A 47861-nucleotide genomic window follows, 5' to 3' on the forward strand; every position below is an offset into this window, starting at 1 on the left:
AGAAGGGGGAGGGAGGGTGCGGTCGAGCCGGGGGTCAGGGCTTGGTGCCGCCGACGACCGTCGCCTGTACGGGCAGGTCGGGGAGGTCGTCCGGAGAGACGTGCAGCGGGTTCTCCGCCCACACGGCGTAGTCGGCCCGGAACCCGGGGGCGATGCGACCGAGGTCGGCATCGCCCTGGGCCAGGGCGGCGCCCACGGTGTATCCGTGCAGCGCCTGGTACGGGGTGAGCACCTGCGCGGGCTCGAAGACCGGAGCATCGGGGTCGCCCGGCCGACGGCGCAGCATCGACCAGGCGAGGCCGATGCGCGCGTCGTTCTGCGCGATGGGCCAGTCCGACCCGAGGGCGAGGGGCGCTCCGGCATCCCGATAGTCACGCGCACGCCAGGCACGGGCGGCGCGCTCGGGCCCGAGCTTGCGCGACCAGTCGTCCGAGCCGTCGGCCTTGCGCCATTGCATGTGGAGGGGCTGCATCGACGCGGTGATGCCCGCGGCGGCGATGCGGGCGACGTCGCGGTCGGTCGTGGTCTCGAGGTGCTCGATGCGGTGGGGCGCCCCGCCGGCACTGCGCACGCCGGCGGCCAGGTAGGCGTCGACGACCTCTCCGACGGCACGGTCGCCGATCGCGTGCGTCGCCACCTGGAACCCGGCGTCGGCATACCGTCGCACGGTGCGGGCGTAGGCGGCGGCATCCTTCCAGAACGGCTCCAGCCCCGTGCCGGCGGTGTCCGGCTCATACAGCCAGGCGGTGCCGGTCTCGACCACGCCGTCGGCGTAGAGCTTGACCACGCCGCCCCGCCAGCGGTCGCCGCGACGATCGCGCATCCCGAGGTTCAGGGCCGTGCGCTCCTCGTCGAATCCGGGCTCGTGGTCGATCGCCGAGACGATGCGGATCGGCAGCCCGGGGCCCTGCTCCAGAGCGTCCAGCAGCTCGAGGGTGGCGAAGCCGCCGTCCATGATCGTGCCGCCCGTGAGCCCGGAGTCGCGCAGGCCGCGCAGCAGCTCGTGCCCGACGGCCAGGGTCTCGTCGCGGGTCAGCGCCGGTGCGCTCAACCGCACCGGCTCATAGGCCCCGAGTTCGCGCAGCTCGCCGGTCGGGCGCCCGTCGGCATCGACCACGATGCACGACGAGTCGTCGCTCTCGCGTGCTCCGGTGATGCCCGCGCGCGCAAGGCCGGCCCGGCTCGCGAGCGCGGTGTGGCCGTCGAACAGGATCAGCAGCGCAGGCAGCCCGCGCACCGCATCCTCGATCGCCGCCGCCGTCATCGGCAGGTCGTGGAACACGTCGTAGTCGACGTTCCAGCCCCGCACCCAGGGATCGGCGTCCTCGGCGAGCGCACGGTCGGCCTCCGAGCGGAGCGCAGCGAGAAGGGTCGCAGCCGTGGTCAGACCGCCCAGGTCGATCCCGGCCGTCAACTCGATCCCCTGGATCGGATGCAGGTGGGCGTCGATGAGTCCCGGGGTCACGGCGGCTCCGCCGAGGTCGTGCACGACGGTACGCGGGCCGCGCAGTTCCCGGATGAGGGCGTCGTCGCCGACGGCGAGGAAGCGGCCGTCCCGCACCGCGAAGGCCGAGGCGTGCGGGCGGCGCGGGTCCATCGTCACCACGTGCGCGCCGGTGACAATGGTGTCGGCGTCGAAACCGGTCATGGCTGTACCTTCGTCGGTATTGAATCGTTCGGTATTGAAAGAGTTTCAATAAAATACCAGACACCCGAGCAGAATCGAGCACGATGACGAAATCTCCGCGCAGCGTCGGCCGGCCGTCGACGCAGGTGCTCACCGAGGAGCGCATCCTGAAGGCCGCTTTCCGGCTCAGCGCGCAGCGCACGCCGCGCCAGTTCACGATGACAGCTCTCGCGGAATCCCTCGGCGTGCGGACCTCCGCGCTCTACCACCACTTCGCGAACCGCGACGCCGTGATCCGCGCCATGCGCGGTCAGGTCAGCCGCGCGCTCGTCTCCCCCGTGCTGCACGAGATGCCTGTCGAGGACGCGCTCCTCACCTGGGCGCACAGCTACCGCGACGCGGCCATCGCCGCCCCCGAGGCCATGGTGATGCTGGCGACGTCGCCGATCGATGCCGACGAGGGCTCGTTCGCCGACTACGAGCAGATCGCGCGCCTGCTCTCCGCCGACGGCTGGCCCACCGACACGATCGTGGATGCGATCGTCGCCCTGGAGTCCTTCATCATCGGCTCGGCGCTGGATGCCCTCGCGCCTGCCGACAACATGGCACCGGGCGAGCTCGCCCCGACGTACCCGACCTTCGCGGAAGCCGAGACCGCCCGCGCGCGGCTCAGCGCCGACCCCGCCCGCCGCACGTTCGAGATCGGCGTGCGCGCGCTGATCCACGGGCTCGCCGCATGGGCGCACCAGCGCACCACGTAGGCTGGACCGGTGGCATCCCCCGCAGCTGACGACTACCTGAAGACCGTCTACGCGCACACCGAATGGCAGGACGCGCCGATCACCCCCTCGGTGCTCGCCGCCAAGCTCGGCATCGCCCCGTCGTCGGTCACCGAGATGGTGAAGAAGCTCGCCGCCGCCGGCCTCGTCTCGCACGTGCCCTACGGCGCGGTGCGGCTGACGGATGCCGGAACGCTCCGTGCGCTCGCGATGGTGCGCCGGCACCGCCTGATCGAGACCTGGCTGGTGCAGGAGTTCGACTACGGCTGGGACGAGGTGCACGACGAGGCCGAGGTCCTCGAGCACACCATCAGCGACCGACTGCTCGAGGGCATCGACGCCCGCCTCGGACGCCCCCGGTTCGACCCGCACGGCGATGCGATCCCGGACGCCGACGGGCACATCGAGCGCGAGCCGTTCGTGCTGCTCGCCGACGCACCGGCCGGGCACACCGGCCGCGTGCTCCGCGTGGACGACCGCGACCCCGAGCTCCTTCGGGCCCTCGAGGCGCTGGGCCTGGCGGTCGCATCGACCGTGCAGGTCACGGCATCCGGGGTCGAGATCGACGGCGTCCAGACGGCGCTGCCCGAGGGGGCGGCGCAGGTGGTCTGGCTCAGCGCCTGACCGCTCCGCAACACGGTCAGGTGCACATCGCCCGCGGCCTCTAGGCTGAGCACATGGCACAACGAGACGACATCGAATGCTGGCTCACCGACATGGACGGCGTGCTCGTCCATGAGAACGACGCCATCCCCGGAGCCTCCGAGCTGCTCGCCGGATGGGAGAGCGCGGGCATCCCGTACCTGGTGCTCACCAACAACTCGATCTTCACCGCGCGCGACCTGTCGGCACGCCTGCGCATCAGCGGACTGCACGTGCCGGAGGAGCGCATCTGGACCTCGGCTCTCGCGACCGCCGACTTCCTGAAGCAGCAGCTCCCCGGCGGCTCTGCCTTCGTGATCGGCGAGGCCGGCATCCTCACCGCCCTGCACGACGCGGGCTTCATCATGACCGAGACGAACCCCGACTTCGTGGTCGTGGGCGAGACGCGCAACTACTCGTTCGAGGCGATCACGAAGGCGATCCGCCTCATCATCGGCGGCGCGCGCTTCATCGTCACGAACCCGGATGCCACGGGGCCGAGCACCGACGGACCGCTGCCGGCGACCGGCGCCATCGCCGCGCTCATCACCAAGGCCACCGGCAAGGAGCCCTACGTCGTCGGCAAGCCGAACCCGATGATGTTCCGCTCGGCGCTGAACAAGATCGGCGCGCACTCGAAGCGCACCGGCATGATCGGCGACCGCATGGACACCGATGTCGTCGCCGGCATCGAGGCGGGACTGCACACCGTGCTGGTGCTCACCGGCATCAGCGACCAGGCCGAAATCGAGAAGTACCCGTTCCGCCCGGACGAGATCGTGCAGTCGGTGGCCGACCTGCTGCCGCGGATCACCGAGACGATCACGACGGTGAAGACGAAGAAGTAGGCGATGGGCGCACTCGACGAGGGCGAACGGCTCAGGGCGGCGGATGCCGCGGCCTGGCGCGCCTGGCTCGAGGAGAACCATGAGCGGGCGGCGGGCGTCTGGCTGCTCAGTGTGCGCGGATCGTCGGACGGCGTCGGGTACGAGGATGCCGTGCGGCAAGCGCTCTGCTTCGGGTGGATCGACGGCCCGGTGCGCGTCTTCGACGAGGGGACCGACGACCGCGCCACCGGGCAGTGGTTCTCCCCTCGGCGCCCCGGCAGCGGGTGGGCCGCGACGAACAAGGCGCGCATCGCACTGCTCGAAGCCGAAGGGCTGCTCGCCCCCGCCGGCATCCGCGTGCTCGAGGTCGCGAAGACGAACGGGTCCTGGACCGTGCTCGACGGCCCGGAGGCCGGACTAGAGCCGGACGAGCTGACCGCCGCGCTCGACGCGGTGCCCGCCGCGCGCGAGAACTGGGACGCGTTCCCGAAGTCGGTCAAGAAATTCGGGCTCACGCACATCGCGATGGCCAAGCGTCCGGAGACCCGGTCGGCCCGCATCGCGAAGATCGTGGCGGATGCCGCGGAGGGGAAGCGTCCATGAACCAGAGCGACGTGCTGTTCCTGGTGGTCTTCCTGATCCTGCTCAGCTCGCTGACCGTCTTCATCGTGCAGTTCGTGCGCTCCCGCCGCGGACGCGGTGGCTCGGACGACGGCCGCGCGGGCTGGTGGGAAGGCCCGTGGGACGACGACGACCGCAAGCGCTGATCCCGCGGCCGTCTGCTCCCACCGCCGGGCCGCATCCGATCAGGATGCCAGCGAGGCCCCCGGGATCGCGGCGAGCAGTTCGCGCGTGTACGGATGCTGCGGGGCGTCGAAGATGCGCTCGGGCGTGCCGCTCTCGACCACGACACCGCGCTGCATGACGTGCACCTCGTCGGAGATCATCCGCACCACGGCGAGGTCGTGGCTGATGAACAGGTAGCTCAGGCCCAGGCGCTTCTGCAGGTCGGCGAGCAGGTCGAGGATCTGCGCCTGCACCAGCACGTCGAGCGCTGAGACCGCCTCGTCGAGCACCACGAGTTCGGGCTCGAGTGCGAGCGCACGGGCGATCGCCACGCGCTGACGCTGCCCGCCGGACAGCTCGTGCGGCAGACGTTCGGCCATGGCGGCGGGCAGGGCGACCTGCTCGAGCAGCTCGAGCACGCGCGCGTGCCGGGTGGCCGCGGTGCCGATGCGGTGCACGCGCAGCGGCTCGGCGATCGACTGCTCGACCGTGTAGCGAGGGTCGAGCGAGGCGTACGGGTTCTGGAACACCGGCTGCACGCGGCGACGCAGGGCGAACAGCTCCTTGCGGCGGAGCGTGGTCAGGTCGAGCCCGTCGAACAGGATCGACCCCGAGGTGGCGTCCTCGAGTCCGAGCACCATGTTCGCCGTCGTGGACTTGCCCGATCCGGACTCGCCCACGATCGACACGGTCGTACCGCGGCGGATCTCGAAGCTGACACCGTCGACGGCCGTGAACGTCTGCGGCTCCCCGGCCTTGGGGGATCGCAGCGCGAACTCCTTGCGCAGGTTCCGGATCTCGACGAACGGCGTGCCGGTGGCGGCCTCGCGCTGCGGGAGGGCATCGCGGCGTGAGGCGAGACTCGGGGCCGCGGCGAGCAGCTGCTTCGTGTACTCGTGCTGCGGGGCGCCGAGCACCTGCTCCGACGTCCCCTCCTCGACCACCCGGCCACGGAACATCACGACGATGCGGTCGGCGCGCTCCGCTGCGAGCGCCAGGTCGTGCGTGATCAGGAAGACCGCGGTGCCGAGCTCGTCGGTCAGCGCGTCGAGCTGGTCGAGGATGCGTCGCTGCACGGTCACGTCGAGCGCCGAGGTGGGCTCGTCGGCGATCAGCAGGCGCGGCTTGCAGGCCAGCCCCATGGCGATGAGCACACGCTGGCGCATACCGCCGGAGAACTCGTGCGGGTACTGGTGGGCGCGCTGCGCGGCATCCGCGATCCCCACCATCTCCAGCAGTTCCACGACACGCGCCTTCGTGGCGTCGCCGTGCGTGTGGCCGTGCACCTCGAGCGCCTCGCCGATCTGCTCGCCCACGCGCATCAGCGGGTTGAGGTTCGACATCGGGTCCTGCGGCACGAGTCCGATCCCGGCGCCTCGCAGCGAGATCATCGCGTTCTCCGGCAGCTCGGTCAGCTCGCGCCCGTCGAAGCGGATGCTGCCGGCGGTGATCACGCCGTTCTCCGGCAGCAGACGGTTGACGGCGGCGGCCGTGGTCGACTTGCCCGACCCCGACTCCCCCACGATCGCCACGGTCTCCCCGGCGGCGATGTCGATGTTGACGTCGCTGACGGCGGTGACCAGCTCGGAGCCGGTCCGGAAGGCGACGGCGAGGCCGCTGATGCTCAGCACGGGCTCGGTGGTGCTCATGATGTTCTCGTTCCTTCGTTGTCACGGGATATCTGGCCGATGTCGTCCAGGAGTGCGGGGAGCGCCGTGCGCCACAGCGCCTCGGTCGGTGCGGGCGCGGGGGCGAAGAGACGGGTGGAGAGCAGCACCGCGGCGGTGCCGGCGCCCGGCACGATCCCGAGCGCGCAGCCCGTGTAGCCGGGGTGCCAGAGCATCCGGGTCGGTCCACCGCCGACCGCGACCGTGTCGCTGCGCCAGCCCAGCGCCTGCCCGGCGTCCGGCCCGTCGCGGAGCAGTTCGGCCACGGCATCCGGATGCCACAGCTCGGGATGCCGTTCGGGAGCGGCGAGCGCGGCACCCAGGGTGAGCAGGTCGTCGGCGGTGCTGAAGAGTCCGGCGTGACCCGAGATGCCGCCCAAGGCGTGGAAGCTGTTGCCGTCGTTGACGCTGCCCGTGATCTCGTCCTCGCGCCAGGCGAAGTCCCGAGCGGTGGTGAGGATCGGATAGGGCTCGCCGGTGGCGACCATGCGGCGTTCGGCCGCGTCGCCGACCGAGGAGGACGCGACGGGCGGAGCCGCCGGACCGTATCCGGTGCGGGCGAGGCCGAGGGGTGCGGTCACGAGCTCACGGACGGCGGCATCCAGGGGCAGACCGGTGACGGCGGCGATGATGCGGCCGAGGAGCATGAACCCCAGGTCGGAGTAGTGGCGACCCTCATCGAGTCCGTAGCGCAGCGGGAGCGCGTCGGCGGCGGCCGCGGCATCGGAATGCACACGATCCAGGTAGAGCGGCTGCCACTCCCAGAGGCCGGCGCGGTGCTGCAGCAGGTGGCGGACGGTCGTCCCGGGCGCACACGCGGTGCCGGGGACGAAGCGGGTGACCGGATCGTCGAAACCGAGATCGCCCCGACTGACCAGCCGCAGGATCGCGGTCGTGGTCGCGGCGACCTTCGACACCGAGGCGACGTCGAACGCGGTCTCGATCGTCATCGAGGTTCCGGCGAGGTCGGCCAGGCCGCCGGCGGCGATGTCGCGTCCGGTGCCGGAGACGACTCCGGCGACGACTCCCCGAGGAGCGGAATCCGTGGCCAGGACAGCGGCGACGGCCGCGGCGGCGGTCATGCGCGCACCTCCGAGCGGGCGGAGAGGTCGACGAGGATCTCGGGCCGCGCGTCGGGCGCGAGGGCGGTGATGCCCAGCCCCGTGCACGACCCGAGATCGAGCTCATCGCCGGACAGCGCGACGCCACCGGCCACCGGCGAGCTCCGGAGCCAGAAGCCGGCGTCCAGGTCGTGCACGACGCCGGGCGCCACCGCAGCGGCCAGGTGCGCGGCGGCACTCACTCCGACGTGCGACTCCATCATGCAGCCGATCACGATGCCCAGCCCGGCCGCCTGTGCGGCCTCTGCCGCGGCGAGGGCTTCGGCGAGGCCACCCGTCTTGGCGAGCTTGAGGTTCACGAGGTCGGCCGCGCCGCGATCGGCGATCATCCGGACGTCGTGGGCCGTCCGCACCGATTCGTCGGCCATGATCGGGGTGTCGACGGCGGACGTGACCGCGGCGAGTGCGGCGAGGGCGTGCGCGGCGACCGGCTGCTCGACGAGTTCGAGACCGAGTCCCGCGTCTTCGGCGGCGCGGATCACGCGGATCGCGGTCTCGGCATCCCAGGCCTGGTTCGCGTCGACGCGCAGCGTGATGTCGGACCCGACCGTCGACCGCACGGCCCGGAGTCCGGCGATCGTGTCGTGCGCGGCGGAGGCCTTGATCTTGAGGCATCCGAAGCCCGCAGCGACGTGCTCCTCGGACAGCGCCGCCATCTCGGACGGCTCCCCCGCCGACAGGGTCATGTCGGTGCGGATGCGCGAGGTTCTCGAGGAGTTGTTCACCGCGGACTCCGGCGAGAGGTCGGCGACGAGCGGGAGGCCGCGCTGCTGAGCGGCGAGGTCGGCGAGGGCGCACTCGACCGCGCTGCGGGCGGCGGCATTGCCCCACACCGCGCGGGTGAGGAGAGACGCGAGATCGGGATCGGCGGCGTCGCGTCCGAGCACGACCTCGGCGAGCGGCCCCGCAACCGCGGCGGCCACACTCTGCGGACTCTCCCCGGTGACGCGCCAGCTCGTGGCCGCCTCGCCCCAGCCGCTGCGGCCCTCGGCGTCGATGAGCTCGACGAGGACGACCTCGAGGTGGTCTGTCCGCCGCACGGCCGTGACGAACGGGCGCACCAGGGGCGACGGCACCCGGAGCACGCGGATGCACTCCACCACGCTCATGTCCACTCCTTGCGCATGCGCTGCTCGGGCTGACCGAACTCGGGCTGCGTACGGGTCGCGCCGTCCGCGCGCCAACCCTTGGCCTCGTAGAAGCCGATCGAGGGAAGGTTCGCCGCGAACACCCAGAGCGTCGCGGCCTCGGCCCCGGCCTCCTGCAGCTCCGTGGTCGCCCGCCCCAACAGCGCACCGCCGATCCCGCCGCCGTGGGCACGGGGCGACACGTACAGCGAGTGCACGGCCCCGTCGATCCGACCGCCCTCGATCCGACCGCCCTCGATCCGACCGTCCTCGATCCTGCTGTCGTTCCCGGGCGTCGCGGCGTACCGCGTGATCCCGACGATCACTCCGTCCCGCTCTGCCACGAGCACGACCCCCACCGGATCAGCGAGCACCCGGCGCCACAGCGCTTCGGCCCGCTCATCCGTCATCGCGTCGATCGCCGCATCGGGCAGCACGCCCCGGTAGCTCTCCCGCCAGCACGCGAGGAACACCTCGAGCACCCCGGACAGGTCGTCCGGGGTGGCGGGGCGCACCTGGAGGCTCACGATGCCGCGGCCTCCGCGAGGGAGAGGGAGTCGATGGATGCGACGGGCTCCGGCATCTGCAGCGGGCCGACCCCGGGCGTGATGGTGCCGAGGATCCGGGGCTCGCGCGCACCCGTGCCGCCGGGAACGATCGCGGGAACGCCGTGCAGCGTCGACCAGCCGATGAGTGCGAGGAGGATCGCCTCCTTGCTGTCGGCCGCGGCGCCCAGCTCGTCGGCGAGCACGACCTCGGTCCCGGGCAGTGCGGCGCGCAGTCCGTCGAGGATCAGCGGGTTGCGGCATCCTCCTCCCGACACGGCGAGGAAGCCGATGCCTGCCGCCTCCACGTCGCGCGCGACCGTGCGGACCGTGAGCTCGGTCAGGGTGCGCACGACATCGGCGACCGCGATCTCACGGTGCTGCGCGGCGAGGTGCTCGTGCACGTAGCCGAGGTGGAAGTGCTCCTTGCCGGTGCTCTTGGGCGGCGTGAGGGCGTAGTACGGGTCTTCGAGCAGGGCGGTCAGCAGCGCGTCGTCGACCTGTCCGGTGCGGGCGATCGCGGCATCGTCGTCGTATCCGAGCGGGTTGAGGCCGTGCTCGACGATGACCGCGTCGACCAGCGCGTTCGCGGGGCCGATGTCGTAGGCGACGAGGCCGTCCTGACGCACCACGGTCATGTTCGAGATGCCGCCCAGGTTCAGGGCCGCCGACACCCCCGCGCGCGAGCGCAGCAGCAGCTCGTCGAGGAACGACACCAGCGGGGCGCCGTGTCCGCCGACCGTGATGTCGCGGATGCGGATGTCGGAGACCACCGGGGCGCCGACCTTCTCGGCGATCCAGGCGGGCTGCCCGATCTGCAGGGTGCCCAGCGCGTGCGCGCCGTCGACCCAGTGGTACACCGTCTGCCCGTGCGAGCAGACCGCGTCGATGCCGCCGACCTCCGCCGCGATGTCGGCCGCGACCTCGGCGAACGCCTGACCGATGAGGGTGTCGAGCTCCGCCACCTCGGCGAGCGTCGTCTGCGCCGGCGGAAGCGCCGCGATCAGTCGGGCCCGCAGCTCCGGAGCGTAGGGCACGCTCGTCGCCGCGAGGACCGTGCCGTGCAGATCCACACCGTGCGCGGTGAAGCCGCCGCTGGTGGTGAAGTCGACGACGGCGGCGTCGATCCCATCGTGCGAGGTGCCGGAGATCAGTCCGAGGACGCGCATCAGTTCTCCTCCAGTGCGGTGCGCAGCCGACCGTCGGCCGCGCGCAGTCGTGCGGTGGCCGCGGCGAGGTCCTCGCCGCGGCGGATCATGATCGACGCGAGCTTGACGTCGTAGGAAGCCGTCTCCAGAGCAGCCACCGCCGCGTCGCGGTCGGCATCCGCGATGGTCTGCACCATCCGGATCGCCCGCTCGCGCAGCTTGTGGTTCGTCGCCTTCACATCGACCATCAGGTTGCCGTAGGCCTTGCCGTTGCGCACCATCGAGATGGTCGAGAACATGTTCAGCACGAGCTTCTGGGCGGTGCCCGACTTGAGCCGCGTGGATCCGGAGAGCACCTCGGGGCCGACCTCGACCTCGATGCCGTGCTCGGCTGCGTCGCTGAGGACGGTCCCGGTGTTGCAGGACAGCCCGACCGAGAGCGCACCGAGTTCGCCTGCGCGGCGGACCGCGGCGACGACATAGGGCGTCCGCCCGCTCGAGGCGATGCCGATCACGGTGTCGAGCGGGCCGATACCGGCGGCGTCGATGGCCGCAGCCCCCGCCTCCGCGTCGTCCTCTGCGCCCTCGACGGGGTTCACGATGGCACCGGGGCCACCGGCCATGATCGCGAACACCAGCTCCGGCGGCGTGCTGAAGGTGGGCGGGCACTCCGAGGCGTCGAGCACGCCGATGCGACCGGGCGTACCTGCGCCGACGTAGACCAGGCGCCCGCCCTGCGCCATGCGCGCGGCCGTGGCCTCGATGGCCGGGACGATCTGTCCGAGCGCGCGCTGCACGGCGGCTGGCACGGTGGCATCCGCCTCGTTCATCGTCTGCGCGAGTTCGGCCACGCTCATCAGGTCGAGCTCCGCATAGCGGGGGTCGCTCGCCTCCGTGGCGAGTCCGCCGAGGTCCTCCATGGTCATCGCTTTCCTCTGTTCCGGGGGTCGAGACTGTCGCGGAGGCCGTCGCCGAGCAGGTTCAGACCCACGACGAGCAGCACGACGATCACGCCGGGCGCGATCATGGTCCACGGAGCGATCGTGACGAGCGTGCGCGCCTCGAAGATCATCGAGCCGAGCGAGGGAGCCGGCGGCGGGGTGCCGAGACCGAGGAAGCTCAGGGAGGCCTCCGTGAGCACGGCCCAGGACAGCGAGAGCGTGACCTGCACGATGATGATCGACGTGATGTTCGGCAGCACGTGGCGGAACATGGTCGCCATGCGGCTCTGCCCGGTGCTCTTGGCGGCCTTGACGTACTCGACCTCGCGCAGCGACAGCACGGGCCCTCGCGTCACGCGGATGAAGATCGGCACGTAGACGATCGCGATGGCCACGGCGATCGTGAACCAGTTGCGCTCGAACACCGACGCCAGCGACAGGGCGAGCAGCAGCGGCGGGAATGCGAACAGCACGTTGGTGACGGCCGTGATCGCCCCGTCGGAGAAGCCGCGGTAGAAGCCGGCGATGAGTCCGCACACGGTGCCGACGACGGTGGCGAAGGCGACCGCGACGAGCGAGATCAGCGCCGAGTTCGCGACGCCGGCGGCGACGCGCGAGAACACGTCGCGGCCGAACTGGTCGGTACCGAACCAGTGCACGCCCGACGGCGGCTGCAGGCGGGACGGCGGATCCTGCGCGAGCGGGTCGAACGGCAGCAGCCCGAATGCCGACACGAGGCTGAGCACCCCGAGCAGGATGACGATGATGAGGCCGGTGAGCCCGCTGCGGCTGCGCAGCAGGAGGCGCACGCGCTCCATGGTGCGCCCGCCGCCGGGGGCGAGGGCCGAGGTCTGAGAGATGTCGGTCATGCGGCACGCACCCGAGGATCGATGACCCGGTACAGCAGGTCGGTGAGCAGGTTGACGATGACGAAGGCGAGCGCGATCACGAGGACGGTGCTCTGCACGAGCGCGTACTCCTTCTGCTGGATGCCGAGCAGCACCTGTCGTCCGATGCCCGGGAGCGAGAAGATCTGCTCCACCACCACGGCACCGCCGAGGAGGTAGCCGAACTGCAGGCCGGTCATCGTGACGATCGGCACGAGCGCGTTGCCGAGCACGTGCCGCACCTGCAGGCGACGCGGCGGCACGCCCTTCGCCTTCGCGGTGCGGATGAAGTCGTTGGAGCGGATCTCGAGCACCGCGGTGCGGGTCGTGCGCATGATGGGCGCGGCGATGCCGAAGCCCAGCACGATCGACGGCAGCAGCATCTGCTGGAGGTTCAGCAGCGGGTCTTCGAAGAGCGTCGCGTAGCCCTGCCCGTTCGGGTTGAACCCGAACGACGAGGCGAGGATCGCCAACAGCGCGGTGCCGAGGAGGAATGCGGGGATCGAGAGACCGGCGAGGCCGACGACCTGGCCGAAGCCGTCGCGGACCGAGTCGGGCTTCGACGCGGAGAGCATTCCGAGCGGGATGCCGATGGCCAGGGCGATCACGATCGAGAAGATCGCGAGCTCGAACGTGACGGGCAGGGCGGCGAGGGTGAGGTCGAGGACGCTCGTCTGCGCCCGCGACGAGAAGCCGAGGTTGCCGGTGAAGATGTTGCCCAGCCACGAGAAGAACTGCACGAAGAGCGGCTGGTCGAGGCCGTAGTAGGCCTCGAGGGCGGCACGCTGCGAAGGAGTGAGGGCGGCCGCCTCCGTGCCGAGGCCGGAGCTGATCTGGTCGCCGGGGATGGCGCGCAGCATCAGGAAGACGAAGATGGCGACGCCGAGGAGCGTGCCGAGGGCTGCGAGGATGCGTCGCAGCACGCTGTTGCGGAGGAGCTGTCTGAACATGCGAGTGTGTGGGTGCCTGTCGTCGGGGAGGGAGGGGGCGCGGGCCGGCCGCGCCCCCTCGATCCGCTACTTGATGGAGGTGGTCCGCAGGTACTGCAGCGAGCCGTTCACCATCGGGACGAAGCCGTCGACGGTGGATGCCGTGGCCGTGTAGGTGTAGCTCGTGAACAGCCAGATCCACGCCGCGTTGTCCTCGAGGTTCTCGGAGACCTGCGCGTAGATGTCCTTGCGCTCATCGGCATCGGCCGTCTGGCGGCCCTCGGCGAACAGCGCGTCGAGCTCGGGCGAGGAGTAGCCGGCGACCTTGTTCAGGTTTCCGGTGCTGGTGAAGTAGCGCCCGTACATGCCGTCGGGGTCGGGACGACCGCCGTTGAGCGCGACAGCGGCGTCGAAGTCGGCCGCGATCCAGCGGTCGACGAAGGCGCCGGACTCGAGGACCTCGAGCTCGAGCGTGATCTTCGCGTCGGCCAGCTGAGCCTTCAGGTTCTGCGCCTCGTTCACCGAGGTGGCGTACTCGCCCTGCGAGACGATCGTCTTGATGGTGACGCCGTCCTCCTTGCCCGCCTTCTTCAGGTAGTCGGCGGCCTTGTCGAGGTCGCGCTCCGGGCACGGACGTGCGTCGGGGTCGGACTTGTACGCGGGAGAGGTGATGGGTCCGGTGACCTCGCCCTCGCCGAGGGCGGCGGTGTCGAGCACCTCCTGACGGTCGATCGCGCACTGGATGGCGAGTCGGACGTTGACGTCGGTGAGGTCGCCGCGCGTGGCGTTCAGCTGCAGCGCGTGGTAGCTCAGCTGCGGCGTGGTCGCGACCTCGACGTTCGCACCCTCGGCGGTCTGCGCGACGAGCGGGTCGTCGAACACGGCCAGCTGCACGTTGCCGGACTGCATCGCCGAGACGATCGAGGACTCGTCCGGGATCACGCGGAACTCGACGGTGTCGAGCAGGGCGGTGTCGCCCCAGTAGTCCTCGTTCTTGGCGAGCGTGATCGACTGGCTCGCCTTGCGGTCGTCGAGGATGAAGGGCCCCGTGCCGTTCGGCGTCGTGTTCAGGCCTTCCTCGGTGTCGTCCGAGGAGAGCATCGCCATGTTGATCACGGCGAGGTTCGCGGGAAGCGCGGCGTCGGGAGCGCTGAGCGTGACGGTGACGGTCGTCTCGTCGGTGGCCTCGACACCGGTGACGGAGGCGAGCGAGCTGCGCGCCACGGCCGCGGTGGCCTCGGCGGCGATCGCGTCGAGCGAGTACTTGACGTCTTCGGAGCCGAACGTGCTGCCGTCGGCGAACGTGACGCCCTCACGCAGGTGGAAGGTCACGGTGAGACCGTCTTCGGAGACGTCCCAGGACTCGGCGAGGCCGGGGACGACGTTGAGCTCCTCGTCGAACTCGGTCAGCGTGCCGTACAGGTTCTGCAGCACGTTGACGGCCTGGAACTGTGTGGCCTTCCACGGGAACAGGGTGTCGGGATCGCTGGTGACGCCGATGACGAGGTCGCCACCGGCAGCGCCCTCCTCGGGCTTCGGGTCGGACGCGGGTGCGGAACAACCGGTGATCACGAGCGCCAATGCGACGCCCGTGGCAGTGAGAGCGCCGAGTGACGCTCGCCGTGCTGTGCTCATTGCAGATTCCTCCTGGCTGGGGACCGCGTCGCCCAGGGGCTGGTCCAGGCGGTGCTGCCTGACGCCCCGCGAACATCGTCGGTCTGGGTAAGTACCAAAAGTACACGAAAGTCGCTTCTGATGTAACAGAAGTTCCCCTAGTGTATGAGACACCGATCGGAGACCCCATGCCCCATGAAGCCGCCCGCGACGAAGCCGGCGGGCACCCCGTGCTCGTGCGCATGCGCGCCATCCGTCCCGAACTGCGTCCGAGCGAGCAGCGCATCGCCGACCTGTTCCTCACGGATCCCGCCGGCACGGCAGGACTCTCGATCGCGGAGCTCGCGCAGCGCTGCGACACCTCGACGACCTCGGTCGTGCGTTTCTGCAAGCGGCTCGGCTACGAGCATGTGCGGGAGCTCCGCAACCACGTGCTGCGCGATGTGGAGCGGGAGACCTTCGACACCGCAGCGCTCCCCGCCGTGTCCGGCGACATCGACCGCAATGACACGCTCGCCGACATCGTCGCCAAGGTCTCCCTCGCCGAGACGCTCTCGCTCGCCGACACCGCGAAGGTGCTCAACACCGAATCGCTGCGCGCCTCGGTCGAAGCCATCACGTCGTCGACCAGGGTCGACATCTTCGGCGTCGGCGCGAGCTCCATCGTCGGGCTCGACCTGCAGCGCAAGCTCACCCGCATCGGCCGCACGGCACTGGACTGGTCCGACCCGCACGCCGCCTGGACCTCGGCGGCCACGCTCGGGCCCGGAAACGTCGCGATCGCGGTCTCGCACAGCGGCGCCACCACCGACACGATCGAGTTCCTGCTGCTCGCGCGTCGGGCGGGTGCCACGACCATCGCCATCACCAACCACGCCGGGGCCCCGCTGGCCGATCAGGCAGACATCGTGCTCACGACAGCCGCTCGCGAAACAGGGTTCCGGTCGGGCGCGCTCGGAAGCCGGATCGCCCAGCTCATGGTGGTCGACTGCATCTTCATCGGCGTCGCCCAATCGAACTACGACCGCTCGATGGAGGCGCTGCGCGACACGTTCGCCGCCGTGCACCGCGTGCGGACGACCGGAGCGTGACGAACGGAGCGGGGCGCGCGCGAGCAGGGCGCGCGCGAGCAGGGCTCTTCGCCGCGTTCGCGGGGCTCGGCGTCACGGCGGCCCTCGTTCCGGCCATCCTCCCCTCCGCAGAGCGGGCGATCGGCGCCGATCTCAGCGCCGCGGTCCCCGCCCTGTTCGCGGGGCTGCTGGCGGGCGTGCTGGTCTCCGGGCCGCTCCTGACGCGTCGGCCGCCGCAGACCGCGCTCCTCCTCGGCAGCGCGCTGCAGGCTGCCGCCGTCATCGCCGTGGCCGTGGCCGGCACCCCGGCGCTGTTCATCGCCGCAGCGACGGTCGCCGGGCTCGGGTTCGGACTGGTGGAGGCCGCAGGCTCCGTGGCGGCGAAGTCCCTGGCGGTCGGCAGCGCGACCGGGCTGCTCAGCGCCCTGCTCGGCACGGTCGCCGTCTCCGCTGCCGTCACACCGCTGCTGGTCGCCCTCGGCTCCGACATGCGCCCCGCCCTCGGCATCCTCGCGGTGGTGCCGCTCGTCACCGTCGTGATGCTCGCCGGCTCGGCTCCCGCCCCGGCCCGCGAAGACGTGCCCGCGCATCGCGACGTGCGTGGACTGCTCGTACTCCTGCCGTTCGCCGTGGCGCTGCCGCTCTACGTGGGCGTCGAGACCGTGCTCTCCGGCTGGTCCGCCGTGATCCCGGAGCGGATCCTCACGATCGATCCCGGCACCGCCGCGCTGGGGACCTCGGCTTTCTGGGGGCTGATGGCTCTCGGCCGCTTCGGCGCCGCGGGACTGCGTCGACTGTCCGTCGCCCCGGTCGCGATCCTCGCCTCCGCCACGAGCACCGCGGCCGTGCTGATGGCGGCGGCGGGCATGCTCGTCGGACCGGCTCCGGCATGGGCTCTTGTCGCGCTCGCCGCAGTGGTGGTGCTCCTCGCCCCCAGCTACGGCCTCATCCTGGGGCTCGCCCTCGACCGGCTCGACCCGGCCCGCAGCGCCGCCGTCACCGGAGCACTCGTCGCCTGCGGCGCGGTGGGCGGTACCTTCGTGCCCACGCTGATCCTGCTGATCGGTCGGGATCCGGCCTCCAGCACGACGTTCCTCGTCTCGGCCGTGCTATGCGCACTCGTTCCGGTGCTGATGCTGGTCGCGTCGCGGACACCGTCGCAGACACCCGCGGCGAGCTGACACTTCCTCCACACCTCGCGACACCACCGACCTCTTCACAGATGCTGGAATACCGGCGCACCCACCGGCGAAGGCGGCGTAACGTCGTCGATACACCCATCCGAGCAAGGAGAGAGAGCAACGTGTCCACGGAAGTTCTCGCGATCATCATCAGCGCGGTCGGTGTCGTGGTGACGCTCGGCACGAGCATGTTCGTCGGCGCCGCGTGGATGGTCCGACGTATCGACGCCGTCGATGAGAAGCTCAGCTCCCGCATCGACGCCGTCGCCGCCGACGTCACCGACCTGAAGATCTCCGTCGCCCGGCTCGAAGGACCACCACGACGTCTGCTCACCGCGGGAAGGAGATGAGACGGTGACCACCGAGATCCTCACGATCGTCATCAGCGCGATCGGCATCGTACTCACCCTCGGCACCAGCCTTTTCGCCGCAGGCGCATGGATGGTGCGCAGAATCGACGATCGCATCGACGCCGTCGAAGAGAAGCTCAGCACCCGCATCGACGCTGTCGACGAGAAGCTCAGTGCTCGCATCGACGCGGTAGCCGCAGACGTCACCGACCTGAAGATATCCGTCGCCCGACTCGAGGGCCCACCGCGTCGCCTGGTCACTGCGAGCCGCTGATAGTCCCTCCGGAGGGAAGCTCTACCGCAGCACGAGGGCGGCGGCGCCGATCAGCGGCCCCTCGTCGCCCAGCCCCGAGCGCACGACACGGGTGCGGCGGGAGTACTCGTGCACGGCACTCGCGGTGAGTGCCTGCTGCACGAGGTCGATGTAGTCCGCAGACACCCGCGAGAAGCCTCCACCGATGGCCACGACATCCAGGTCGACGAGGGTGGCCGCATCCGCCAGTGCCTCCCCCACCTCCCTGGCCGATCGCTCGATCGCCGCGCGTGCGACGGCGACTCCGGCCGCCGCATCCCGCGCGAGGTCTTCACCCGTCGCCCCGGCCCAGCCCTGCTGCTGCGCCCAGGCCGCGCTCGCCGGACCCGACGCGATCTCCTCGAGCGTGAGGCCGCCTTCGCGGCGCACCTGTCCGAGATGTCCGGCGTTGCCGGTCGCACCGGGGATGTAGGCCCCGTTCGCGACGAAGCCGCCGCCGACACCGGTCGAGACGACGATCGACAGCGACGCCCCGGCGCCCTGCGTGGCGCCGAGCCAGGATTCGGCGAGCGCCAGCGCTCCTCCGTCATGGCCGAGGACGGTCGGCACGTCGCGCCCCACGATGGTGGATGCCGCCGCGCGAACAGCCTCCCGGAGGCCGAAGCCGCGGGCGAGGGGCATGTTCACCGGCATGATGGCGCCGACGGTGCGGTCGACGGGGCCGGCGCTGCCGATGCCCGCTCCGACCAGCTCGGCGTCGGCGGGCAGCGCGGCGAGTGCGTGCTCGACGATCGCGACGACGGCGGCGTCCAGCGACTCGAGCGTGGCTTCGCGGCCGGTCGCCTGCCGACTGCGGCTGCCGTCGACGAGCACGCCGTCCTCCGCGACGAGCGCGGCCTCCATCTTCGTGCCGCCGACGTCGACGGCGAGGGCGTAGCGGGTCACTGGGGGTCGAGCCCGAGGTCGTCGAGGTCGAAGGCGGCGCGCCATTCGAGTCCCTCGGCTTCGATCGCGGCCTGCGCTCCGGTCTTGCGGTCGACGATCACGGCGACCGCGACGATCTCGGCGCCTTCCTTGCGCAGGGCTTCGACGGCTTTGAGCGCCGACTGCCCGGTGGTCGAGGTGTCTTCGAGCACGACGACGCGCTTGCCCTTGACGTCGGCGCCCTCGATCTGGCGGCCGCGACCGTGGTCCTTGGGCTCCTTGCGCACGACGAACGCGTCGAGCGGGCGGTCCGCGGCGACCGAGGCGTGCAGCACGGAGTTCGCGATCGGGTCGGCGCCGAGGGTGAGGCCGCCGACGGCCACCACGTCGAGATCGCCGATCAGGTCGAGCATGATGCGGCCGATCGCGGGCGCCGCCCTGTGGTCGAGCGTGAGCTTGCGCATGTCGACGTAGTACGTCGCCTTCTTGCCGCTGGAGAGGGTGAAGTCGCCGTGGAACACCGCCTCGTCCTTGATCAGGTCGAGGAGGGTCCGGCGGTCTGCGTCGAGTGCGGTCACGGCATCCAGTGTAGGAGGTGGGCTCTAGGCTGGACGCATGCGCTTGGCCACCTGGAACGTCAACTCCATCCGCACCCGCGTCACCCGCACCGTCGAGTTCGCCGTCCGTGAAGACATCGACGTGCTGGCGATGCAGGAGATCAAGTGCAAGCCCGAGCAGTTCCCGTACGGTCCGTTCGAAGAGGCCGGGTACCACGTCGAGGTGCATGGGTTGAACCAGTGGAACGGCGTCGCCATCGCGAGCCGCCTGCCGATCACCGACGTGCGCACCGCGTTCGACGGGATGCCGGGCTTCGCGAAAGGGCATGAGGGTCCGGATGCCCCGCTCGAGGCGCGCGCTCTCGGTGCGATGGTCGACGGGGTCCGGGTCTGGAGCCTGTACGTCCCGAACGGCCGTTCGCTCGACGACCCGCACTACCTCTACAAGCTGCACTGGCTCGAGCAGCTGAAGAAGTCGACGGCCGCCGAGCTCTCGGCGAACCCCGACCTGCCGCTCGCCCTGGTCGGCGACTTCAACATCATCCCGTTCGACCACGACAACGGCGATCCCGACATCGTGGTCGGCCGGTCGACCCACGTCTCCCCGCAGGAACGCGACGCATTCTTCGCTTTCGCCGATGCCGGCGTGACCGACGTCGTGCGTCCGCTGCTCCCGGAGGGCTTCACGTACTGGGACTACCAGCGCCTGAAGTTCCCGCGCAACGAGGGCATCCGCATCGACTTCGTCCTGGGATCGCGCGCACTGGCCGAAGCGGTGACCGGCGCCTCGATCCACCGGAACGAGCGCAAGGGCGAGCAGCCCAGCGACCACGTCCCCGTCGTCGTCGACCTCGACGGTCGCCGTCTGGGAACGGACAGCGCCGAAGACGACGACCTCCCGATGATCTTCTCCTGACGGCCGCTCCCGTGAGCATGCGGCTGATCGCCACCGATCTCGACGGCACGCTGCTCGACTCCTCGTCCGCTGTCACGCCGCGCACGCGCGCGGCTCTCGATGCCGCCCGGCACCGGGGTGTGCACGTCGTGCCGGTGACGGCCCGCCAGCCCATCGGACTCCGTGCCATCGCGGCCGACGCGGCTTTCGAGGGTTGGGCGCTGTGCAGCAACGGCGCCTACGCCGTGCACCTCGACGACGGGCGGATGCTGTTCGCCGAAGAGCTCCCTGCCGACACGATCCGCACGCTCGCCGAAGCATTGCGCGCCAGCATCCCGGGCCTGCTGTTCGCGAGCGTGCGTGAAGGCGGGGAGACCTTCGTGGCGCAGCACGGCTACGCCGAGATCGCCGACCTCTCCGATCACAAGCGCGATCCTGCGACGATGGGCGGCGTACCCCTGGATCAGGTGCTCGCGGCTCCGAGTCTGAAGTTCGTGATCCGGCATCCCGAGCTCGCCCCGGCCGCGCTGTTCGACACGCTGCGCTCCCTGGGCCTCACCGGCTTCGAGGCGACGCTGTCGGGTGCGCCGTTCGTCGAGGTCATGGCCGAGGGCGTGACGAAGGCCACCGGTCTCGCTCGGCTGTGCGCGCACCTCGGCATCGATCGCGCCGAGGTCGTGGCCTTCGGCGACGCGCTCAACGACGTCGAGATGCTGCGCTGGGCGGGCCACGGCGTCGCGATGGCCGACGCCGAGCCCGTCGTGCAGGACGCCGCCGACGAGGTCACCGGATCCAACGACGGCGACGGCGTCGCACAGGTGATCGAACGGCTGCTCGGCTGAGTCTGCGGGAGACGGCTCAGTCGAACGTGCCGACCCCCGGCACCCGATCGGTCCGGCCGTAGCGGAGCAGGGTCACGCCGCCGTCGTCGGTGACGGGAGGCTCGAGAAGGCGCAGGACCGACGGCAGCGCGGAGTCGTCGAACACCTTCTTGCCCGCGCCCAGCAGGAGCGGATACACCCAGAGGTTCAGCTCGTCGAAGAGCCCTTCGGCGAGCAGCGTGTGCACGAAGTCGAGGCTGCCGATCACATGCACCTCTCGATGGGCGGCGCGCATCGCGGCCACCTGTGCCGCGAGGTCGTCGCCGACGCGCGTGCTCCCCTCCCAGTCGAGCGCGAGGTCGGCCTGTCGGGTCGCCACATACTTCGGCACCCGGTTGAACAGGGTGCCGATGTCGCCCGACTCCCCCTCGGTGTGATGCGGCCAGTACGCCGCGAAGATGTCGTACGTGCGTCGGCCGAGCAGCAGCGCATCCAGTCCGCGCATGCCCTTCTCGACCTCGGGACCGACGCCGGACGAGGGGTATCCGGCCTGCCAGCCGCTGAAGCGGAACCCACCCGAGGTGTCCTCGTCGGTGCCGCCCGGACCCTGTGCCACCCCGTCGAGCGAGGTGAACAGGTCGATCAGGATGCGGCCTGATGTGTGGTCGTTCATGTCGTACTCCTCGGTGTGCATCAGACGTCGGTTCAGACGTTCAGTTCAGCGTGCATCCGCGCGATGTGGAAGGTCGCGGCGAACGACTCCAGCAGCGACTCGTCGCCGCGGACGACGGCGACGACATCCTGCGCCAGCGCTTCGGCGGGGGTGATCTCGCCGCCGATCAGGCGACGGATGCCGGGACCGGCCACGATCACGGCATCCGGCTCCCCGTCGGGAAGCCGGCCGCCGACGGGCGGGGCCGGCGGCGCGAGCTGCGCGACCCGGAGCTCGCCCTCTCGCACGGATGCCCGCAGCGCGACGTCGCCGACGTGCAGCTCGTACTCGGCGTCCGTCGCGGTCTCCGCCTGGAACGCCGTGCGCAGCGCCATGGTGAGCGAGTCGGGGGTGACGACATCACCCTCCTCCGGATCACCCATGGCCTGGAACCCCCAGCGGCCGAGGGCGAGCATGATCGGCTCGAACGACCGCCCGTACGGGGTGAGCTCGTACACGAGGCCGCAGTTCAGCAGCGGCACCCGGCGGACGACCCCGCCCTCCTGGAGGTCTTTCAGACGCGTGGAGAGGATGTTGGTGGGGATGCGCGGCAGCCCCTGCTTGAGGTCGGTGTAGCGACGGGGTCCGACGAGCAGATCGCGGACGATGAGCAGCGCCCACCGTTCTCCGATCAGCTCGACGGCCGTCGTCACACCGCAGTACTGGCCGTAGCTGCGCGCCGCCATGTCAGGCCGACGCGGCGTGATCCGCCACGTGGTCCGGCCCGTTCTCGACGGCTTCGGGAGTCATGTAGAGGAAGCCGAGCGAGTTGCCGTCCGGGTCGTCGAGGTCGCGCGAGTACATGAAGCCGTAGTCCTGCACGGGCTTCGGCTCGGTCCCGCCGGCGGCCAGGCCCTTGGCGAGGATCGCGTCGACGTCGTCGCGGGAATCCCGGCTGAAGGCGACGGACACCTGGGCGACCTCGTTCGGGTCGGCGATGGGCTTGTCGGTGAACGTGGCGAAGAACTCGCGCTTGAGGACCATGAAGTAGATGTCCTCGCTCCAGACGATGCATGCGGCGTTCTCGTCGGTGAACTGCGGACTGATCTCACAGCCGAGGGCGGTGTAGAACGCCTTGGCCCGTTCGAGATCACGGGTGGGCAGGTTGACGAAGACCTTCGTCATGACGACTCCTCTGTCGATGCCTGGGCTCATCGGTCGGTGGGCCCTCACCCTTAGCTTGCAAAAAACAACTCTGCTTGTCAATAGCAAGTTCGATCCGATCCGCCGCACGGGGGATGCCTTCGCCCCCGCCCCGCCCTACGGTGGAGGGATGCCCGCCGCACCGTTCACCCGCACGCCGACCGAGCGTGAGCGACGAAGCGACATCCTGCTCGCGGTCATCCTGTTCGTCGGGGCCGTGCTGAGCGCAGGCCTGTCCTCGATCGCCGAGATCTACGGCGACGAGCAGGCACCGCTCTGGACCGCCCTCGTGTACGCGGCGGTCGTCACCGCCCCCCTGGCGGTCCGCCGCCGCTGGCCCGGCACGGTCGCCATCATCGTGGTGGCGGCGTACTTCACCGCGGTGACGATCCGCATCCCGGAGATCTACGTCGGCAACATCGCGATGTTCATCGCCATCTACACGGCCGGCGCCTGGATGAACAACCGTCGGCGCGCGGTCATCGTGCGCGTCGGGATCATCGTGAGCATGTTCGTGTGGCTGCTGATCACGATGTACCGCGACGCGATCCGCGAAGCCGACAAGGCGGATGTCATCGCCGGGGCCATGTCCCCCTACGTCGCCTTCATGCTCATCCAGCTGCTGTTGAACGTGCTCTACTTCGGCGGGGCCTACTACTTCGGCGAGCGCTCCTGGGCCGCGGCGGCGCAGCTCTCGGTGCTCGAGCAGCGCACGGCGGAGCTGGAGCGCGAGCGCGAGGTCACCGCCGCCCAGGCCGTCGCTCTCGACCGGGTTCGCATCGCTCGCGAGCTTCATGACGTCGTCGCCCACCATGTGTCGGTCATGGGCGTGCAGGCGGGCGCCGCGCGCCTGGTGCTCGAGCGCGATCCCGCGGAGTCGACGCGCATCCTCACCGGCATCGAGGATTCGGCGCGCGATGCGATCCACGAGCTGCGCCAACTGCTGGAGACCCTGCGCACGCCGGGCGGAGAGACGACAGATGCCGCGTCCACGCTCGAACTCGACGACATCGCCGAACTCGCCGAGGCTTCCACCGAGGCGGGGCTGCCGACCGAGTACGCGGTGATCGGGGAGCCGGTGGCGGTGCCCTCTCTCGTCGCCGTGAACCTCTACCGGATCGCGCAGGAGTCGCTGACCAACGCCCGCCGCCACGCGGGTTCCGGCGCCACCGCCGACGTCCGCGTGCGCTACGACGACGACGGCGTGGAGGTCGAGATCGTGAACACCGGCCGCACGGTCGCCCACCTCCGTCCGGGTCTCGGGCAGCTGGGGATGCGGGAGCGCGCCGCGGCATCCGGCGGCACCCTCGAGGTGACGTCGCGCGCGCTCGGGGGCGTCCGCGTCCGCGCCCGCGTTCCGCTCCCCGCGGCGACCGGATCGAGCGTGCGATGACCGACCCGATCCGCGTCCTGCTCGTCGACGACCATGCGCTGCTGCGCGCCGGGTTCCGCACGATCCTCGACACGCAGCCCGACATCACCGTGGTCGGCGAGGCCTCGTCCGGCGCCGAGGCGGTGGCGCAGGCATCCGCCCTCCACCCCGACGTCATCACGATGGACGTGCAGATGCCCGACATGGACGGCATCGAGGCGACCCGTCGCATCGTCGCCGATCCTGCGGTCGGAGCCGCCATCGCGATCGTCACGACCTTCGATCGCGACGACTACCTGCATCAGGCGCTGGAAGCCGGTGCCAGCGGCTTCCTGCTCAAGAACGCCGGCGCCGAGGACCTGATCGCCGCCGTCCGCGCTCTGGCGGCGGGCGACGGGATGCTCGCCCCCGAGGTGACGCGTCGCGTGCTGGCTCGGTTCGCCGCGACCCCCGCGTCGCCACCGGCGGCAGCGGCAGCCGTGTCGATCGGGAGCGGCACGATCCCGAGGGTCGACCTCGCCGAGCCGCTCACCGAACGCGAGGCCGAGGTGCTCACGCTGCTCGCCGATGCCCGCAGCAACGCCGAGATCGCGCGAGCCCTGTTCATCGGCGAGGCGACGGTCAAGACGCACGTCTCACGCATCCTCCAGAAGCTCGGCGCGCGCGATCGCGTGCAGGCGGTCGTGCTCGCGCACCGCATGGGCCTCGCCTAGAGCGGGCCGGCGTGATCGACTACTGGAATCACAACACGGCCTACCACCCGTGGATCCTCCGCGCCGCCTCCCGCGGTCGCACGGACGATGTCCTCGACGTCGGATGCGGGGACGGCCTGCTGCTGCAGAGGTTCGCACCGTCGTGCCTGACGGTGACGGGAGTCGAGCCCGACGCGGCAACGGCTGAGCGTGCGCGCACACGGCTCCGGAGCACGTCGAACGCCACCGTCATCCCCACCGATTTCGCGGACTTCGACGCCGACGGCCGTCGATTCGACGTCATCACCTTCGTGGCCACGCTCCACCACATGGACGCGCGATCGTCGCTGGCGAAGGCGGCGGCGCTCCTTCGACCAGGGGGATGTCTGCTGGTCGTCGGCCTCGCCGCCAATCGGACGATCGCCGACGGGCTCCTCTCCGCGCTCGCGCTGCCGTGGGTGCGGCTGGGATCGATGCTGCACCGGGAGTCCCGCGACATCGGCGTCCCCACCGCCCCCGCGGAGCTGAGCGTGGCCGACATCCGCGCCCTCGCCGGAGAGCTGCTCCCCGGCGCCCGCCTCAGGCGCGGTCTTTACTATCGCTACCTGCTGTCCTGGACAAAACCGACCACCGAGTCGGAGGGCACCGAGCCGGAGGGCACCGAGCCGGAGGGCACCGAGCCGGAGGGCACGGTCGCCGACGCTCCGCGATAGCCTCGGAGCCATGCCCGAAGCAGCGTCCCTGTCCCGCCCGATCCTGGCGGGGGTCGTGACCGCGCTGGTGGGATTCACGAGCTCGTTCGCGGTCGTGCTGACGGGTCTGGATGCCGTCGGGGCGGATGCGGCGCAGGCGGCGAGCGGGCTCCTCGCCGTCAGCCTGACGATGGGCCTCGCGTGCGTCGTGCTCGCGTGGCGGTACCGGATGCCGATCACCGTCGCCTGGTCCACGCCCGGAGCGGCCCTGCTCGTGGCGACGGGCACCGTGGAGGGCGGCTGGCCCGCGGCGGTCGGGGCGTTCCTCGTGACGGCCGCGCTCATCCTGCTCACGGCCCTGTGGCCGGCATTGGGCGCCCTGATCGCGCGCATCCCGCCGTCGATCGCGCAGGCGATGCTCGCCGGCGTGCTGCTGCCGCTGTGTCTCGCCCCGATCACGGGCATCGTCGCGAATCCCTGGGGCGTGGTACCGGTCGTGCTCACCTGGCTGGTGTTCGCGCGCCTCGCGCCGCGCTGGGCGGTGCCCCTCGCTTTCGTCGCAGCGGCCGTGGTCGTCGCGGTGTCGCTGATCGGTGCAGGCACGCCGTTCGACCCTGCGCTGCTTCTGCCGCGGCTCGAGTTCACGGCGCCGACGTTCACGGTCGGCGCGCTCATCGGGCTCGCGCTGCCGCTGTTCATCGTGACGATGGCCTCCCAGAACGTCCCGGGCATCGCGATCATGCGCAGCTTCGGGTACGAGGTGCCCTGGCGTCCGGCGATGCTCGTCACCGGGCTCGGCACCGCGCTCGGAGCGACCGCGGGCGGCCACGCCATCAACCTCGCCGCGATCAGCGCCGCGCTCGCCGCATCGCCGGATGCCGACCCCGATCCGAAGCGGCGCTGGGTGGCCGGCGTCTCCACCGGAGCGTCGTACCTCGTGCTGGGCGGGTTCTCGGCCGCCTTCGCCGCGCTCGTGCTGCTCGCGCCCGCCGCCGTGATCCCCGCGGTCGCCGGCCTCGCCCTGTTCGCCGCGTTCGGCGCGTCGGTGCAGCAGGCGATCGACGACCCGGGCGAGCGGATCCCCGCTGTCGTGACCTTCCTGGTGGCGGCATCCGGGGTCGCGCTGCTCGGGATCAGCGCGGCGTTCTGGGCGCTCGTCGCCGGGCTCGTGGTGCGCACGGTGCTGCACGCCGGACGCCGCTGAACCCGGCATCCACCCGACGGCTGATCCCGGGGAGTCCGCCGTGCGGGGGATGCCCCCGACACCTGCGCTCCGTAACGTGAGGGGCATGACGACAGGAATGCTCGAACTCTCCGGCATCACCAAGAGCTACGGCTCTCGGCGCGTGCTCGACGACGTGTCCTTCACGGTCGCCCCCGGGCGCCTGACGGGGTTCGTCGGCGGCAACGGCGCCGGCAAGACCACGACCATGCGGATCGTCCTCGGGCTGCTGTCCTCCGACGGCGGCAGCGTCGACCTCGACGGGGCACCGCTCACCGCCGAGGACCGCCGCCGCTTCGGGTACATGCCCGAGGAGCGCGGTCTCTACCCGAAGATGAAGGTGCTCGAGCAGATCGTGTACCTCGCCCGACTGCACGGTTTCGGCAAGCAGGATGCCGCGGAGCGGGCGACCGCGCTGCTCACCGAGCTCGGTCTCGGCGAGCGGCTGAACGACACGATCGAGTCGCTGTCGCTCGGCAACCAGCAGCGGGCGCAGATCGCCGCCTCGCTCGTGCACGACCCCGAGGTGCTCATCCTCGACGAGCCGTTCTCCGGTCTCGACCCGCTCGCGGTCGACGTGGTCGCCGGCGTCCTGCAGTCCAGCGCCGCGAAGGGCGCCTCCATCCTGTTCTCCTCCCATCAGCTCGACGTGGTCGAGCGCCTGTGCGACGACCTCGTCATCCTCGCCGGCGGCACGATCCGTGCTGCCGGCTCCCGGGATGCGCTGCGTGCCGAGCACGCTCGCGACCGCTACGAGCTGGTCTCGGCCGGAGACGCCGGGTGGCTGCGCACCGAGCCCGGTGTGACGGTCGTCGACTTCGAGGGCGGCTACGCGCTGTTCGACGCGGACGGCCCCGAGACGGCGCAGCGCGTGCTGCAGTCCGCGGTCGCACGCGGCGACGTCGCGAGCTTCGCGCCGAAGCATCCGTCCCTCGCCCAGATCTTCAAGGAGGTCATCCAGTGAGCACCCCCGCCCCCGTCCGCAGCACCAACGGCATCTGGCTCGTCGCCGAGCGCGAGATCGGATCGAAGCTGCGCAGCAAGGCCTTCCTGATCTCCACCGGCATCCTGCTGGTGCTCGCGCTCGCCGGCATCATCCTCGGCGGCTTCGCGAGCAAGAACACCGACATGACGCCGATCGCCGTGACGGCGGAGACCTCCGCCGCCGTCTCCGCCATCCCGGGCTTCGAAGTGACCACCGTGGCCGACCAGGCCGCCGCCGAGAAGCTCGTGCGCGACGACGAGGTCGACGCCGCCGTGCTGCCGGGCGACGGGCCGTCGGGCTACACGATCATCGCGCTGCAGGATGCGCCGAGCTCCCTCGTCTCGGCACTGTCCCAGTCGCCGGACGTCGTGATCCTGGAGCCGGTCACGACGAACCCGCTGCTGCGGTACTTCATCGCGATCGCCTTCGGCCTCGTGTTCATGATGGCCGCGGCGACGTTCGGCGGCACCATCGCGCAGAGCATCGTGGAGGAGAAGCAGACCCGCGTGGTCGAGGTGCTGCTGTCGGCGATCCCCGCGCGCACCCTCCTCGCCGGCAAGGTCATCGGCAACACCGTGCTCGCGATGGGGCAGATCCTCGCCCTCGCCGCAGTGGCCACGATCGGGCTGATCGTGACCGGTCAACGCGAGGTGCTGACCACGCTCGGAGCGCCGATCATCTGGTTCGCCGTCTTCTTCCTGTTCGGCTTCATCCTGCTGGCGGCCATGTTCGCGGCCGCCGCCTCGATGGTGTCTCGCCAAGAGGACATCGGCTCGACGACCACACCGATCACGATGCTGATCATGGCGCCGTACATCCTGGTCATCGTCTTCAACGACAACCCGCTGGTGCTGACGATCATGTCGTACGTGCCGTTCTCGGCTCCGGTCGGCATGCCGATGCGCCTGTTCGTCGGCGAGGCGCAGTGGTGGGAGCCGCTGCTGAGCCTGGTGATCCTGCTCGCGAGCTGCGTGGCCGCGATCGCCATCGGCGCGAAGATCTACGAGAACTCGCTGCTGCGGATGGGCTCGCGGGTCAAGCTCAAGGATGCGCTGCGCGGCTGAGACGGCGCAACCGAGAAGCCCCCTGCTCCGCATCGCGCGGGCAGGGGGCTTCTCTGCGAAGACCCCGGGTCAGATCACGCCGTCGGCGAGTGTCGTCGGGTTGCCGAAGCGGTGGTTGGTGATCGACACGGCCTGCTCGTGCAGGAACGGCAGCATCTCGACGCGGCCGGCGCCGGTCACGGCGTGCGACCAGACCGCCACATCCGGGCTCCCGCCGAGCGCCTCGTGCAGCGCCGCGACGTCGCCGCCGACGAGTCGCACGCGCTGCCAGGAGTTCGTGGCCTTGGCGTAGCGCTTGGTCCACGCGGCATCCGTCTCGTGCTTCACGCTCACGCCGTGCGCCCGCAGGGCCTTCTCCACCCGGGAGGGCAGGGCCGGCGCCGACACGGTGAACGGGCTGCCGCTGCGCAGGGCGGCGGCGAGCACGCGGATGCCGTCGACCAGCGGCGTGTTCTCGGAGATGCGCACGTCGACCGCGACCGGGCGGTAGCGGAAGAGGTTGCGCTCGACCCCGAGTCCGGACTTGTCGCTGACCGTGCCGAACTCGTCGACCCAGGCGCGCTCATCGGATGCCGCGGCCCGCTGCAGCCACTCCGCCTCCAGCGCGTCGACCTCTCCGGCTGCGGCATCGAAGAGCGCGTCGACGACGGGCACCACGGCCGCGCCGGGGGCCACGGCCGGGAGCGCTGCGGCCTTCCACTCCCCCAGGCCGAAGAGGTAGTTCGGACCGCCGGCCTTCGCGCCCGCACCGACGGCCGAGCGCTTCCAGCCGCCGAACGGCTGCCGCTGCACGATCGCGCCGGTGATGCCGCGGTTCACGTACAGGTTGCCGGCCTCGACGCGGTCGAGCCAGGTGGCGACCTCGTCGGAGTCGAGCGAGTGCAGCCCCGCGGTGAGCCCGTAGTCGACGGCGTTCTGCAGGCGCAGGGCCTCGTCCAGATCCTTGGCGTGCATGACGCCGAGCACCGGTCCGAAGAACTCGGTCAGGTGGAAGTACGAGCCCTCGCGCACGCCGGTCTTCACGCCCGGCGTCCACTGCTTCCCCTCGTCGTCGAGCTTGCGCGGCTTCACGAGCCAGCGCTCCCCCTTCTCGAGCTTCGTCAGCGCCGTGAGCAGCTTGCCGTTCGCGGGCTCGATGATCGGGCCCATCTGCGTGGCGGGGTCGTCGGGCAGGCCGACGCGCATCGAGGTCACGGCATCCACCAGTTGACGCTCGAACCGCTTCGAATCGGCGACGGATCCGACGAGGATCGCCAGCGACGCGGCGGAGCACTTCTGACCCGCGTGGCCGAAGGCGCTGCGGGCGACGTCGGCGGCGGCCAGGTCGAGGTCGGCCGAGGGAGTCACGATGATCGCGTTCTTGCCGCTGGTCTCGGCGAGGAGCGGGAGGTCGGAGCGGAACGAGCGGAACAGCTGCGCCGTCTCGTACGCGCCTGTGAGGATCACGCGGTCCACCGCGGGGCCGGCGACCAGGCGCGTGCCGAGGTCGCGGGAGGCCAGGTCGACGAGGGCGAGCAGGTCGCGCGGCACGCCCGCCGCCCACAGCGCCTCCACCATCACGGCACCGCAGCGCTGGGTGAGCTTGGCGGGCTTGATGATCACGGCCGAGCCGGAGGCCAGACCCGCCAGCACGCCGCCGGCGGGGATGGCGACCGGGAAGTTCCACGGCGGTGTGACCACCGTGACCTTCGACGGCACGAACTCGGCGCCGGAGACGGTCTCGAGATCCTTGGCGCGCTCGGCGTAATAGTGCGCGAAGTCGATGGCCTCGCTGATCTCGGGGTCGGACTCGGCGATGGTCTTGCCCGCTTCATGGGCCATGATCTCGATGAGCTGTCCGCGACGTGCGGCGAGCTCATCGCCGGCACGGTGCAGGACGGCGGCCCGGTCGGCGGCCGGCAGTGCGGCCCACTTCTCGGCCGCGGCGAGCGCTGCGGAGAAGATGCCGTCGAGCTCGGCATCCGTCTCGACCTTGGCGATCGCGATGGTGTCCAGGCCCAGGGTCGAGCCCACCGACCGGGCGAGGATCTCCCGACCCCAGGTGCGGTTCGCGGCGATGGCCGGATCGGTGTCGGCTTGGTTCTCGAAGCCGGTCGTCGTGCCGGACGGCGTCTCCGCAGTGCGGTCCTGCACACGGTGAGCGGCCGGGACGAACTCCGGCTCGTCGAGCTGGAGGGCGGCGAGCGAGCGCTCGAAACGCTCCCGCTCCCGGGTGAGGAGCGTCGGGTTCGAGGCGAGCTCGAACACCGCCGACATGAAGTTCTCCGGGCTGGCGTTCTCCTCGAGGCGGCGCACCAGGTAGGCGATCGCGACGTCGAACTCGGCCGGGTTCACGACGGGCGTGTAGAGCAGCAGTCGTCCGACGTCCTTGCGGACGGCTTCGGCCTGCCCCGTCGCCATGCCGAGCAGCATCTCGTACTCGACGAGGGGATCGGCACCGGTGGGGTCGCTCACGCCGCGGGCCTGCGCGAGCAGCCAGGTGTACGCGATGTCGAACAGGTTGTGGCCCGCGATGCCGATGCGCACGGCGTCCAGTCGCTCGGGCGTCATCGCCCAGTCCAGCACCCGCTTGTAGTTGGTGTCGGAGTCCTGCTTGGTGTCGTAGGTCGCGAGCGGCCAGCCGTGGATCGCGGCGTCGACCTCTTCCATCGCGAGGTTCGCGCCCTTCACGACGCGCACCTTGATGGGCGCTCCGCCCTTCGCGCGACGGGCGGCTGCCCACTCCTGCAGGTGCTGCATGGCGCCGAGAGCGTCGGGCAGGTACGCCTGCAGCACGATGCCGGCTTCGAGGTTCTCGAGGCCCGGCTGGTCGAGGATGCTCGTGAAGGCCGCGATCGTCAGGTCGAGGTCGCGGTACTCCTCCATGTCGAGGTTGATGAACTTGGCCTTGCCCTGTGCCCCCTTCGCCGCTCTGCTGGAGGCTTCTGCTTTGGCCGCGAGCTCGTAGAGCGGGGTGAGCTTCTCGACGACATCCGCCACGGCCTCGTCGAACGACCACATCGAGAGCTGGCTCACGACGCTGGAGACCTTGATCGACACGTAGTCGACGTCGTCTCGGGCGAGGAAGTCGCGGGTGCCCTGCAGGCGGTGCCCGGCTTCGCGCTCGCCGAGCACGGCCTCGCCGAGGAGGTTGAGGTTCAGGCGGTTGCCGCTCTTGCGCAGCTTCGCGATCGCGGGGCCGAGCTTGGAGGGGGTCGCGTCGAGCACGAGGTGCCCGACCATCGCACGCAGCACGCGGCGCGAGATGGGCACGACGACACCCGGGAGCTTCGGCGCCCAGAAGCCGCCGGTCTTGATCGCGGCGCGCAGGTAGCCGGGCAGCAGGGTCGGCGTGATCTCCGAGATCTCGGCGAGCTTGCGACCGGCCACGCGCAGGTCTTCCGGACGCATGACGCCGTCGACGAAGCCGACCGTGAACGCGAGTCCGTTCGGGTCCTTGAGAACTTCGGACAGGCGCTGGGCCGCCGGCTCGACGGGGTGGGTCTCACTCTCGACGAGCCAGCGCTGCACGAGGGCGGCGACGTCTTCGGTGCGGGGGGTGGTGTCATCGATGACAGTCATGGACGGGAACCTTCCGAAGGAGCGCACACCAGGGTCGAGTGTGCGGCTGGATCATTGTCCTGCGGCTCGGTAGGCTCCGTCTATCAACCGATTTGCGTGGATTCTGTTCACTCACGCTGAACGAATGGACCGGCCGTGCTGGACGTCAACCGATTGCGGATGCTCGTGGAGCTGTCGCGCCGCGGAACCCTCTCCGCGGTTGCCGATGCCCTGTCCTACAGCAAGGCCTCGGTGTCGCAGCAGCTGAGTGCCCTGGAGCGCGACGTGGGCGTGCCGCTGCTGCGCCGGGTGGGCCGCGGCGTGCAGTTCACGCCGCAGGGGAACGTGCTCGTCGCTCAGGCCGTCGGCATCCTCGATCAGCTCGAGCATGCCGAGGTCGCCGTCGCCGAATCGCTCACCGAGGTGACGGGCACGGTGGGGATCGCGGTGTTCCAGTCGACGGCGCACTCCCTGCTCCCCCGCGCGCTCGAGGCCCTCAAGGAGCGGCATCCGGCTCTGCGCGTCGAGGTGACCGAGTGCGATCCGGAGACCGGACTCGTCGGGGTGTCCAGCCGCGACTTCGACCTGATCCTCGCCGAGCAGTACCCCGGACGCACCCGCCCGATCCACGCCGATCTCGACCGGGTGGTGCTCGCCCACGATGCGATCGCACTCGCTCGACACCCCGGCGCCCCTGCGCACGCCGACGCCTTCGCCGCGCTGTGGTCGACGCGCGAGGAGCCCTGGGTGCTCGAGCCCGCCGGCACCGCGTCTCGCGCCTGGGCCGAACAGCTCTGCCGCACCGCGGGGTTCGAACCCGACGTGCGGTTCGAGATCGCCGACCTCACCGCCCACGTGCGGCTGATCCATGCGGGGCTCGCGGTGGGCCTGCTGCCGGAGCTCGTCTGGGCGGGCGACACGCCGACGGTCGATCTGTCGCCGCTCCCCCACGAGCCGCGACGCGAGATCTTCTCGTCCGCACGGCGGGTGTCGGCGGACGCCCCCTCGATCCGCGCCGTCCGCAGCGCGCTGGCCGACGCGGCGACGCACAACCTCCCGGTCTGACCCGTCGCCGGTTCAGGCGCTGCACAGGCCACGCAGAAGCGGCGAGCCTATCGTTGCTCGGGATGCTCCGCTCCCACCCCCGCCTCCCTGCCGCCCGGCATTTCGCCCTCACCTGGGGGATCGCCGACCAGCACGGCGGGATGACCAGCGCGATGCTGCGCCGCTCCCGCGCCTTCCGCCGCCTCGGCGGGGTCGACGTCGACATCCTCACACTCGACGATCGTCCGGACTACCCGGAGTTCGCGCAACGCCTCCACGCCGCCGGCGAGCTCATCGACGGACTGCGAGTCCGCAACCTCTGGGACGAGCTGCGCGGCGAGCTGCCTCCGGCGCGCGGCGAGACGCCGCCCGTTCCTGCGCTGCTGCACCCGGAGGACGGCGACGTCGTGGCCACGCACGAGGGCACGGTGCTGAGCCGGGTGCGCCGCGAGGAAGCCGGACGCCTGGCCGTCGACCGGTTCCGTCGCGATGGGTCGCTCCTCGCCACCGAACGGTCCGGCGAGGAGCGCAAGATCGTGCTCTACGCCGTCGACGGCTCCCCGATCCGGAGCTGGCGGACGAGCGCGGGGCTGCACCGGTGGTGGTTCGATCGACTGACCGGCGGCAAGCCCAGCTTCCTGTTGGTCGACTCGAAGACGGCGGCGCGGTCGGTCGCGGGATACCGGCGGGAGAACGTCACCACGGTGCACATCATCCACGCGTCCCATCGGCTGGGCGGACGACCGGGAACCCTGCGGACGTCCCGCGCGTCGGTGCTGCGGCGCGCCGGCGACTTCGACGAGATCGTCGTGCTCACCCCGCGTCAGCGCACCGACCTCATCGACGATCTCGCCTCCGTCGATGTCGAGGCCCGGATCCGCACGATCCCGAATGCGGTGGAGCTGCCGCCGATCACCGCCGTCGCCCGTGATGCGACGCACGGCGTGGTGGTCGCGTCCCTGAATCGCCGCAAGCGTCTCGAGCATGCGGTGGCGGCCGCCGCGAAGGCGCACTCCGTCGACGCCCGGATCGATGCGGACATCATCGGCGAAGGGCCGCGCGAGGCCGCGTTGCGTCAGCGCATCCGGAGTCTCGAGGCCGAGGAGTTCGTCCGCCTGCGCGGGTACGACCCCGATGCCCGCTCCGCCTTCCGGACCGCCGGCTTCAGCCTGCTCACCTCGACGTCCGAAGGGCTTCCGCTCGTGCTCGTCGAGAGCATGGCCGCCGGATGCATCCCGCTCGCCTACGACATCCGCTACGGACCGGCGGACATGATCAGCGACGGCGTCGACGGCTTCCTCCTCCCGAACGGCGACATCTCGGGCATGGCCAGACGGATCGTCGAGCTGCAGTCGATGCCGGCCGCGGCGGTCGCGGCGATGCGGGGTCGGGCGGTCGCGAAGGCCGCGGAGTTCTCCGACAACGCGATCACCGTGCGCTGGTCGCGCGACCTGCGGGCCGCGTACGACGCGAAGCTGCTCGCCGCCGCGCGGGATCAGCCGCTGACGGTGCGGTTGCGACGACGCGCCGGCGTGGTGCGTCGACGAGTGCGCCACGCGCTCGCGCGCTGAGCATCATCTCGATGCGGACCCGTTGAGACTTCTCGGGAATATGCATGCACATGCATCTGTTTGCCCCCGTGTACCCGGACGAAGGAGTCCGATCCACTCCTTCCGAAAGGCACTTCCGTGAGCACTCCTGTCATCGACCGCACCGCACCGACCGAGCACCCCGTCCTCGACGTGCTCGCCGGACGCTGGAGCCCCCGCGCCTTCGACGCGCAGAACTCGATCGACGAGGCCAAGCTCGCCACCGCCCTCGAAGCTGCGCGGTGGAGCCCCTCCGCCAACAACACGCAGCCCTGGCGCTTCATCGTCGCCCGCCGCGGCACCGCGCTGCACGCGCAGGTCGTCGACTCCCTGATGGGCTTCAACCAGGCCTGGGCGGGCAACGCCGCCGTGCTCGTCGTCGCGATCGCCGAGACGGCCACGGCCGACGGCACGCCGATCACGCACGCGCTCTACGACCTCGGCCAGGCGGTCGCGCACTTCTCGGTCCAGGCCCACCACGACGGCCTCGTCGTGCACCAGATGAGCGGCTTCGACCCGGAGGTCGTGCGCGAGTTCGCCGACCTCGAGTCGCGCTTCGTGCCCTTCACGGTCTTCGCCGTGGGCGAGTTCGGCGACATCGAGACCCTTCCCGAGGTGCTGCAGGAGCGCGAGGTCGCCCCGCGCGTGCGTCGCCCGATCGCCGAGACGGTCGTCCTCAGCGCCTGACGCGAGTTTCTGTCAACGGGGCCTCCGGATGTCCGGGGGCCCCGTTAGCGTGCCGGGATGGACTCCTTCCTCCGCATCACCGGAGCGCGGACGAACAACCTGCGCGACGTCTCCGTCGACGTCCCCAAGAAGCTGCTGACGGTCTTCACCGGCGTCTCCGGATCCGGCAAGTCGTCCCTGGTGCTCGACACGATCGCCGCCGAGGCGCAGCGACTCGTCAACGACTCCTACTCGACCTTCATCCGCGCACGGCTGCCGCAGATGCCCGCGCCCGATGTGCAGGCCATGGACGGTCTGACGTTCACGGTGCTGATCGACCAGCGCCGGTTCACGGGGAACGCGCGTTCGACCGTCGCCACCGCGACCGACCTCGCCTCGCTCGTCCGGCTCGTCTTCTCGCGCGTCGGCGAGCCCTCCGCCGGCTACTCCCCCGCGTACTCGTTCAACGATCCGAGCGGCATGTGCCCGACGTGCGAGGGCCTGGGCACCGTGTACGACATCGACATCGACGCGCTGATCGACCCCGAGAAGAGCATCGACGAAGGACCGGTGCGGTTCAGCCTGTTCCGCCCCGGCGTGTACCGGTGGAAGCGCTTCGCGTACTGCGGTCTGTTCGACCGCGAGAAGCCCCTCAAGGACTACACAGCCGAGGAGATGGACCAGTTCCTCTACGCCGACCGGCTCAAGCTCGACGACCCCGACCCGCGCTTCCCGCAGAGCGCCCGGTTCGACGGCGTGATCACCCGCATGCGCGATGTGTTCCTCAAACAGCGCCCCGTCAAGATGTCGGCGTCGGTGCGCGCCGAGCTCGACCGGCTCGTGACCCACCACACCTGTCCGGACTGCCACGGCGCCCGGGTCAACGAGGCCGCACGAGCGAGCCTGATCGACGGGCGCTCGATCGTGGACTGGATGGCGATGCCGGTGGCCGAGCTGCACGCGCTGCTCGACGACTTCGACGATCCCCGGGTCGCGCCCGCGGTCGACGGCATCCGCCACGTGCTCGATGCCCTCCTGTCGGTGGGTCTCGGCTACCTCACGCTCGACCGCGAGTCGGCGACCCTGTCCGGCGGCGAGGCTCAGCGCGTCAAGATCGTGCGGCACCTCGGCAGCGCCCTGACCGACGTGACCTACGTGTTCGACGAGCCCAGCACCGGGCTGCATCCGGCCGACATCCAGCGGCTCGTGGCGCTGCTGCAGCGCCTGCGCGATGCGGGCAACACGATCCTGGTCGTCGAGCATCATCCCCAGGTGATCGCGGTCGCCGATCACGTCGTCGACCTCGGACCCGGTGCGGGAGCGGGCGGCGGGCTCGTGCAGTTCGATGGCACGCCCGCAGCACTTCGCGGCAGCGACACCCTCACCGGGCGCCTGCTCGCCGAGCCCCTGCACCTCGCCACGGTCGCGAGGGAGGCGCAGGGCCAGGTCACCGTGCGGGAGGCGCGCTCGCACAACCTCCGCGGCTTCGACGTCGACATCCCACTCGGGGTGCTGACAGCCGTCACCGGTGTCGCCGGTTCGGGCAAGAGCTCCTTCGCCACCGCCGAGCTGCCGCGGCAGCATCCCGAGTTCTCCGTCGTCGGACAGGACCCGCTCCGGGGCGGAGCCCGATCCACGTCGCTGAGCATCCTGCGGATCGCCGACACCGTGCGCGAGGTGTTCGCCGCGGCCTCCGGTCTCGATCCCTCCTGGTTCAGCTTCAACTCCCGCGGGGCATGCCCCACCTGCCGCGGCCGCGGACACATCACGACCGAGCTCGCCTTCCTCGACGACGTCTCCCTGCCCTGCGACGCGTGCGCCGGACTGCGCTTCAACCCGAAGGCACTCGGACCGCGAGTGGGCGGGGCTTCGATCGCCGACGTCCTGGCATCACCCCCCGGCGAGGTGAGTCTGCTGTTCTCGGAACATCCCGACGTGGTCGACGCGCTCGACTGGGTGCAGCGCACCGGGCTCGGGTACATTCCCGTCGGCCGGTCGCTCGACACGCTCTCGGGCGGAGAGAAGCAGCGGCTGCTCCTCGCGCGGCACCTCAGCGACCCCCGTCGCGATCCGGCCGATCGGATCATCCTCGACGAGCCCACGTCCGGTCTCCACCCGAACGACGTCGACACGATCAACCGGCTCTTCGACGCGCTGCTCGACGACGGGGCGACCCTGGTCGTGGTCGAGCACAATCTGCGTGTGGTCGCCCGCGCCGATCACGTGATCGACATCGGGCCCGGTGCCGGATCCGACGGGGGAACGCTGATGTTCTCAGGGCTTCCGGCCGACCTCGCGCAGGACGACACCTCCCTCACCGGCCGCGCACTCGCCTCAGCATCCCGGCACATCGCCTGACGGCTCTGTGTGGCGCGCGATCGTCCTCCTAGAATCGACCGCATGGCAATCCAGCGCAGGGTGAAGTCCGTCGAACGCTCGATGGCGGAGACACACGACGAGAAACGGTCTCTGAAGCGCTCCCTGGGGGTGTGGGACCTTGCCGTCATGGGGGTCGCGGTCGCCGTCGGGGCCGGGATCTTCTCGGTCGGCGCGGAGGCATCCGCCCGACATGCCGGCCCCGCGGTGATCATCTCCTTCATCATCGCCGCGACCGTGTGCGGCCTCGCCATCCTCTGCTACGCCGAGTTCGCCTCCTCGATCCCGGTCGCCGGCTCCGCGTACACGTTCACCTACTCGACGCTCGGGGAGTTCCTCGCCTGGATCATCGGCTGGGACCTGATCCTCGAGATGCTCATGGCATCCGCCGTGATCGCGAAGTACTGGGGGGTCTACCTCGGCGATGCGGTGTCGCTGTTCGACCTCGAGATCCCGATGACGCTCCAGCTGGGGCCGCTCAGCTTCGACTGGGGTCCCGTCGTCATCGTCGCGATCTTCACCGTGCTGCTGGCCCTCGGCACGCAGCTGTCCAGCCGCGTCAACAGCGTGTTCACCGTGATCAAGGTCGCGATCGTGCTGTTCGTCATCGTGGTGGGGCTGTTCTTCATCAACGGCGCCAACTACTCCCCGTTCGTGCCGCCGGCACAGGAGGGGGTGGCGTCGGAGAGCGCATGGACCCAGTCGCTGTTCTCGTTCATGACCGGCGCCGATCCCTCGATCTACGGCGTCTTCGGCATCCTCAGCGGTGCGGCGCTGGTGTTCTTCGCGTTCATCGGCTTCGACGTCGTCGCCACCAGCGCCGAGGAGACGAAGGACCCCAAGCGCACCGTTCCCCGCGGCATCATGCTCGGCCTCGTGATCGTGACCGTGCTCTACGTGCTGGTCGCGATCGTGATCACCGGGATGGTCTCGTACACCGAGCTCGCGAAGCTGGACGAGCCCTCGCTGGCGAGCGCGTTCGAGCTCGTGGGAGCGACCTGGGCGGCGCAGGTGATCGCGATCGGCAGTCTCGTCGGTCTGACCACGGTCGTCATGGTGCTGCTGATGGGGCTCGCCCGCGTCGTGTTCGCGATGAGCCGCGACGGCCTGCTGCCCCGCTCGCTGAGCGTGACGGACGCCAAGCGCGGCACCCCGATCCGGATCCAGCTGATCGTCGGTGTGGTCATCGCGATCATCGCGGGCTTCACCGACGTGCAGGTGCTGGGCGACATGATCAACATCGGCACGCTGTCGGCCTTCGTCCTGGTGAGCATCGGGGTGCCGATCCTCCGCAAGACCCGCCCCGACCTCGAGCGCCCGTTCACGGTGCCGCTGTCGCCGTGGCTGCCCTGGATCTCGGCGATCGCCTGCTTCTGGCTGATGCTGAACCTCAGCACCGAGACCTGGGTGCGCTTCGCCGTCTGGCTCGCCTTGGGGCTTGTCATCTACTTCGCGTACTCACGTCGGCACTCGCTGATCGGACGGGAGCTCGCGGAGGACGCTCTCGGCGGCATCCGTCAGAAGCCGCTGTCCTGAAACGCGGAGAGCGCCGTCCCGGATGACCGGGACGGCGCTCTCGTGTGCGTCCGTGGGGAATCGTCCGAAACTCAGTCGTCGAGCAACTCGGCCTCGACCACATCGTCCTCGTCGGACACGGGCTGGGGTTCGGGCGTCGTCGAGGTGAGCACGAGGCCCGCCCCGTCGGCAGCCACGTCCACCCGCACCGTGTCGCCGTCGTGCACGCCACCCGAGAGCAGCGCGGTCGCCAGCTTGTTCTGCACCTCGCTCTGGATGAGGCGGCGCAGTGGCCGGGCACCGAACATCGGGTCGTACCCGCGCTCGGCGAGCCAGGCTCGCGCATCCGGTGTCACGGCGAGCGTGAGCCGGCGGTCCTTCAGCCGGTCGTGCAGCTGGTCGACCGAGAGCTCCACGATCTGCGCGAGGTCGTCTTCGCTGAGCGCCGAGAACATCACGATGTCGTCGAGGCGGTTCAGGAACTCCGGACGGAACGCCTGCCGCACGAGGGCCATGACCTGGTCGCGCTTCTCATCGGGTGCGAGCACCGGGTCGATGAGGATCGGCGACCCCAGGTTCGACGTGAGGATCAGGATGACGTTCGTGAAGTCGACCGTGCGACCCTGGCCGTCGGTCAGACGACCGTCGTCGAGCACCTGCAGCAGCACGTCGAACACCTCGGGGTGCGCCTTCTCGACCTCGTCGAGCAGGATCACGCTGTATGGACGGCGCCGCACGGCCTCGGTCAGCTGACCGCCCTGCTCATAGCCGATGTATCCGGGAGGGGCGCCGACGAGTCGCGAGACCGAGTGCTTCTCGCCGTACTCCGACATGTCGATGCGCACCATGGCGTGCTCGTCGTCGAACAGGAACTCCGCGAGAGCCTTGGCCAGCTCCGTCTTGCCGACACCGGTCGGGCCGAGGAACAGGAACGAACCGGTCGGTCGACCGGGGTCGCTGATGCCCGCGCGCGAACGCCGCACGGCATCCGAGACCGCCTTGACGGCATCCTTCTGCCCGATCAGGCGCTTGCCGAGCTCGTTCTCGAGGTGCAGGAGCTTCTCGCTCTCACCCTGCAGCAGGCGTCCGACGGGGATGCCGGTCCACGCGGCGATCACGGCGGCGATGTCCTCTTCGGTGACCTGCTCGTTGACCATGCGGGGTTCCGCGGGGGTCGCGGCCTCGGCCTGCTCGGCCTCGGCGATGTCGCGCTCCAGTCGCTTGATCGTCTCGTACTCCAGCTTCGAGGCCTTCGTGTAGTCGGCGTTGCGCATGGCGAGGTCGCGCTGCGTGATCGCGTCGTCGAGCTGCTTCTTGAGCTCACCGACGCGGTTCAGCCCCTGACGCTCACGGGCCCAGCGGGCCTCGAGTCCGGCGAGCTGCTTCTCCAGACCCACGAGCTGCTCGCGGAGGGCACTGAGACGCTCCTTCGAGGCCGCGTCCTTCTCCCGCTTGAGCGCGAGCTCCTCGAGCTTCATCCGGTCGACCTGACGCTTGAGCTGGTCGATCTCGACGGGAGAGGAGTCGATCTCCATCTTGAGCCGCGACATCGACTCGTCGATCAGGTCGATCGCCTTGTCCGGCAGCTGCCGCGCGGGCAGGTACCGGCTCGACAGTGCGGCTGCCGCGACGAGTGCGCTGTCCGAGATCGTGACACCGTGGTGCGCCTCGTAGCGACCCTTGAGCCCGCGGAGGATCGCGATCGTGTCCTCGACCGTGGGCTCGCCGACGTAGACCTGCTGGAAGCGGCGCTCGAGAGCGGCATCCTTCTCGATGAACTCCCGGTACTCGTTGAGCGTGGTCGCGCCGATCAGGCGCAGCTCGCCGCGGGCGAGCATCGGCTTGAGCATGTTGGAGGCCGCGACCGATCCCTCGCCGCCGCCCGCACCCATCAGCACGTGCAGCTCGTCGATGAAGGTGATGACCTGTCCGTCGGACTCGGTGATCTCCTTGAGGACCTGCTTCAGCCGCTCCTCGAACTGGCCGCGGTACATGGCGCCGGCCACCAGTGCGGAGATGTCGAGGGTGACCAGCTCCTTGTCCTTGAGGGACTCGGCGACATCGCCCGCGACGATGCGCTGGGCGAGTCCTTCGACGACGGCGGTCTTGCCGACGCCGGGCTCGCCGATCAGCACGGGGTTGTTCTTCGTGCGGCGAGTGAGGACCTGACTGACGCGACGGATCTCGCTGTCGCGTCCGATCACGGGGTCGAGCTTTCCCTCACGGGCGCGATCGGTCAGGTTGATGCCGAACTGCTCGAGGGCGGACTGCTGGTCTTGATTCTGGGAACCGGTCTGCGGGGTGGTCATGCGCTCCTCCTGGAGATGCTCCTTCTGGTCGTCTCCCGCCTGCCAGGTCGGCAGCCGGGATCAAAGTTGAGTGGTGTTGACTCAAGTTTAGCACCTGAGCGCCTTCTCCTCCAGTCCCCCGCCGCCGAGCCTGCGCTCAGCGCTCCCGCACGACGGCGTCCCAGATCGCGGCCGCGACCGCACGTTTCGCACCGGATGCCGTGCCGGCGACCTCCCCGCCCTGACCGAGGATCTGCACGGCGTTCTCCGCGCTCTCGAACCCGCGCTCCCAGCCGACCTCGTTCACGACGAGCAGGTCCACGCCCTTGCGCTGCTGCTTCCCGCGAGCACGGGCGAGCAGCTCGGCCTCGTCCTCGGGAGTCTCCGCCGCGAAGCCGACCACCAGCTGGCCTGGCCTCCGCGCCGACACCAGCGCGGCGACGATGTCCTCGTTCTCGATCAGCTCGATGGTGGGAACGCCGCCGCTCTCCTTGGTGAGCTTGCGGTCCGACACCTGCACGGGTCGGTAGTCGGCGACCGCCGCCGCCATCACGACCACATGGGCATCTGCAGCCTCCCGCTTCATCGCCTCTGCGAGCTCGGCGGCCGCGCCGACGGGGACGATGCGGATCGACGGATGCCGCGCCTCGACGAGCACGTCACCGGAGATGTTCGCCGACACCAGGGTCACCTCTGCCCCGCGGGCGGCGGCTTCCGCGGCGAGCGCTGTGCCCTGCCGGCCGCTGGAGCGATTGCCGAGGAAGCGCACCGGATCGATCGGCTCGCGGGTGCCGCCGGCGGAGACCACCACGCGTACTCCGGCGAGGTCGCCGGGGGCCAGCAGCGCCTGGGCCGCCGCGAAGATCTCCTCGGGCTCCGACATGCGCCCCGGTCCGCTGTCTCCGCCCGCGAGTTCGCCGTCGGCCGGCCCGACCACGTGCACGCCGCGCTCCCGCAGCGTCGCGATGTTCGCCTGCGTCGCCCGGTTCCTCCACATCTCCGCATGCATGGCCGGGGCGATGAGCACCGGGGCCTCGGTCGCGAGCAGGGTCGTGCCGAGGAGATCGTCGGCGAGCCCCGCGGTGATCTTCGCGATCGAGTTCGCGGTCGCCGGTGCCACGATCACGAGCTCGGCGGCCTGACCGAGGGCCACATGCCGCACCTTCGCCACGTCCTCGTGCACGCTCGTGGTGACCGGATGTCGACTGATCGCCTCCCACGTCGGCAGCCCGACGAAGCGCAGCGCGTCTTCGGTGGGCACCACGGTCACGTCGTGCCCACCCTTCGTGAGCAGGCGCACGAGGTGCACCGTCTTGTACGCGGCGATGCCGCCCGTGACCCCGACGACGATGTTCACGTCTCGATTCTGCCCCAGCATGCGCCGCCGCGGGTCGACGTCGTCGTCCTCGATCTAGACTTGCCACCGTGTGCACGGTCGTGATCGATGTCGAGGATGCCGGTACCGCACGACTTCTCGCGGTCCGCGACGAGGATCCGCTGCGGGCGTGGGACTCGCTCGGAGCCTGGTGGCCGGAAGACCACCCCGGCGTGATCGGGATCCGCGACCGGCGAGCAGGCGGGGCGTGGCTCGCGGCGAATCCCGCGGAACGCCGACTGGCCGTGCTGCTCAACCGCGCGGACGTGCACGATCTCCCCGAGGCGCACGCGGTCTCCCGCGGCTCCCTCGCCCTCGAGTCGGTGCGCGGCCGTTCACCGGAGGCGCCTCTGCCGATGCACGGCTTCAATCTGCTCGAGGTCGGGCCCGAGGGGGCGCGGGTGCTGTCCTGGGACGGAGCGGAACTGCGCGAGACGCCCATCGAGCCCGGCACGCACATGATCGCGCACGACGACCTCGACGATGCGACGACTCCGCGGATCGAGGCGTGGCTGCCGGAGTTCCGCGCCCTCGGTCCGACCGCCGACAGCCCGGACTGGACCGCCGAGTGGACGGCGCTGCTCGCGTCCTCGGCCGAGCTGGCGCCCGAGGACGACCGGGCGATCATCCGCGACAACCGTCCGCACGGCTACCCGACGCAGTCGCTGCTGTACTGCATCGCGTCGGTCACGGCCGACGGCGTCGAGGTGCGCGACGTCACGCTCCCGTCTCCGGCCCACTGGTCCGAATGACCCCGGCGGCGGCGCGTGCGGCTCAGGCTGCCGGCACCGCCGCCTCCTCGGCGCAGGAGAACCGCGCGCGGTAGGCCGTGGGTGTGACACCGAGCACCCTGGCGAAGTTCTGCCGCAGGACGGCCGCCGATCCGAAGCCGCATTCGTCGGCGATGTGGTCGAGCGGCAGGTCGGTGCGCTCCAGCATCCGCTGCGCGTGGATGATGCGCTGGCGGGCGAGCCAGGCTGCCGGCGTCGCGCCGTACTCGGCCTTGAAGCGGCGGGCGAAGGTGCGGGGCGACATCAGCGCTCTGGCCGCGAGCTGATCGACTCCGAGGTCGTCGCGCAGGTGCTCGACAGCCCAGTCGGCGACGGCGGCGAGCGAGTCGGTGGCGACGACGGGGATCGGGCGGTCGATGAACTGCGCCTGGCCGCCGTCGCGCTGCGGAGGAACGACCATGCGGCGGGCGATGCGGTTGGTGAGCTCAGCGCCCACCTCCTGCCGGAGCAGGTGCAGGCACGCGTCGATCCCGGCGGCCGTCCCCGCACTCGTGATGATCTTGCCGTCCTGCACGAACAGCACGTCGGGGTCGATGTCGATCTGCGGGTACATCGACGCCATGACGTGCGAGTACATCCAGTGCGTGGTCGCTCGGCGGCCGTCGAGCACCCCGGCGGCGGCCAGGATGAACGAGCCGCTGCAGACGCTCATCACCCAGGCTCCGCGCTCGACCGCTCTCCTGGCGACGTCGAGCAGGAGAGGATCGATGTCTCCCCAGCGCTCACGAGGGAGCGGGCAGAACACCACGAGGTCGGCCTCGTCGGCGAAGGACAGGTCGTGCTCGACGTTGACCGAGAAGCCGATCTTCGACTGCACGACCCCGGCGCGGGGCGCGACGATGCGGAAGTCGAAGTTCGGGACCCCGTCGTCGGAGCGGTCGAGTCCGAACGCCTCGCAGGCGACACCGAACTCGAAGGGCGCGAACCCGTCCTGGATGACACAGGCGACCGTTTTCATGCATGCTCCCGATTGGCAGTTTTCGTTCGTTCGAAGTCTATTCTGCCACTCGTGGCTGTTCAACATCGAACGTAGCGTTTCTGCCATGATACTCGTCATCGCACTCATCGCACTCGCCGCGTGGGCGACTGTCGCGACGGTCATCGAACTGCGCCGCGACGGTTACCGCTCCACCCCGACGGACTGGAACCGCATCGCCGGACGCGACCTCAGCCAACAGGCCGAGTCGGGTCACGGCTACCGCTGATCCCGGCGACCGCGACCCCGCCGTGCGGCGCACCCGTGCGCCCCCCCGGCGACCGCGGCTACGCTCGACCCCATGAGCGAGCCCCAGCAGCCTCCCGTTCCGCCCGCCGCACAGCCGCACCCGACATCGCCTCCCGCTCCGCCCGCCGCACACCTCCCGGCCGCCCCGCAGTACCCGGCCGTCCCGCAGCACCCTGCCGGCAGCAACCCGCTCGGCCGCACGGCGTTCGTGATCGCGGTCCTCACCCTGGCGATCAATCTCTTCAGCTCCGTCGCCCGACCGTTCGTCTACAGCGGCGGCGACGGGTTCGAGATCATGCTCGCCATCGACAACGGCATCGGCATCCTCAGCTTCCTCGCCTACGTCGCGGCACTGGTGCTGGGCTTGATCGCGGTGCGCCGTGCCGCACCGCAGCTGCTCACGGGCATCGCGATCGGGATCGCCGGCGCCGGCGCCATCGGACTCGCGTTCAGCGGCCTGACGATCGGGCTCTACCAGTACCTCTGAGCACGCGCTCGTAGAGGTCGACCATCGCGGCGGTCCGCGACGACTGCCGGAACGCCTCGGCCACCTCGGGAACCGGCGTCGGAGCGGTGCCGCCGGCGATGTCGGATGCCGCGCGCCGCAGCGTCTCGGCGAGCGCGGCAGTTCGGCGCGCCTCGAGATCGCTCCCCGTGGTCGTGGGGCCCGCATCCGGCACGGCCCAGAGTCCGCCGCCGAGTTCCGCGGCGATATCGGGGTCGCAGATGACGGAGGGCGTGCCGAGCGTAGCCGCCTCGAACGGGGTCATCCCCTGGGTCTCGAAGCCGATCGACGTCTGCACGAGCGCGTCGGCCGCGGCGATCCGCGCCAGGGTCTGCGGGTAGGTCAGACGACCGGCGAAGCGCACGCCGTCGCGCCCGCGGACGATCTTCTCGGCCGCCGCGCGCTGCGCCCCGCCGCCGATGATCTCGAGGTCCGCGTCGACGCCGGATGCGACGAACGCCTCGAGGAACGGCAGCAGGCGCTTCTCCGGACTCATCCGCCCGAGCCAGACGAACCGCGGTCGTCCGGGTTCCCGCGCGTCTGGGAGGGCGGCCAGGGTCTGCTCCCGGATGTCGTCGTCGATGCCGTTCCAGATCACGTCGACACGAGGGAAGACGTCATGCTGCTCGAGGCGACGAGCGAAATGCGTCGACGGAGCCGTGACGGCGGATGCTCCGGCCGCGAGGCCCCGCAGGAACGCCCAGCCGTCCGCTCCGCGCTCCGGATTCCCGATGCCGCGCATCGCACCTCGGCGCCAGACGTTCAGGGCAGCGAGCACGGGACGGTGCAGCGGGGTGACCGCCGCGATGCCGACGTCGACGCGGTTGTGCATCGTGTGCACGACCGGGATGCCGTGACGCTGCGCGTAGCGGTGCCCGATGAACGCGCCCCAGAAGTCGGCCTGCACGTGCACCAGATCCACCGGCGGCCTGCGGGTCATCGCCCCGTCGAGGAAGCGGTCGGTCGCGCGGCCGGGCCAGCTCATCGAGTACTCGCGGTCCGTCGTGATCGGCATCGACGGCAGGTCGATGTACGCCCCGCCGTGGGAACCGGACGAGGCGCGTGCACCGTGCATCTTCGGAGCGACGACCGTGACCGTGTGACCGGCGCGTTCGAGGAACTCCCGCTGGAGCCGCATCGACACCTGCGCCCCGCCGAGGGAGTCGAGGTGCTGATCGCCGAAGAAGACGATGTGCATGGCGGGTTACTCCGGCAGCGGCTCGTCGCGGTACAGCGCTTCGAAGGTGTCGAGGGTCCGGTTGATGTCGTGGATCGCCACACCGTCGAGCGAGGCACGCTGCATCCGCTCGTACTCCGCAGGGTCCGCGGTGAGCACATCGGTCAGGCGAGCGGCGAGCTCGTCGACGTCGCCCGGCTCGAACAGGTAGCCGTTCTCGCCGTCGTGCACGAGGTGCGGGAGGGCGACGGCATCCGCGGCGACGATCGGCAGCGCCGAGGCCATCGCCTCCATCGTCGCGATCGACTGCAGCTCGGCGATCGATGCGATCACGAACAGGCTCGCGCGCGACAGCAGCGCGCGAAGGTCCTCGTCGCTGGTACGACCGTGGAAGGTCACGCGGTCGGCGAGCCCGAGCTGAGCCGTGAGGTGCTCCAGCTGCTTGCGCTGGTCGCCGCCGCCGACGATGTCGAACGTCGTGTCGAGCGCGGGGTCGAGCTTCGTCATCGCCTTGAGGATGACCTCGACCTGCTTCTCGGCGGTGAGGCGGCCGACGAAGATGATCCGGTTCTTCTCGCGGGGCGCGATCACCGGCGTGTACTGCGTGCGATCGATGCCGCAGCTGACGGGGATGACGCCCTGCACCTCGACGGTCTTCTCGAGGAAGTCCGCTGCCCGACGGGTCGGCGTCGTGATCGCACGGGTCAGATCGAAGGTGCGCTTCGCGTCGGCCCAGGCGAACTTCAGCACGAGGTCGTCGATGAACTTGGGCATGGTCGTGTGATCGAGGATGTTCTCAGCCATCACGTGGTTGGTCGCGATGACCGGGATGCCTCGTTCGTGCGCGATGTACGCGAGGCCGCGGCCGATCACGATGTGCGACTGGATGTGCACGACATCCGGCTGCACGTGGTCGATGACCTTGCGGGCATAGGGCTTCGAACGCCACGGCCAGACGAACCGCAGCCAGTCGTGCGGGGCCCAGCGCACCGAAGGAAGCCGGTGCAGGGTCATCGGCTCGCCCTCGATGACCTCGGTGTGCGGCTGCGCACGGCGATAGGCCTGGTTGGGGGCGACGACGTGCACGTCGTGTCCGCGCTGCACGAGGCCGGCGGCGAGCCGCTCGGCGAAGCGGGCAGCGCCGTTGATGTCGGGCGCGAAGGTGTCGCAGCCGATCACGATCTTCAGCGGGCGGGG

The 47861-nt window shown here is 70.4% G+C and carries 46 protein-coding genes; 25 read left to right on the forward strand and 21 right to left on the reverse strand.

The window, feature by feature from the left end; translation table 11 throughout:
* Window positions 1-34: 34 nt before the first annotated feature.
* A complete protein-coding gene (locus CQ045_RS18040; RefSeq protein WP_105726300.1) occupies window positions 35-1648 on the reverse strand; it encodes an amidohydrolase in 1614 nt (537 codons plus the stop codon).
* An 83-nt stretch (window positions 1649-1731) separates the two neighbouring features.
* Here CQ045_RS18040 and CQ045_RS18045 point away from each other — a divergent pair, with 83 nt between their 5' ends.
* From CQ045_RS18045 to CQ045_RS18925, 5 genes are read left to right on the forward strand one after another with little or no spacing between them, the layout of a single operon-like run.
* On the forward strand, window positions 1732-2388 hold the full coding sequence (locus CQ045_RS18045; RefSeq protein WP_105726302.1) for a TetR/AcrR family transcriptional regulator: 657 nt from the start codon (window positions 1732-1734) through the stop codon (window positions 2386-2388).
* Between the two features lie 9 nt (window positions 2389-2397).
* Window positions 2398-3030: a metal-dependent transcriptional regulator gene (locus CQ045_RS18050; RefSeq protein ID WP_105726304.1), complete on the forward strand. Its 633-nt coding sequence runs from the start codon at window positions 2398-2400 to the stop codon at window positions 3028-3030.
* Window positions 3031-3083: 53 nt separating this feature from the next.
* Complete coding sequence (locus CQ045_RS18055) at window positions 3084-3896, forward strand: HAD-IIA family hydrolase (protein ID WP_021198233.1); 813 nt, start codon at window positions 3084-3086, stop codon at window positions 3894-3896.
* Between the two features lie 3 nt (window positions 3897-3899).
* Entirely contained in the window at window positions 3900-4478 is a 579-nt protein-coding gene (locus CQ045_RS18060) for a YdeI family protein (RefSeq protein ID WP_105726306.1), read from the forward strand.
* Window positions 4475-4642: a hypothetical protein gene (locus tag CQ045_RS18925; RefSeq protein ID WP_181156637.1), complete on the forward strand. Its 168-nt coding sequence runs from the start codon at window positions 4475-4477 to the stop codon at window positions 4640-4642. Before CQ045_RS18060 ends, CQ045_RS18925 begins: the two co-directional genes overlap by 4 nt.
* A 39-nt stretch (window positions 4643-4681) precedes the next feature.
* On the opposite strand, the gene CQ045_RS18065 is transcribed toward CQ045_RS18925, so the two are convergent.
* The 9 genes from CQ045_RS18065 to CQ045_RS18105 all read right to left on the reverse strand — a co-directional run bounded on the left by CQ045_RS18065 (window position 4682) and on the right by CQ045_RS18105 (window position 14661).
* Window positions 4682-6310 carry an ABC transporter ATP-binding protein gene (locus tag CQ045_RS18065; RefSeq protein ID WP_105726308.1) on the reverse strand — a complete coding sequence of 543 codons (1629 nt, stop codon included), beginning with the start codon at window positions 6308-6310 and terminating at the stop codon, window positions 4682-4684.
* A complete protein-coding gene (locus CQ045_RS18070) occupies window positions 6307-7410 on the reverse strand; it encodes a serine hydrolase (protein WP_105726310.1) in 1104 nt (367 codons plus the stop codon). Before CQ045_RS18070 ends, CQ045_RS18065 begins: the two co-directional genes overlap by 4 nt.
* Window positions 7407-8558 (reverse strand): enolase C-terminal domain-like protein, encoded by a 1152-nt coding sequence (locus CQ045_RS18075; protein ID WP_105726312.1) that lies wholly within the window; start codon window positions 8556-8558, stop codon window positions 7407-7409. Before CQ045_RS18075 ends, CQ045_RS18070 begins: the two co-directional genes overlap by 4 nt.
* Window positions 8555-9103 carry a GNAT family N-acetyltransferase gene (locus CQ045_RS18080; RefSeq protein WP_105726314.1) on the reverse strand — a complete coding sequence of 183 codons (549 nt, stop codon included), beginning with the start codon at window positions 9101-9103 and terminating at the stop codon, window positions 8555-8557. Before CQ045_RS18080 ends, CQ045_RS18075 begins: the two co-directional genes overlap by 4 nt.
* Window positions 9100-10290: an anhydro-N-acetylmuramic acid kinase gene (locus CQ045_RS18085; RefSeq protein WP_105726316.1), complete on the reverse strand. Its 1191-nt coding sequence runs from the start codon at window positions 10288-10290 to the stop codon at window positions 9100-9102. Before CQ045_RS18085 ends, CQ045_RS18080 begins: the two co-directional genes overlap by 4 nt.
* Window positions 10290-11195, reverse strand: a complete 906-nt coding sequence (murQ, locus tag CQ045_RS18090; protein ID WP_105726318.1) for an N-acetylmuramic acid 6-phosphate etherase — start codon at window positions 11193-11195, stop codon at window positions 10290-10292. Before murQ ends, CQ045_RS18085 begins: the two co-directional genes overlap by 1 nt.
* Window positions 11192-12079 carry an ABC transporter permease gene (locus CQ045_RS18095; protein ID WP_105726320.1) on the reverse strand — a complete coding sequence of 296 codons (888 nt, stop codon included), beginning with the start codon at window positions 12077-12079 and terminating at the stop codon, window positions 11192-11194. The genes murQ and CQ045_RS18095 overlap by 4 nt, the downstream gene beginning before the upstream one ends.
* Window positions 12076-13047 carry an ABC transporter permease gene (locus CQ045_RS18100; RefSeq protein WP_105726322.1) on the reverse strand — a complete coding sequence of 324 codons (972 nt, stop codon included), beginning with the start codon at window positions 13045-13047 and terminating at the stop codon, window positions 12076-12078. Before CQ045_RS18100 ends, CQ045_RS18095 begins: the two co-directional genes overlap by 4 nt.
* Before the next feature lie 66 nt (window positions 13048-13113).
* Complete coding sequence (locus CQ045_RS18105) at window positions 13114-14661, reverse strand: ABC transporter substrate-binding protein (RefSeq protein WP_105726324.1); 1548 nt, start codon at window positions 14659-14661, stop codon at window positions 13114-13116.
* 167 nt (window positions 14662-14828) lie between these two features.
* Here CQ045_RS18105 and CQ045_RS18110 point away from each other — a divergent pair, with 167 nt between their 5' ends.
* The 4 genes from CQ045_RS18110 (at window position 14829) to CQ045_RS18125 (ending at window position 17515) form a co-directional block, all read left to right on the forward strand.
* Window positions 14829-15731, forward strand: a complete 903-nt coding sequence (locus CQ045_RS18110; RefSeq protein ID WP_105726374.1) for a MurR/RpiR family transcriptional regulator — start codon at window positions 14829-14831, stop codon at window positions 15729-15731.
* A complete protein-coding gene (locus CQ045_RS18115; RefSeq protein ID WP_105726326.1) occupies window positions 15728-16891 on the forward strand; it encodes a sugar MFS transporter in 1164 nt (387 codons plus the stop codon). The genes CQ045_RS18110 and CQ045_RS18115 overlap by 4 nt, the downstream gene beginning before the upstream one ends.
* 122 nt (window positions 16892-17013) lie before the next feature.
* The gene (locus CQ045_RS18120) at window positions 17014-17241 is read left to right on the forward strand and encodes a hypothetical protein (protein WP_105527391.1); all 228 of its coding nucleotides are present in this window, start codon (window positions 17014-17016) and stop codon (window positions 17239-17241) included.
* Between the two features lie 4 nt (window positions 17242-17245).
* Window positions 17246-17515 (forward strand): hypothetical protein, encoded by a 270-nt coding sequence (locus CQ045_RS18125; protein WP_105726328.1) that lies wholly within the window; start codon window positions 17246-17248, stop codon window positions 17513-17515.
* A 21-nt stretch (window positions 17516-17536) separates the two neighbouring features.
* Here the strand turns inward: CQ045_RS18125 and CQ045_RS18130 are convergent, their stop codons facing one another.
* Both CQ045_RS18130 and pyrE read right to left on the reverse strand, forming a co-directional pair.
* Window positions 17537-18439, reverse strand: coding sequence for an ROK family protein (locus CQ045_RS18130; protein ID WP_105726330.1), 903 nt, complete (start codon window positions 18437-18439; stop codon window positions 17537-17539).
* Window positions 18436-18996, reverse strand: coding sequence for an orotate phosphoribosyltransferase (pyrE, locus tag CQ045_RS18135; protein ID WP_105726332.1), 561 nt, complete (start codon window positions 18994-18996; stop codon window positions 18436-18438). Before pyrE ends, CQ045_RS18130 begins: the two co-directional genes overlap by 4 nt.
* Window positions 18997-19033: 37 nt before the next feature.
* On the opposite strand from pyrE, the gene CQ045_RS18140 reads away from it, so the two are divergent.
* Together CQ045_RS18140 and CQ045_RS18145 are read left to right on the forward strand one after the other, a co-directional pair.
* Entirely contained in the window at window positions 19034-19891 is an 858-nt protein-coding gene (locus CQ045_RS18140; RefSeq protein ID WP_105726334.1) for an exodeoxyribonuclease III, read from the forward strand.
* Between the two features lie 17 nt (window positions 19892-19908).
* Entirely contained in the window at window positions 19909-20712 is an 804-nt protein-coding gene (locus CQ045_RS18145; RefSeq protein ID WP_105726336.1) for an HAD family hydrolase, read from the forward strand.
* Window positions 20713-20728: 16 nt separating this feature from the next.
* Here the strand turns inward: CQ045_RS18145 and CQ045_RS18150 are convergent, their stop codons facing one another.
* From CQ045_RS18150 to CQ045_RS18160, 3 genes are read right to left on the reverse strand one after another with little or no spacing between them, the layout of a single operon-like run.
* On the reverse strand, window positions 20729-21364 hold the full coding sequence (locus CQ045_RS18150) for a dihydrofolate reductase family protein (RefSeq protein ID WP_105726376.1): 636 nt from the start codon (window positions 21362-21364) through the stop codon (window positions 20729-20731).
* A 32-nt stretch (window positions 21365-21396) separates the two neighbouring features.
* Complete coding sequence (locus CQ045_RS18155) at window positions 21397-22089, reverse strand: helix-turn-helix domain-containing protein (RefSeq protein ID WP_105726338.1); 693 nt, start codon at window positions 22087-22089, stop codon at window positions 21397-21399.
* Between the two features lies 1 nt (window position 22090).
* Complete coding sequence (locus CQ045_RS18160) at window positions 22091-22528, reverse strand: VOC family protein (protein ID WP_105726340.1); 438 nt, start codon at window positions 22526-22528, stop codon at window positions 22091-22093.
* A gap of 148 nt (window positions 22529-22676) precedes the next feature.
* Here CQ045_RS18160 and CQ045_RS18165 point away from each other — a divergent pair, with 148 nt between their 5' ends.
* The 6 genes from CQ045_RS18165 to CQ045_RS18190 all read left to right on the forward strand — a co-directional run bounded on the left by CQ045_RS18165 (window position 22677) and on the right by CQ045_RS18190 (window position 28573).
* Complete coding sequence (locus tag CQ045_RS18165) at window positions 22677-23939, forward strand: sensor histidine kinase (RefSeq protein ID WP_105726342.1); 1263 nt, start codon at window positions 22677-22679, stop codon at window positions 23937-23939.
* The gene (locus CQ045_RS18170; protein ID WP_105726343.1) at window positions 23936-24631 is read left to right on the forward strand and encodes a response regulator transcription factor; all 696 of its coding nucleotides are present in this window, start codon (window positions 23936-23938) and stop codon (window positions 24629-24631) included. The genes CQ045_RS18165 and CQ045_RS18170 overlap by 4 nt, the downstream gene beginning before the upstream one ends.
* 11 nt (window positions 24632-24642) lie before the next feature.
* Window positions 24643-25323: a bifunctional 2-polyprenyl-6-hydroxyphenol methylase/3-demethylubiquinol 3-O-methyltransferase UbiG gene (locus CQ045_RS18175; protein WP_105726345.1), complete on the forward strand. Its 681-nt coding sequence runs from the start codon at window positions 24643-24645 to the stop codon at window positions 25321-25323.
* A 10-nt stretch (window positions 25324-25333) separates the two neighbouring features.
* Window positions 25334-26506, forward strand: a complete 1173-nt coding sequence (locus CQ045_RS18180) for a benzoate/H(+) symporter BenE family transporter (RefSeq protein ID WP_105726347.1) — start codon at window positions 25334-25336, stop codon at window positions 26504-26506.
* Between the two features lie 97 nt (window positions 26507-26603).
* Window positions 26604-27488: an ABC transporter ATP-binding protein gene (locus tag CQ045_RS18185; protein ID WP_105726349.1), complete on the forward strand. Its 885-nt coding sequence runs from the start codon at window positions 26604-26606 to the stop codon at window positions 27486-27488.
* A complete protein-coding gene (locus tag CQ045_RS18190; protein WP_105726351.1) occupies window positions 27485-28573 on the forward strand; it encodes an ABC transporter permease in 1089 nt (362 codons plus the stop codon). The genes CQ045_RS18185 and CQ045_RS18190 overlap by 4 nt, the downstream gene beginning before the upstream one ends.
* Window positions 28574-28642: 69 nt before the next feature.
* On the opposite strand, the gene CQ045_RS18195 is transcribed toward CQ045_RS18190, so the two are convergent.
* Window positions 28643-32134, reverse strand: a complete 3492-nt coding sequence (locus tag CQ045_RS18195; RefSeq protein WP_105726353.1) for a bifunctional proline dehydrogenase/L-glutamate gamma-semialdehyde dehydrogenase — start codon at window positions 32132-32134, stop codon at window positions 28643-28645.
* A gap of 135 nt (window positions 32135-32269) precedes the next feature.
* On the opposite strand from CQ045_RS18195, the gene CQ045_RS18200 reads away from it, so the two are divergent.
* From CQ045_RS18200 to CQ045_RS18220, 5 genes are all read left to right on the forward strand, one after another.
* Window positions 32270-33178 (forward strand): LysR substrate-binding domain-containing protein, encoded by a 909-nt coding sequence (locus CQ045_RS18200; protein ID WP_105726355.1) that lies wholly within the window; start codon window positions 32270-32272, stop codon window positions 33176-33178.
* 62 nt (window positions 33179-33240) lie between these two features.
* Complete coding sequence (locus CQ045_RS18205) at window positions 33241-34728, forward strand: glycosyltransferase (RefSeq protein WP_105726357.1); 1488 nt, start codon at window positions 33241-33243, stop codon at window positions 34726-34728.
* A gap of 117 nt (window positions 34729-34845) precedes the next feature.
* Entirely contained in the window at window positions 34846-35433 is a 588-nt protein-coding gene (locus CQ045_RS18210) for a nitroreductase family protein (RefSeq protein ID WP_105726359.1), read from the forward strand.
* A 57-nt stretch (window positions 35434-35490) separates the two neighbouring features.
* Complete coding sequence (locus CQ045_RS18215; RefSeq protein WP_181156638.1) at window positions 35491-37770, forward strand: ATP-binding cassette domain-containing protein; 2280 nt, start codon at window positions 35491-35493, stop codon at window positions 37768-37770.
* A gap of 42 nt (window positions 37771-37812) precedes the next feature.
* A complete protein-coding gene (locus CQ045_RS18220) occupies window positions 37813-39324 on the forward strand; it encodes an APC family permease (protein ID WP_105726361.1) in 1512 nt (503 codons plus the stop codon).
* A 71-nt stretch (window positions 39325-39395) separates the two neighbouring features.
* On the opposite strand, the gene CQ045_RS18225 is transcribed toward CQ045_RS18220, so the two are convergent.
* Window positions 39396-41612 carry an ATP-dependent Clp protease ATP-binding subunit gene (locus CQ045_RS18225; RefSeq protein ID WP_105726364.1) on the reverse strand — a complete coding sequence of 739 codons (2217 nt, stop codon included), beginning with the start codon at window positions 41610-41612 and terminating at the stop codon, window positions 39396-39398.
* Between the two features lie 136 nt (window positions 41613-41748).
* Window positions 41749-42948, reverse strand: coding sequence for a bifunctional phosphopantothenoylcysteine decarboxylase/phosphopantothenate--cysteine ligase CoaBC (coaBC, locus tag CQ045_RS18230; RefSeq protein WP_105726380.1), 1200 nt, complete (start codon window positions 42946-42948; stop codon window positions 41749-41751).
* Between the two features lie 68 nt (window positions 42949-43016).
* On the opposite strand from coaBC, the gene CQ045_RS18235 reads away from it, so the two are divergent.
* Window positions 43017-43718, forward strand: a complete 702-nt coding sequence (locus CQ045_RS18235; RefSeq protein WP_105726366.1) for an NRDE family protein — start codon at window positions 43017-43019, stop codon at window positions 43716-43718.
* A gap of 22 nt (window positions 43719-43740) precedes the next feature.
* Here CQ045_RS18235 and CQ045_RS18240 read toward each other — a convergent pair whose 3' ends face one another.
* Window positions 43741-44715 (reverse strand): GlxA family transcriptional regulator, encoded by a 975-nt coding sequence (locus tag CQ045_RS18240; protein ID WP_105726368.1) that lies wholly within the window; start codon window positions 44713-44715, stop codon window positions 43741-43743.
* 85 nt (window positions 44716-44800) lie between these two features.
* Between CQ045_RS18240 and CQ045_RS18930 the strand changes: the two genes are divergently transcribed.
* Window positions 44801-44962: a hypothetical protein gene (locus CQ045_RS18930; RefSeq protein ID WP_181156639.1), complete on the forward strand. Its 162-nt coding sequence runs from the start codon at window positions 44801-44803 to the stop codon at window positions 44960-44962.
* Window positions 44963-45034: 72 nt separating this feature from the next.
* On the forward strand, window positions 45035-45469 hold the full coding sequence (locus CQ045_RS18245; RefSeq protein WP_105726370.1) for a hypothetical protein: 435 nt from the start codon (window positions 45035-45037) through the stop codon (window positions 45467-45469).
* Here the strand turns inward: CQ045_RS18245 and CQ045_RS18250 are convergent.
* Window positions 45432-46685, reverse strand: coding sequence for a glycosyltransferase family 4 protein (locus tag CQ045_RS18250; RefSeq protein WP_105726372.1), 1254 nt, complete (start codon window positions 46683-46685; stop codon window positions 45432-45434). The genes CQ045_RS18245 and CQ045_RS18250 overlap by 38 nt on opposite strands.
* A gap of 6 nt (window positions 46686-46691) precedes the next feature.
* The coding region (locus CQ045_RS18255) for a glycosyltransferase (RefSeq protein ID WP_105726382.1) at window positions 46692-47861 on the reverse strand (1170 nt) is incomplete at its 5' end.

This window comes from Microbacterium sp. MYb66 (genome assembly GCF_002979435.1).
Taxonomy (GTDB): Bacteria; Actinomycetota; Actinomycetes; order Actinomycetales; family Microbacteriaceae; genus Microbacterium.

Coding starts and splice junctions, on each gene's coding strand:
- CQ045_RS18105 (WP_105726324.1), bottom strand. CDS start 14,661: ATGAGCACAGCACGGCGAGCGTCACTCGGCGCTCTCACTGCCACGGGC.
- CQ045_RS18215 (WP_181156638.1), top strand. CDS start 35,491: ATGGACTCCTTCCTCCGCATCACCGGAGCGCGGACGAACAACCTGCGC.
- CQ045_RS18220 (WP_105726361.1), top strand. CDS start 37,813: ATGGCAATCCAGCGCAGGGTGAAGTCCGTCGAACGCTCGATGGCGGAG.
- CQ045_RS18930 (WP_181156639.1), top strand. CDS start 44,801: ATGATACTCGTCATCGCACTCATCGCACTCGCCGCGTGGGCGACTGTC.
- CQ045_RS18225 (WP_105726364.1), bottom strand. CDS start 41,612: ATGACCACCCCGCAGACCGGTTCCCAGAATCAAGACCAGCAGTCCGCC.
- CQ045_RS18060 (WP_105726306.1), top strand. CDS start 3,900: ATGGGCGCACTCGACGAGGGCGAACGGCTCAGGGCGGCGGATGCCGCG.
- CQ045_RS18145 (WP_105726336.1), top strand. CDS start 19,909: ATGCGGCTGATCGCCACCGATCTCGACGGCACGCTGCTCGACTCCTCG.
- CQ045_RS18165 (WP_105726342.1), top strand. CDS start 22,677: ATGCCCGCCGCACCGTTCACCCGCACGCCGACCGAGCGTGAGCGACGA.
- CQ045_RS18155 (WP_105726338.1), bottom strand. CDS start 22,089: ATGGCGGCGCGCAGCTACGGCCAGTACTGCGGTGTGACGACGGCCGTC.
- CQ045_RS18180 (WP_105726347.1), top strand. CDS start 25,334: ATGCCCGAAGCAGCGTCCCTGTCCCGCCCGATCCTGGCGGGGGTCGTG.
- CQ045_RS18045 (WP_105726302.1), top strand. CDS start 1,732: ATGACGAAATCTCCGCGCAGCGTCGGCCGGCCGTCGACGCAGGTGCTC.
- CQ045_RS18075 (WP_105726312.1), bottom strand. CDS start 8,558: ATGAGCGTGGTGGAGTGCATCCGCGTGCTCCGGGTGCCGTCGCCCCTG.
- murQ (WP_105726318.1), bottom strand. CDS start 11,195: ATGACCATGGAGGACCTCGGCGGACTCGCCACGGAGGCGAGCGACCCC.
- CQ045_RS18095 (WP_105726320.1), bottom strand. CDS start 12,079: ATGACCGACATCTCTCAGACCTCGGCCCTCGCCCCCGGCGGCGGGCGC.
- CQ045_RS18150 (WP_105726376.1), bottom strand. CDS start 21,364: ATGAACGACCACACATCAGGCCGCATCCTGATCGACCTGTTCACCTCG.
- CQ045_RS18250 (WP_105726372.1), bottom strand. CDS start 46,685: ATGCACATCGTCTTCTTCGGCGATCAGCACCTCGACTCCCTCGGCGGG.
- CQ045_RS18160 (WP_105726340.1), bottom strand. CDS start 22,528: ATGACGAAGGTCTTCGTCAACCTGCCCACCCGTGATCTCGAACGGGCC.
- CQ045_RS18055 (WP_021198233.1), top strand. CDS start 3,084: ATGGCACAACGAGACGACATCGAATGCTGGCTCACCGACATGGACGGC.
- CQ045_RS18140 (WP_105726334.1), top strand. CDS start 19,034: ATGCGCTTGGCCACCTGGAACGTCAACTCCATCCGCACCCGCGTCACC.
- CQ045_RS18065 (WP_105726308.1), bottom strand. CDS start 6,310: ATGAGCACCACCGAGCCCGTGCTGAGCATCAGCGGCCTCGCCGTCGCC.
- CQ045_RS18170 (WP_105726343.1), top strand. CDS start 23,936: ATGACCGACCCGATCCGCGTCCTGCTCGTCGACGACCATGCGCTGCTG.
- CQ045_RS18205 (WP_105726357.1), top strand. CDS start 33,241: ATGCTCCGCTCCCACCCCCGCCTCCCTGCCGCCCGGCATTTCGCCCTC.
- CQ045_RS18110 (WP_105726374.1), top strand. CDS start 14,829: ATGCCCCATGAAGCCGCCCGCGACGAAGCCGGCGGGCACCCCGTGCTC.
- CQ045_RS18040 (WP_105726300.1), bottom strand. CDS start 1,648: ATGACCGGTTTCGACGCCGACACCATTGTCACCGGCGCGCACGTGGTG.
- CQ045_RS18240 (WP_105726368.1), bottom strand. CDS start 44,715: ATGAAAACGGTCGCCTGTGTCATCCAGGACGGGTTCGCGCCCTTCGAG.
- CQ045_RS18100 (WP_105726322.1), bottom strand. CDS start 13,047: ATGTTCAGACAGCTCCTCCGCAACAGCGTGCTGCGACGCATCCTCGCA.
- CQ045_RS18245 (WP_105726370.1), top strand. CDS start 45,035: ATGAGCGAGCCCCAGCAGCCTCCCGTTCCGCCCGCCGCACAGCCGCAC.
- CQ045_RS18925 (WP_181156637.1), top strand. CDS start 4,475: ATGAACCAGAGCGACGTGCTGTTCCTGGTGGTCTTCCTGATCCTGCTC.
- CQ045_RS18195 (WP_105726353.1), bottom strand. CDS start 32,134: ATGACTGTCATCGATGACACCACCCCCCGCACCGAAGACGTCGCCGCC.
- CQ045_RS18070 (WP_105726310.1), bottom strand. CDS start 7,410: ATGACCGCCGCCGCGGCCGTCGCCGCTGTCCTGGCCACGGATTCCGCT.
- CQ045_RS18185 (WP_105726349.1), top strand. CDS start 26,604: ATGCTCGAACTCTCCGGCATCACCAAGAGCTACGGCTCTCGGCGCGTG.
- CQ045_RS18085 (WP_105726316.1), bottom strand. CDS start 10,290: ATGCGCGTCCTCGGACTGATCTCCGGCACCTCGCACGATGGGATCGAC.